Genomic DNA, 45,308 nt, shown 5'->3' with positions numbered 1-45,308 from the left:
TGCCACTCCGCCATCGGGGTCAATCCCTGAAGAGAGATTCCACTACGTTCCCGCCCTTGCGTTCGCGCGACTCCTGATGGAGGCTGCGAAAATCGAGCTTGTTGACCTGCGCCCAGTCGTGGCTCGCGGTGATGAGCGTGACGCCCAGCTCCTTGACCAGATCCATGACCGCGGCGAGGACGCGGCGCGCGGTGACGGGGTCGAGGGAGGCGGTCGGCTCGTCGGCGATGACGATCGAAGGGCGGTGCGCGAGCGCCCTGGCGAAGGCCACGCGCTGACGCTCACCGGCCGACAGGAAGGCCGGGAGCTTGGCCAGATGGCGCTCAACGCCGAGGATCCGGGCGAGGTGCTCGACGGTACCGTCGGCGGGCAGGCCCAGGAGGCGCCGCGACAGCCCGATGTTCTCGCCCACCGTGAGGTAGGGCAGGAGTCCCCCGGTCTGGAGCACATAGCCGATGTGGCGCTTGCGTAGATCGGAGAGGGTATCCTGGCCGCCGGCCTTCCAGGTCGCGGCGACATCCGTCGGGCGCAGCCCGCGCGGGAGGAAGGTAAAGCGCCCGGCCTCGTCCGGCCGCAGCACGAGCGCCAGGAGATCGAGCAAGGTACTCTTGCCCGAGCCGCTATAACCGACCAGGGCCACGGCCTCGCGATCCTTGATCTGGATGGACGGGACCACGAGCCTGAAACCGACGCCGTTCACGGCCCGGCTCTTGACCACCCCTTTGAGGTGGTAAACGACGCTCATCGGGCAACGTTTTTACGGCAGCAACTCGAGCAACACCGGAAACACCGATTCGCCCGTGATCGGGCCGCCGCTGAGCGATACCCACAGATCGGTGTGGTCGTGCAGGGCCTGGTAGTACTGGACCTTGCTCTCCAGGCGGTGCACGAAGTCCAGTTGCCGCTCCGCGGGCCACGCTTCCCAGTCATCGAGCGACAGCCCCAGGACCTCGCTGCGGTAGGGCAGGTCCTCGACGTATTCCCCCATGAGCCCGAGCTCGGCCAGGGTGCTGCCCCCCGGGGGGCCCGCGGGGGCTTCCTGGTTGCGGCTGAGACGTGCGGCCATGGCCTTGAGCTCGGCCACGAAGTTGCGGGGCGAGAGCACGCCCTCCTCGGCCAGCTCCAGGACCTGGGTGAGGGCGTTGCGCAGATCGCTCAACTGGTCGCGCGTGAGGAGCACGCGGACCTCGATGGTGGTCTCCTCGGGGTTGCGCGGGTCACGGTCCACCAGCCAGGCATCGAAGACCTGCGGGGGCTTGTCGCCGCCCTTGGCCTGGAGGTACTTCATGCGCAGGGCATAGCCGAGCTTGGCGATGCGTTTCTGCAGCGATGTCAGGGCCTCGTCTCCTTGTCCCGCCGGAGGCGACGAGTCGCCCTTTGCCGCGCTCTGGACCTGGGCGGCGATCTGAGCAGCCAGGGTATGGAGGACCCGTTCGAACTCCTCCGTCGACCCCATCCCGACTCCATAATAGAGTTCGCCGATCCCGGGATAATCGGACAGCGCCCGGTACTGCTGCTCGGCCCTCTGGTGGTCCATCACCCCCATGGGCGTCTTCAGGTGCATGACCCACAGCGCGATGCCGCGGTCGTGCGCCAGCTGCCGGATCCCGGCGAGGTCGAGGCCGGTGCTGGACAGCGGATCGCCGGCCTCGCGCGCGCTCGCATCGGTCACGAGCACGATGTAACGGGCATCAAAATCCGACCAGGAGTTGCCCTCGATGGCATCCTTGATCCCGGCATAGGCGTCCTCCACGAACTCGGCGTTGGTGACATCGGAGGCGCGCAGGGCCGCGACCTGCTTGAAGAAACGCCGCGCATCCGTACCGGTGTCGAGGGTGGCGAAGCTCCTCGCCAGGAACCGCTGGTCCGTGGGGGCGGCCAGATGGTCCCGGAAGGCGGTCAGGCCGAAGCTCACCTGGCCGCGCAGGCCGGCGCCGGCGATGGCCTCGTAGACGCGCCGCGTGACGGCGCGGGTGCGCTCGATGTAAGGCCGCATGGACTGGGTGGCGTCCATGACGAACACGATCCCGGTGCGGAAGGGGCGCGCCGCAGCGCGTCCGCCCTGCCCATCTGCGTCGAGCGGCACGGAGGCGACCTCGAGCAGGCGCGCCGGCCGGTCCTGGAGATAGAGGTCCTCGTGATGCTTGATGGGGACCAGGTAGAACTCCTTCTCGATGTCGATGCGGGTGCCGGGTTGGATGGCCACGATCGGGGAGTCGGCCGAGGGGTCTCCCCGGATCGCCTCGTCATAGTAGCGCTCGTAGCTCTCGAGGTCGTTCTGGTCGATGAGGCGCTTCAAGCTGTCGCGATCGCGAAACAGGAGCACGCGCTCGCCGGACGCCGGGTCCTTGAAGGTCACGGTCAAGGCCTGGTTCCACGGGATCAACTGGCGCGTCGGGGCGAAGCCGGCCACCTTGCCATGGCTGTCGGGGCCAATCTCCAGCCACTCCTGACCCGCCGCCTCGCGGCGGCCATAGACGTAGAAGGTCGTGAAGGGCGTGACGGGTTGGCTGGCGTCGGCAGCACTGCCCGGCTCTTTGTGGAGGCGCGTGCCCGGGCTCGCCAGGACGCGCTGATACAGGGACCGCTTGCCGGCCATCAAGAGCGGCTGCGGGGTCGGCAAGGACTGGACGTCCCCGCACGCGAGGGCGAGCAATACGAGGAGGCCCCCGGCGACCGCCGGTTGTCGCCGGGGCATCGCCGGCATTCTGCTCAGCGCCACGAAAGGCGCAGGCGCTCGGCCTCCGCGTCCCCGGCGCGGGCCCTGGCATCCACCCAGGACTCGAGAGACCTGAGGCGGGCCTGGGCCTCACCGTCGCCCTGGCTCGCGGCCACCCGGTACCACTTGAGCGCCTGCAGCGGGTCCGGTCTCCCGAGCAGGCTGCGGTCCTTGTCGAAGCGCACGGGGTCGTAGATCCCCGCCAGCACGACGGCCGCCGGGGCATGGCCACGGCGCGCCGCGAAGAAGTACAAGAGATGGGCGTCCGCGATCCGTCCCAGTTTCAAAGACTCACCCGCCTTGCGGAACACCGTATCGAGGTCCTCCTCGGCATTCGGGGCGCGCATGGTCGCGATCAACGCCCGGGCCTCTTCGCCCGGGCGATCGGTATCGACGCCGGCGGGCGCGACGGCCGCGGCAACCGGCGGGCTCGACGGCGCTTCGCCCTCCGGTTCGACCGCCGCGCCATCGACCGACCCGGATTCGGTCGACCCGGGTTCGCTTACACCTCGTTCCATCGCCCCCGGTACCTTCGCACCCGGTCCGGTCGCACCCCGTTCGCTTCCATCCCGTTCGAGCACGCCCGGTTCGAGCACATCTCGCTCGATGGCCCCGCGTTCTATCGCCCTGGGATCGATCGCACCCGGTTCGTCCGGACCCTCCCCTCGGTTGCCCGAGACCAGGACGGCGATGATACCGAGGACGACGGCGGCGGCGACGAACGGCAACGGTCCACCCAAGGCCGGCCGGCGGCGGGCGCCCCCGAACACCGGCTGCAACTGGATCGACTCGCGGGGGATCGACTCGCGGGGGACCGACCCGCTGGGGACCGACCCGGGGGGCACCGAACCGAGCGGCGCAATGCCGCCGCCTCGCGCCCGCCCCTCACCCGGCGGCTTCAAGGGATCGCTACGCGCCACGGAGCCCATCCCCTGGTGAGCGGTTGCCCGAGACCGACACGCGACTCGAAGTGTCGCAGAGCGCTCGCGGCACAGGGCCCGCCCATGCCGCCATGACTCTCTGCATTGCTATGAACCTGTTCATTTTTATCACTCTCCCCGGGCATCCCACCGGGCACCCGCAGCGGGATCGCAAGATACGCCGTTTTAGCGCCTGCGGCAAACCGCCGGGGCCGGCGCTGATTCCGAGATCAAGACCGGGCCGGTGCGGGCGCCAGATCAGGGGCGCGCCGGAGGCGGGTCGGGGGTCGGGGTCTGCATGCCCTTGAGCCGCTCCGATAGGAACCTGATCTCATGCGGATCCGTGATGCGCCCACTGTCGAGCAGCTTGCGGATCAGACGCCTCGCGGCCTCGACGTCGCCGATATCCGCGAGCACGAAGATCCGCATCTGCTGGACCCAGTGCGGGACCTCCGGCCCGGTCGCATGCCTCGCCAGGGCGTCGGCGAACCTGAGCGCGAGCCTCAGGTCGTGCAAGCGGTGTCGCGCCACGAACACCCTGTGCGCCAACCACGGCCAACGCCGGTTGGGGTCCTCCAGGAAGCGCCGGTAGACGAACTCCAGGACCATGCGCTGCTTTGCTTCATCCGGCACCTCACCGTACAGGCGGGCGGCCGCGAGCAATGGGTATTGGGCCCTGGGGTCTAGGTCCAGGATGCGGCCCAGCCAGCCCACCACCTTGTCGTAATCGAGGTCCTTGAACGGCAGGCTGATCCCGGGCTGGTTGTCATGGGCCTGCAACCACAGCATCAGGAGGCGCGCCAGGGCCTCGGGGTCTCCCAGGGCCCAGAGCGCCAGACTTCCTGCGGACGGCGGGCTCGGCAGCGCGGCGGCGCGCGCCTCGGGTGCCGGCCGGAGGTGGTGCCACAGCCCCTGAGCGCAGAGCCCGACGATCAATATGGCCAACGCCCAGGGCGGGACCGAGCACAGCGAACGCTCTGCGGCCATGCACGCGACCCGATCAGAGGTTTTTCCGATACAGGTCGAAGAGCCCGACCCCGATCAACAGGACCAGATAGACCGCCGTCTGCCCCGCGATCGGGACCAGATCGGCCCACACGACGCCCTCGTACATGAGCCAACGGCTCTGGGTGAACCGGTACAGGTCCGGGAGCACGAAGGCGATCCCCGAAACGACCGCATTCACGACCTCCTGCGACGGTTTCCCCGCCGGGACCAGGGGGCTCGTCCCCATGAGCTCGATGGCGCCGATCATCCGCGCGCCAGGATATAAAAACCGAAGACCGCGCTGAAGGCCGTGGTCAGGTGATGAAAAGAAAAGATGCAGACCAGACCCACCGTGCTCACGATGATCAATTCGCACAGGAGCGACGCGACCCAGATGGCGACCTGGAACGGTGTGGCGTATAACAGAAGCCCCGCGGCGATCGTGAGCGCCACCAGGATGGCGAGGGCGAGGAATCCGATGAGCTTGCCGAAATAATAGACGGAACGGGGAAAAGGCAGGGACAGAATGGATTCCAGGACCTTGTCGTTGAAATCGCGCACCACGCTCGTGGTCACGAAAAGCGCGACCAGGAACACGGAAAACAATGCCGAGCAGCCACGGCATTCGGTTCCTCTGCGCCTCCCGCACGGTGAAAGCGGCGATGGTCAAGACCGGCGGCATACCATGGTCCTCTGGATCGACTCGAAGGGATCTACGCGAAGCCCGACTCTTGCACTATACCGTAGACGTGGAGCATCGACACCCGTGCGATCGACGCGCGTCGGATCCCCGGCGACCTCTTTCACAGCGTCCTCGACAACCTCCTCGAAACGCCTATTACAAACGTCGGGTGGAATCCGGGCTCGATATCACCGTGACGCTCGCATCACGGGGCCGGCATCTGGCCTTGACAGTGTGTGACAACGGCTCGGTAATCGGTCCGGAAACCGCCGGCCAGCTCTTCAAACAACCGGTGCGGTCCCGGTCCGGCCACGGGATCGGCCTCTATCAGGCGGCAAAACGGGCGGAGATGATGGGGTATGCCCTGGCGTTGATCCGCAACCGGCCCGGCCAGGTGTGTTTCGAGCTGTCGATCCGCGAAGACCCGCCCGGTGATCGCGATCTCGCTACGCCGCCCTCGAGCTCTCCCCCGCCGGTAGCCCGTAACGCTCGATAAGCTCCGGCGGAAGCCGGTTGTAACAGCTCCGGATCTTCCCGACCGGGTTGCGCTCCAACTCGTCGGTGGTGCAGAAACGGATATCGAGCCTCATTTCTCGGCCCAGACGGATGCGCAACTCTTCGCGGACCCTGTCCGTGTCCTTCGGGATCCCGATAACTGGGGGCCTTGACGATGCGCACCTCGACGCCCTCCAAATCGTGCTGGATGATCTGAATGTACAAGAGCTCAGGAAAGGCCTTGAATCCGGTCACCGCGTAGGTGCTCGGGATCAGCGCGCCGCTCTACGACACGAGATAATCGTTCTGCCGGCCTTCGATGCGCTCCACGGCCGGGAACGTCTGGCCCGCCCGGCCCAGCGTACCTGACCGGCCTCCAGGCGATGCGGGTATGGCGCCCGTCGCAGGTACTAGAATCCCATGCGCCCGCGAGACGGGATCACGCTGCCGCTCAGACAGAAAACGAAGACCCGCAACCGCAGGTCGTCGTGGCATTGGGGTTCCTGATGACGAACCGCGCCCCTTCCAGGTCCTCGGTGTAGTCGATCTCGGCACCCATGAGGTATTGCACGCTCATGGGATCGATCAAGAGCCTGACCCCGTCGTTCTCGACCACCGTGTCCCCATCACCGACGGCATCATCGAAGGTAAAACCGTACTGGAAACCGGAGCATCCACCGCCCGACACGAAGACCCTGAGCATCAGATCGTCGCTGCCTTCGTCAACCATCAGCTCGCGTACTTTGACCGCCGCGGCGTCGCTGAACGCCAAGGGGCTCTCCAACTCCAACTCTGGTTCTACTGTGCTCATCAATGGCAAATCCTCCAAGACCTAAACGATGTGGCGCGGTTCCCGGTCCGGCGGCCCTATCTCGATCTCGTCCGGCTCGACCTCGTCCGGTCGTTGCGCGCCCACCACGGCACCGGCGGGGTCCGGGGTCAGGGGCGGTGTCGCGGCCTCGGTATGGACGAGCTTTCCGTTGACCTCCGCGCCCATCGCCATCTCCATGAGCCCGTAGTGAACATCGCCTTCCACCCGCGCCTTCGCGGCCAGCTCAATGTGCTCGCGGGCATGCACGTCACCGAGCACCACCCCATTCAAGACCACATACGGGACCCGCACTTCGCCCTCTATCGTACCATGCTCGCTGACCGTGAGCACGGCCGACTCCGATCCATGGGCGCACACGTCGCCTTTGACCGTGCCATCAACGTGCAGACCGCCCTCGAAGCTCATGTCACCCTGCACGCGGGTGTTCCGGCCGATCAGGGAGTCGATCGTGGTAGGCTTGCGGTTCTTGCGTTTACCGAACATCACAGGGGCACCCTCGGTAGGCAACCGCGCCTAGTGTATCCCGCCTCACGCCCGAGGCTCTATCTCAACTTCTCATTTAGGGCAGGAGGCTCGTCAGGGCAGGAGGGCGATGTGGGTCAGGCCCAGGGTCTCGTCCAGGCCCAGCATCAGGTTCATGTTCTGGATGGCCTGCCCCGCCGCTCCCTTGACCAGGTTGTCGATCACCGACAATATCACCACCCGCCGCCCGCTACCCACCCGGTGCACGGCGATCCGGCACACATTGGCCCCGCGCACCGAGCGCGTCTCCGGGTGTGCGCCGCTCGGCATGACATCCACGAAGGGCTCGCCGCGATAACGCTTTGCGTACAGCCCTTGGAGATCGCGTACCCCATCCTGAAGCTCCGCGTACAGCGTCGCATGGATGCCGCGTATCATCGGGGTCAAGTGCGGGACGAACACCAGCTCGATCCTACCCGCGGCATGCTCCTGGAGCGTCTGCACGATCTCGGGCAGGTGGCGATGGCCGGGCACACCGTAGGCCCTGAGACTGTCGGAGGCCTCGGCCATCAAACTGCCGAGCGCCGCCTTGCGGCCGGCACCGCTCACCCCCGATTTGCAGTCGGCGATCAAGCCATCCACCCGTACGCTACCCGATTCAACCAACGGGAGGAGGCCGAGCAGGACAGCCGTGGGATAACAGCCTGGATTGGCGATCAGGCGCGCCTCCCGGGTGGCCTCGCGGTTTTGCTCCGGCAGTCCATAGACGGCGTCGGTCAAGAGATCCGGGCACGCATGGGGCATCCCATACCAGCGCTCGAACGCCACCGGGTCGCGAAGGCGAAAGTCCGCCGACAGGTCCACCACACGCACGCCGGCCTCGAGGAGCGCCGGAACGAGGGTCATCGCCGTACCGTTGGGCGTCGCCAAGAACACCACCCGGCACTGGGTCAGGATCTCAGGGGTATGCGGCGAAAAGACCAGATCGACCCGGCCGCGGAGGTGGGGAAAGACCTCCGCGACCGCCGTGCCGGCCGCGGCGCGCGAGGTCACGACCCGTAACCGGACGCCGGGGTGCCCGGCGAGCAGGCGCACCAACTCGGCCGCGGTATAGCCCGTACCGCCCACGATCCCGACGTCGATCACACCCCGTCCCCCGCCCGGCGAGCACCCGCCTTCTCTGCACGCAAGCCAGAAAAGAAAAAGCGGCCGAAGCCGCTTCAAGTCTCTTTTATAGTTATTGTTCTAGCCCTGTCGCGGCCGGGGATCGATGCGCACCAGCCACGAATGTGTCATAGGATAGTGCGGTGAGAGAGCCATGTCAACCGGTCGTGGTGAAAAACTTGGCGCGATCACGATGTTGCAGTGCATTGTGGATGGTGGCTTGTGTTCGCGCCCGATGCGGGTAGGATGGCCCAACCGACGGCCTGTCCCAGGCCACGAGACACCGGGCATGGAGATCATCGACACCATTGCCTTGACCATGGGCGTGGGCTGGGCCAGCGGCCTCAACCTGTATGCCGCGATCCTCACGCTGGGTTACCTGGGGACGACCGGCCATATCGCCCTCCCTCCCGAACTTCAGATCCTGACCGATCCGCTGGTGCTCGTCGCAGCCGGCGTCATGTACGGCATCGAGTTCTTCATCGATAAGACTCCGGGCGTGGACACCGGCTGGGATGTCGTGCACACCTTCATCCGCATCCCGGCCGGCGCCGTGCTCGCGGCCGGGGCGGTGGGGGATGTCAGCCAGCCGGCCGAGATCGCCGCCCTCCTCATCGGCGGCACGCTCGCGGCCGGCAGCCATGCCGTGAAGGCCGGCAGTCGCGTCCTCATCAACACCACGCCCGAGCCCTTCACCAACTGGGCCGCCTCCCTCTCGGAAGATCTCCTGGTCATCGGAGGGCTTTGGACCGCACTCCACCACCCGTCGGTGTTTCTCGCCGGCCTGGTGCTGTTTCTGCTGATCTCCGCCTGGCTCCTGCCCCGCATCTTTTGGGGGATCAAGCGGGTCTTCTGGTCGATCGCTACCTTCTTCGGCCGCCGCGCGCCTCGGGATGCCGGCAGCCCGCCGGGCGGCTAGACCCCGGTCCCTAGAGTTTAATATATAAATGTTGTGGACCAAGGCCTTCCATATCGTCTTCATGGTGACGTGGTTCGCCGGCCTCTTCTACCTCCCGCGCCTCTTCGTCTACCACGCGCTCGCCGCGGACCGGCTCAGCACCGAGCGCTTCGAGGTCATGGAGCGCAAGCTGTACTTCGGGATCACCACCCCGGGGGCCGTCTTGACCGTGTTGTTCGGGCTCTGGACCCTGGCCTACGACGTGGAGCACTACCTCCAAGCGGGTTGGCTGCACGCGAAGCTCGCGCTGGTCGCCGTTCTGATCGGGTACCACGTCTATCTCGGCCGGTTGCTGGTCCTGTTTCGCCACGACCGGAACCCTCATGGCCACGTGTTCTATCGCTGGCTCAACGAGCTCCCGGTCTTGATCCTGGTCGGCGTGGTGGTACTCGCGGTCGTCAAGCCCTTCTAGATCTCCACCATCTCGAAGTCGTCCTTGCGCGCCCCGCAGTCCGGGCATACCCAGTTGGGCGGGACGTCCTTCCAACGGGTCCCCGGCGCGATGCCGTCGCCCGGCCAGCCTTGGGCCTCGTCGTATATGAACCCACAGATCAAACACATATAGCGCTTCATTGCCATTCTCGTCGCCTCGACCTTGGAGATTCTCGCAGTTCTCGCGCCCCTGTAAAATAAGCCCGCCAGAGTCAGCCATCCCTGAGGTTTGAGCCGCCCATGCCCTACCCCTTCCCAGGACGCGGTCTCTACGCGATCGCCGATGGCGTCTGCGACGAGCGGGTGGTGTCCGAGGCCATCGCCGGCGGCGCCGTGGTGGTCCAATATCGGGCCAAGTCGAAACCGTCCGACGAGCGCCGACGGCAGGCCCTGGTCTTAGGACGGGTCTGCCATCGCCGCGCGGTGCCGTTCATCGTCAATGACGACCCGGAGCTGGCGCGCACGGTGGGCGCGGACGGCGTGCACCTGGGCCGATCCGACGTCCCGTACACAGTCGCGCGTGAGGTCCTCGGACCCGCCGCGATCATCGGCGTGTCCTGTTATGACGACCTCAACCGGGCCTGGGAGGCCGCGGCAGCCGGCGCCGACTATGTCGCCTTCGGCAGCTTCTATCCCTCGGCCTCCAAATCGGACGCCGTTCGGGCCGAGCCCGCGCTCCTCGGTCGGGCCCGGCGCAGACTCTCTATCCCCCTCGTGGCGATCGGGGGGATCACGCCCGAGAACGGTAGCCGATTGATCGGAGCGGGGGCCGATCTATTGGCGGTGATCCGCGGCGTCTTCGGTAACCGTGATCATAGGGAGGCAGATCCCAGGGCGGCGGCCCGGCGCTATGCCGGATTGTTCGAAGCGAACCACCCTATCGGAGCCCTCCATGTCGCACTCTGAAGCGCTGTTCGACCTTGCACGGCGGGTCATCGCAGGGGGAGTGAACTCCCCCGTCCGCGCCTTCAAGGGGGTGGGTGGCACACCGGTATTCTTCCGGCGCGGCCAGGGCGCTTACCTCTTCGACGAGGACGGCCGGCGCTACATCGACTACGTCGGCTCCTTTGGACCGCTCATCGCGGGTCACGCCCATCCCGAGGTCGTCGAGGCCGTGCGCGAGGCGGCCCGGAACGGGCTCAGCTTCGGCGCGCCCACGGCGATCGAGACGCAGATGGCCGAGACCCTGTGCGGACTGGTCCCGTCGATCGAGCGCGTGCGGCTCTGCAGCTCCGGCACCGAGGCGGCCATGAGCGCCATCCGCCTGGCCCGCGGTTATACGGGCCGCGATACCCTCGTCAAATTCGAGGGCTGTTACCACGGCCACGCCGACTCGCTGCTCATCAAGGCCGGCTCCGGGGCCCTGACCCTGGGAACGCCCAGCTCACCCGGCGTGCCGTCAGCCCTGGCGCGTCATACTCTCACCCTCCCCTACAACGACTTCGACGCGGTGGAAGACGCCTTCGCCACCTTGGGCAACGGCATCGCCGCGGTCATCGTGGAACCCGTGGCCGGCAATATGAACTGCGTGCCGCCCCTGCCAGGGTTCCTGGAGGGGCTACGGCGGATCTGCAATCAATACGGCAGCCTGCTCATCTTCGACGAGGTCATGACCGGTTTCCGAGTCGGACTTTCGGGTGCCCAGGGGCTCTTCGGGATCGGCCCCGACCTCACCACGCTCGGCAAGGTGATCGGCGGCGGACTGCCGGTCGGCGCCTTCGGGGGTCGCGCCGGGATCATGGAACGTCTGTCGCCTGACGGACCCGTCTACCAGGCCGGTACCCTGTCCGGCAATCCCGTGGCCCTCGCAGCCGGCCTCGCGACCCTCAGGATCGTCGCGGAGCCGGGGTTCTTCGAGCGCCTCAGCGGCGTCACTCGAGGCCTGACGATCGGCCTTCGCACAGCGGCCGAAGACCTCGGTGTCCCGTTTACTACCAACCAGGTCGGCGGGATGTTCGGCCTCTTCTTCAGCCGGGACGAAAGGATCACGACTCTCGCAGAGGTCATGGCCTGCGATCAGGAGCGCTTCAAGCGCTTCTTCCACGGCATGCTGCGCGAAGGTATCTACCTCGCCCCCTCCGCCTTCGAGGCCGGGTTCGTCTCGAGCGCCCACGGCCCTACGGAGATCGCCCCGACTCTCGAGTCGGCCAGGAAGGTGATGGCGGGGCTGTGACCACCGCCTCGTTCGTTTCGACGCAAGTCACGGCTCCCTCCAGCCTTCGGCCATGTCAGGGCTTGTGAGAACATCTGCTGTGGGATGATTGATATGAGTATTGAAACCGCCGAACCGCCGTATTCTCGGGAATGAGCCTCATCGTCCTGTGGAGCCTGGTGATGTTGTGGATTGCGCCGAATTCCGCACATAAACCACGTTCCGAACACACCTGAAAACTTATCCCACTCATAGGGATTTAGCTGGGCGCCAAAGCGATGCCGGTACCGCCCACGACCGGCCACCGGCGGTCCGGGCTCACAGGACCCTTCATCGGGGGGGGCGCTGCTGAGCCTCTGCCTCGCTCTCGCCGCCCGTGCCGATGAGCTCGTGCAGCTCCCGCCCATCGAGGTTACCGAGCGCTACGATTCCCTCATCGGGATCGGCGACTCGGCCACCGAGGGTACGGTCGGACCCGAGCAGATCGAGTCGCGCCCGCTGCTCCGCCCCGGGGAGGTCCTGGAGACCGTGCCAGGCGTGATCGTCACCCAGCATTCGGGGGCCGGCAAGGCCAACCAGTTCTATCTACGGGGATTCAACCTCGATCACGGCACCGACTTCGCCACCTCGGTCGCCGGGATCCCCGTGAACTTCCCCACCCACGCCCACGGCTAGGGCTACACCGATCTGAATTTCGTGATCCCGGAGATCATCGGCGGCATCGACTACCGCAAGGCCCGTACTATGCCGACGAGGGCGATTTCTCGGCGGCCGGCGCGGTCCACATCGACTATGCGGACGTGCTCCCGCATAACCTGGTCCAGTTCACGGGCGGCAGCTACGACTACTACCGCGGCCTCCTGGCTGGCTCGACCGCGCTCGCGGCCGGGCGGGTCCTCGGCGCCTTCGAGGCCTTCGACAACGACGGTCCCTGGAACCATCCCGACGAGTACCGACGTTATAACGGGGTGCTGCGCTACAGCCGGCGCGACACCCTCAACGGTTTTAACCTGACCGCCATGGGCTACAGCGGGGATTGGAACGCCACCGATCAGGTACCGCGCCGCGCCGTGGACCGCAGCGACATCGGGCGCTTCGGCGCCCTGGGTGAGAGCGATGGCGGCCATACCCATCGCTACAGCGCCTCCGGGGAATGGCGGCGGAGCACCGCAGATGCAGCGACCCATGTCCATGGCTATTTCCTCGATTACAGGCTAAACCTCTTTTCGAACTTTACCTTCTTTCTCGATGATCCGCTGAACGGCGACCAATTCGAGCAGGAGGACCGGCGCCAGGTGTATGGCCTCTCCGGCCACCATTCCTGGTTTCCCACCTGGGGCGGGCTCGACATCGAGAACACCGTGGGGCTGCAGATCCGCTATGACGACCTCGGGAAGGTCGGGCTTTTCAATACCCGCGAACGCCGACGGCTCAAGACCACACGGAAGGACCGCGTGGACCAGGTGAGCGTCTCGCCCTATCCTCCAGAACCGTACCCGCTGGCACCCGAAGTTCCGGACCGTGGCGGGCCTGCGAGGGAGGCCAGCGATGGGCTCGCGAGCCCTAAGCTCTCCCTCATCTTCGGTCCCTGGTTCGATACCGAGTACTACATCAACCTGGGCTACGGCTTCCACAGCAACGACGCCCGCGGCACCACTATCACGGTGGACCGCAAGAGCGGCGAGTCGGTCGAGCCGGTGGACCCGCTGGTGCGGGCCGAGGGTTTCGATATGGGGCTGCGCACCGCGCTGGTCCGGGACCTCAACAGCACCCTGTCGTTCTGGCTCCTCGACCTCGACTCGGAGCTGTTCTTCATCGGCGATGCAGGCACCACCGAGGCCAACCGCCCGAGCCGCCGCTACGGGGTCGAGTGGACCAATTACTACCGCCCGCTACCCTGGCTCACATTTGATGCCGACTTCTCCTTCTCCAAGGCGCGCTTTTCCGACGACGGCCCCGCGGCGCATCACATCCCGGGCGCCATCGAGACGGTGATCACGGTCGGTGTCACGATCGACGACCTCAAGGGGTTTTTCGGCGGGCTGCGGGTGCGTTACTTCGGGCCCCGGCCCCTCATCGAGGACGACAGCGTGCGCTCGTCATCCACCACGCTCCTTAACGCCGACGTCGGCTACAAGCTCCGTGAGGACCTGCGCCTCGGCGTCGAGATTTTTAACCTCCTCGATTCCGAGGACAGCGACATCGAGTATTTCTACACGTCGCGCCTGGCGGGGGAGCCCGCCGCAGGCGTGGACGACATCCATTTCCATCCGGTCGAGCCGCGCTCGGCGCGCGTCACCCTGAGCCTCTCGTTCTGAGCATGGGTCGACGCCGCGTGATGCTCCTCGCGCTGAAAGCTGTTGGCGCCCGCCTCCACGGCGTTCGCACACCCGCCGGAATGGAGCGACGCCGAGGTCTCGATCGCCCGCGACGCCATCGCGGTGGTATGGAGCTTCGCCGTGCAGGACCTGGGGGCGCTGGCCCCAAGATAGGGCGCACGATGGGTTCCATCTCTGCTCGAGGCCCGACGCGCAGGTCGCGTGCGGTCTACCTACGAACTAAGATCCACGGCGCAAGTCGTAGCTTGATGAGCCCAGTCGGCGATCATGTAGGTGTGCTGCCATGATTTCCCTACGGTACCCTTTAGGTCTGACCCTGCTGTTGTCGCTCAGTGCTTGCCAGAGCACCGTGCCCATCGAGATCCGCGAGTCCCCCCGGGCAGCCCGCCCCTTAGCGAGGCCCGTGAAAAGGTGCGTGCGTTCGAGGGGGTGCGCGTGCGCTGGGGCGGGACCATCGTCTCCGTCAAGAACCGCGAGAACGACACCTTGATAGAGATCCTCGGTAAGACGCTGGAGAGCGATGGCGAGCCGGTCGCTGCCGACGACTCTCTGGGCCGGTTCATGGTCCGCGTCGAGGGCTTCCTCGATCCCGCCATCTATCGCCCCAGCCGGGACGTCACGGTCTACGGCAGCCTCGATAAACCCCATGGAGCGCCCGCTGGGCGAGCGCCCATACACCTTCCCTGTGGTCCAATCCCAGACCCTCTACCTCTGGCCGGACGAGCCGGACTACTATCGCCGCGATACGGGCCCCGACATCCACTTCGGCGTAGGGGTCGGGGTCGGGTTCGGCGATTGAGTTCCGGGGCTTCGAAGTCTGAACGCGACAGTTGGAGGATTAACAGCGAATATAAAGACCGCGCATGAGACGGTGGAATCGATACAAAACTGTTACCCAATAGACGCTGTATGAAACCGCTTCGCTGTGACGCGGCGCATGCCATTGTGAACCAAAGTATAGCACACGTAGGATGCGGTGAACCAAGGGAACCGCATCGCTCGCGTTACTCCCCTGCCGCAAGACGTCCTCGCCACCCCAATCCTCCGGGATAGATTCCTCGCCGCCTGAACGCATGGAAGGTTATTCGGTCCTCGATCACCTTCCCTCGCCCAGCTCTTTTCGCGACCGATGCGGTTCCCTTCGCTCACCGCATCTTACGCGGGCTCATGGTTGCGGAACATCTAGATCCTTGCAGATCCGCTTTGCAAGGTACTCATTGATGTCACGATGCCGCGGAATTGTGGTTGACTTCCGGGTAGCCCGATTGACATAGACCGTATGCTTGCTACCCTCTCGGAAGAACTCACACCCATGATGCTCCAAGTGCTGGATAAGATCTCGGCGCTTCATGAACCCGCGGTGGTAAGACGCTCTTTCAGAACCTTCCGGCCCCTAATAGATTCCTCCGCCAAAGCGCGATTGGCTTCCAAGACTAGCTGGATCGCCTCCATTAGATTCTCACGTGCTTCTTCAAGGGTATCGCCTTGAGTGTTCGCACCTGGCAATTCCTCGACGAAAGCAATATAGCCTTCCGACACTCTTTCAAAGACAGCAGTAAACTCCATGGGTATTACCTCGGACTGAGTCTACTATAGGACGGAAATCTCATGGCATTTCCGCGGTACGGACGCCGGCGGCCACCGGGTCGCCGGAGCGGGTCCCCCGCCCCTGGCTCGCACCGAACGTAGCGTGCGGATTTCCCGTACTACACTTTTCATCTGTTGATTCACAGCCCGCGTACGATACTGTCCCCTTCGTCCACCACATCCTACGCCAGCGGGATGACGGCAAGTCGTAGGGTGTGCACGGAGCCGTTTGCGTGTGCGCACGCGGACCGAGCGTTGGGTTCACCGTAACCGGTCGGAACCTCCACGCCATTCCGCGTGCGCACAGCGCACCCTACGCTCGCTTATTGCATATCGTAGCGCGTCAAAAAACCAAGACCCAGTGGATCCCTTATGATCAGGGTAGAGTAGGCGTCTGCTGACGTAGCTGCATGGGCGAACTCGTATCATGGAGTACCTCACGTGCGCGCATCTTCGTGTCCAGATAAATGGGCAGTCTCAACTCCGCCCCCCTTGTGGTAGAACTTCCCGCGGGTGGCACGGGAAAAGTCCTATTTGCGTTTCATGGCTTATTTCCTCGTGTACTGTTTGGTTTCATTCTGCTTCGCCACCCTGACACGATGTCACTAAAGGCTCTGTCGGCCAAATGTGCAGGTCAGGGTCCGAGTAGACATCCCCGAACCACTACCGGTTCTTCCGTGCAGCGCCGAACAGGTCGAATCAGCGCCGTCGCGTACCGCGGCTATGGCGGCGCGAACCGCTGCCGCAGCTCGCGCTCTAATACCTTGCCCGCCGCCCGGTCCGCGTTACCGGGGAGATCAGGGTCTCAGATCGCCTTGAGCCCCAATACATCCTGCATATCGTAGAGACCAGGTCCCCGGTCCATGACCCAGCGCGCCGCGAGTAGCGCCCCGCGCGCGAACACCGTACGGCTGGTGGCGAGGTGGGCGATCTCGATGCGCTCGCCCTGGCCGGCGAAGAGGACTTTGTGCTCACCGACGATGTCGCCGGCGCGCAGGGTTGCGAAACCGATGGCCCTCTGGGGGCGCTCGCCGACCATCCCGTGGCGGGCGTAGACGGCGCAGTCTTCGAGGTCCCGGCCCGAGGCGGCGGCCACGACCTCGCCCATCCGTAGCGCCGTGCCCGAGGGAGCATCGACTTTATGGCGGTGATGGGCCTCGACGATCTCGACATCGTAATCGTCACCCAGGGCGCGCGCGGCGATCTGAAGGAGCTTGAGACAGAGATTCACCCCGACGCTCATGTTCGGGGCCATCACGATGGCGCACTCCGCAGACGCCTCGACCACCGCCGCTCGATCCTCCTCGGTGAGGCCGGTAGTCCCGATCACCATGCGCCGCCCGGCTCGACGGCAAAAGGCCAGGTGTTCGAGGGTCGCTTGCGGCGCCGTGAAATCGATGAGGACATCGAAGCCCTTGTGTATCTCTTGCTCCGGGGGGTCGTGGATCTTCCCCGTCACCGGGACACCGATCGCCTCCCCGCCCGCTACGACACCGGCGTCGCGCCCAAGATGCGGGGATCCCTCCGTTTCGAGGGCCGCGGTGATGGCGAGATCGGGGCTCTCCCGGCATAGATCGATCACGCACCGCCCCATGCGACCGGCGGCCCCGGCGATGGCGATGCGGATGGGCCCGGCGCTCATCGGCCCATTATCAATCAGCCCCATTTATCAATCAGAACTTCAATCAATCAGAGCTTCATGTCCTCGAAGAAGCGCTTGACGCCGTCCAACCACGAGCTGGTCTTGGGGCTATGGCGGCCCTCGGCTCCCGCGAGCGAGCGCTCGAACTCGCGTAACAGATCCTTCTGCTCGCGGCCGAGATGGATCGGCGTCTCGACGGCTACTCGGCACAAGAGATCTCCGACGCGGTGCCCGCGCACCGATTTGACCCCCTTGCCCTTCATGCGAAACACCCGGCCGGTCTGGGTCTCGGGCGGGATCTTGAGCACGAAACGCCCATCGAGGGCCGGTACGTCCAGCTCTCCGCCCAGGGCCGCGGTGACAAAACTAATGGGGACCTCACAGTAGAGGTCACAATCTTCGCGGGTGAAGATGGGGTGCTTCTTGACATGGATGGTGACATAGAGATCGCCCGGCGCGCCGGCGCTGGGCCCGGCCTCCCCCTCCCCGGCGAGCCGGATGCGGTCCCCGGTATCGACACCCGCGGGGACTTTGACCGACAGGGTCTTGCGGTCCCGGACCCGCCCCTGCCCCGAGCAGGTGGCGCAGGGATCACGCACCATTTTGCCGGTGCCGCGGCAGCGCGGGCAGGTCTGCTGGATCGAGAAGAACCCCTGCTGCATCCGCACCTGCCCGTGCCCACCACAGGTGGAGCAGGTCACCGGCGTCGTACCGAGCCGGGCGCCCGAGCCGTGACAGGTGCGGCAGGCGACGACCGTCTGGACCTCGATCTTGGCCGAGGTGCCCGCGGCCGCCTCTTCGAGCGAGAGATCGAGGTCATAGGCGAGGTCTGCGCCGTGCTGGGCCTGAGCACCGCGGCGTGCACCGCCGAAGATGTCGCCGAACACGGTGTCGAAGATGTCGCCGAAGCCCCCTGCTCCGGCAAAACCGCCCCCCGCCGCCGACGGGTCGACCGCGGCGTGCCCGAACTGGTCGTAGGCCGCGCGCTTGCGTGCATCGGTGAGCACCTCATAGGCCTCCTTGGCCTCGGTGAAATGCCCTTCGGCGTGCTTGTCGCCCGGATTGCGATCCGGGTGGTGCTTCATCGCTAGGCGGCGATAGGCCTTCTTGAGATCGGATTCCGTGGCGTTGCGGGCGACCCCGAGCACCTCGTAATAATCGCGCTTGGCCATCTGTTCGACGCCCGCCTCGAACGAACGGCTTAGTTCTTGTCCTTCACTTCCTCGAAGTCGGCGTCTACGACGTTGTTATCGCGGGCCTTGCCGCTACCCCCGCCGGGCGGTGGTGGCGGCGTCTCTGTCTGTGCCTGGGCCCCGGCTTCTTTGTAAGCGCGTTCCGCGAGCCGGCCGGCGACCTCCGCCAGGCGCTCGCTCTTGCTCTCGATCGCCGCTTTGTCGTCGCCGTTCAAGACGCCCTTCAGGTCCTCGATCGCCGCCTCGATGTCGCGCTTCTCCTCGGCCGTGACCTTGTCGCCGAGGTCCTTCAGCGACTTCTGGGCCGCGTGTATCAAACTATCCGCGTGGTTGCGGGCGCCGACCAGCTCCTGGAAGCGCTTGTCCTCCTCGCGGTGCGCCTCGGCATCCTTGACCATGTTGCGGATCTCATCCTCCGACAGACCGCTCGAGGCCTTGATCACGATCGACTGCTTCTTGCCGGTGGCCTTGTCCCTGGCCGAGACATTCAGGATCCCGTTGGCGTCGATGTCGAAGCTGACCTCGATCTGCGGCACGCCGCGCGGCGCGGGCGGGATGTCGCCGAGGTCGAAGCGCCCCAGCGACTTGTTGGCCGAGGCCATCTCGCGTTCGCCCTGAAGGACGTGGACCGTCACCGCCGTCTGGCCGTCCTGCGCCGTGGAAAAGACCTGGGAAGCCTTGGTCGGGATGGTCGTGTTCTTCTCGATGAGCTTGGTCATGACCCCGCCCAAGGTCTCGATGCCGAGCGACAGGGGCGTGACGTCGAGCAGGAGCACGTCTTTGACCTCGCCCCCGAGCACCCCGGCCTGGATCGCGGCCCCCACGGCCACGACCTCGTCGGGGTTGACGTCCTTGCGCGGCTCGCGGCCGAACAGCGACTTCACCAGCTCCTGGACCTTGGGCATGCGGGTCTGGCCGCCGACCAGAATCACCTCACCGATATCCGAGGCGGCGAGCCCGGCGTCCTTGAGCGCGGTCTTGCAGGGCTCGACGGTGCGCATGATGATGTCCTCCACCAGCGCCTCGAGCTTGGCGCGCGTCAAGCGCACATTGAGGTGCTTGGGGCCGCTCGCGTCGGCCGTGATGTAGGGCAGATTGATGTCCGTCTGCTGGCTCGAGGACAGCTCGATCTTGGCCTTCTCGGCACCCTCTTTGAGGCGTTGCAGCGCCAGGGGGTCCTTGCGCAGATCAACGCCCTGATCCTTCCTGAACTCGTCGGCCAGGAAATCGATGATGCGGAGATCGAAGTCCTCGCCGCCCAGGAAGGTGTCCCCGTTGGTGGAGAGCACCTCGAACTGGTGCTCGCCATCCACCTCGGCGATCTCGATGATCGAGATGTCGAAGGTGCCGCCGCCCAGGTCATAGACGGCGAGCTTAACATCGCCGCGCTTCTTGTCCATGCCATAGGCGAGCGCGGCCGCGGTGGGCTCGTTGATGATGCGCTTGACTTCGAGGCCCGCGATGCGCCCGGCATCCTTGGTGGCCTGGCGCTGGGAGTCGTTGAAGTAGGCCGGCACGGTGATGACCGCCTCCTTGACCGCTTCGCCGAGATAATCCTCGGCGGTCTTCTTCATCTTCATGAGGACGCGCGCCGAGATCTCCGGCGGGGCTACCTTCTTCCCGCCCGCCTCGACCCAGGCATCGCCGTTCTCGGCCCGCACGATCTTGTACGGCACCATTTTGATGTCGCGCTGGACGATGTCCTCGTTATAGCGCCGTCCGATGAGGCGTTTCACGGCGAACAGGGTGTTGTGGGGGTTGGTGACCGCCTGGCGCTTGGCGGATTGACCGACCAGGACCTCGTTCTCCGGGGTGAAGGCCACGACGGAAGGCGTCGTCCGACCGCCTTCGCTGTTCTCGATGACCTTGGGCTTGCCGCCCTCCAGGATGGCGACACAGGAATTGGTGGTGCCGAGGTCGATGCCGATGATCTTTCCCATTTTCCTAGTCTCCGCTCAGATGATTGTCTGGATCAGGGGGGAGAAATGGAGGCGCGCCACATGATTTCAAGCCTCGAGTGAGTCGCTCCCCGCAGCATCTCCGTCCTCGGCCGGACGCTTGGCGACGATCACCATCGCGGGCCGCAAGAGACGCCCGTTCAACACATAGCCTTTCTGGACGACCGTCACCACCGTGCCCGGCGCGATCTCGGTGGATTCCTGCACGCTCATGGCCTGATGCAGCTCCGGGTTAAACGGCTCGCCGACCGGATCGAGGCCCTGGACGCCGTGTTTCTCCAGAACCGCATCGAGCAGCTTCAGGGTCAGTTCCATGCCCTCGCGCAGGGTTGCGATGTCCGAGGACCCGGTGGCCGCCGCGTACCCAAGATCGAGGCTGTCTTTGACGGGCAGGAGATCGGTCAAGAAACGTTCCAGGGCGTACTTGTGGGCGTTGGCGATCTCGCGGGCGGTGCGTTTCTGCACGTTATCGAGCTCGGCGCGAGCCCGCAGCGCATCGTTCCGATACTCATCGGCCCTGGCATTGGCCGCGTCCAGGGCCGCCTGCAGCGCCTCGGGCAACTGGGCTTCCCCGTTCGCCGCCGTGCCGGCCGTTTCCTGAGACGTTTCTTCTTGGGTCACGCGCACCCCCCTCGCAAGGCCTTTGGGTCACCGGTGCCCCCGCTCGGGGCTCGCCGCGACGAGATGGGGATCAGTGCAGGGATTTCAAGGCCAGGCCGAGCGCCCGGGCGGTGAGATCGACGATGGGGATGACCCGCTCGTAGGGCATGCGCGTCGGCCCGATGACGCCGAGCACGCCGATCACCCGACCGTCGGTCGAATACGTCGAGGTCACGATGCTGCAGTCCTCCAAAAGCTCATAGCCCGATTCCTCGCCGATGAAGATCTGGACGCCCTCGGCCGTGAGGGCCTGGTCAAGCAGGTGCAGGATCACGCGCTTCTCGTTGAAGGCCTCGAACAGCTGCCGCAGCTTGCCCATGTCGGCCCAGGCCTCGATGCCCATGAGGTTGGTCTGGCCGGCCCACACGTAATCGTCGCCAGACTTCATGGCATCGAAGGTCTTGTCGGCCATCTCCACGACCGTCTGCATCATGCGGTTCATCTCCTCGCGGGCCACGGTCATCTCGGTCAGTATCCGGGTACGCACCGCGTCCAGCGCCCGCCCGGCGAAGGCCTCATTGAGGTAATTGGCGGCCTGGGTCAGCTCGGCCGGGGAATAACGCCGCTCCGACTCGATGATACGGTTGTGGACCTCGTTGCGGTTCAACACCAGGATGGCGAGCACCCGGTTCTCCGACAGGTTCAGGAACTCGACGTGGCGGAACGAGCGGTGCTCGGTGCGCGGGGCCATGACCACCGCCGCGAAGCGGCTGATCTCCGAGAGCATGGTCGAGGTCTTCTCCAGGAGCCGTTGGACCCCCTCCGGCGTGGACAGGCCCTGGCACACGTGCTCGACCTCCCTCATCGACAGCTCCCGGCATCGCAACAGGCTGCTGACGAACAAGCGGAAGCCGCGGGTGGTGGGCACCCGGCCGGCCGAGGTGTGCGGGGCGCGGATGAGACCCATGTCCTCGAGGTCGGCCATGACGTTGCGGATCGTGGCCGGGCTCAAATCTAGCTCCCCACCGCGCGCCAAGGTGCGCGACCCGACCGGCTGGCCGTCGCTGATGTAGCGCTCGACCAGGAGCCGGAACAGCTTTTGGGCCCGCGCCGACAACACGGCGCTTTTTTTTTGCTCCGAGGCCATCGATTGCCTGATCAATCCGAGTCTGTGTGCTTCGCGCCACCGCTTCCTGCCGATGGCGCGCGCCCCTGTCGACGGGCCGATGCAATTTAGCACCGCCCAACCGGGAGCGCAAAACGCCCCGTAGGCCGGTAGCGCTCGGCACGGGTCCCCCCCTGTGAGATAGGCAGGTGACGTGATAAGTTTTCACTCTATAAGTTTCACCCTGGCGCGCGCGAGGCCCAACCTCGATGACGACCTTTCGACCCACGACCTTTCGATCCACGATGTTTAGACGAGTCGGCCTGGTCGCCAAACCGGGGGACGCCCGCGTCGCCGCGACGCTCAGGGTCTTGATCGATCTCCTGACGCGCTTCGGGATCGAGGTCCGGCTCGACGAGCACTGTGTCACCCTCCTCGAGGGCGGCGGATCGGCGTCACGGGCCACCTTGGTGGGCGACGACTGCGACCTCGTGATCGCGGTCGGCGGGGACGGGACACTCCTGCGGGCCGCGCATCTGATCTCGAGTTACGATGTGCGCCTCCTGGGCGTCAACATGGGCCACCTGGGCTTTCTCGCCGACATCGCACCCGAGGAAGTCGAGGAACGCCTTGCCGCCATCCTGCGCGGGGATTTCGTCGAAGAGAAACGCCTGATCCTGCGCGCTGTGGTCATGCGTGGCGGGCAGCACGTGGAACGCCGCGATGCCATCAACGACGTCGTCATCCACAAGTGGGGTACCGCACGCCTCATCACGCTGGATACCTATGTCGATGACGATTTCGTCCACAGCCAGCGCTCCGACGGCATCATCGTCTCCACTCCCACGGGCTCCACCGCCTACGCCCTGTCCTGCGGGGGACCTATCGTGCACCCCGCGCTCGATGCGCTGGTGATCGTGCCGCTGTGCCCACACAGCTTGAGCAACCGGCCGATCGTGGTGGGCGGGGACGACCGCATCGAGATCGAGGTCAAGACCCCCGAGCCGGATCAGGCCCGACTGACCTGTGACGGCGAGATCGGCGAGATCCTCCACCCGGGCGATCGCGTATCGGTAGAAAAGGGCAAAGGGCGGGTACGCCTGGTCCACCCCGCGGGGCATGACCACTTCGCGGCACTGCGCGCCAAGCTGCAATGGGGTTAGCGTGCGGTCGGTGACGTAGCGCCGCGAGGGCCCGGTTGCTGAGGCATCTGCATATCGAGGATTTCGCCGTCGTGGAACGGCTCGACCTCGACCTCGGGCCGGGAATGACGGTGTTCACCGGCGAGACCGGCGCCGGCAAGTCCATCGTGGTCGATGCCCTGGGACTCGTGCTCGGCGACCGCGCCGATCCGGGAGTGGTCCGCAACGGCTGCCGCAAATCCACCGTGTGCGCGATATTCGACCTGGCGCGGACTCGAGAAGCGCTCTGCCTCCTCGAAGCCCAAGGCATCGCCGCGGAAGGGGGCGAATGCATCGTCACGCGCCATGTGGAAGCGGACGGCCGGTCGCGGGCCTGGATCAACGGGGCGCCCGCCACCGCCCGCCTCCTCCAGACCTTGGGAGAAGCCCTGGTCGACATCCACGGCCAGCATGCCCACCAGTCGCTGATCCGGCCCGAGGTGCAGCGCGAGGTGCTGGACGAGCTCGGCCAGTGCGCCGAGCCCCTGGCCGCCGTGCGCGCCCATCACCGGGAGTGGCAAGAGGCGCAGAACGGCCTGTCCGCGCTCGCGGCCAGCGCTGACCTCGATGTCGAGCGCGAGCGCGATCGGCTACGTCACGAGGTCCAGGAGATCGAGGAGCTCGGTCTCGGGGACGGCGAGATGGACCGACTGGAACGCGAGCATACCCGGCTCGCCCACCTGGCGCGGATCGCCGAGGGCTGCGAGCTGGCGCTTGGCCTCCTGGGCCGGGGTAGCGGCGATCGAGACGGCCCGGATATCGCTGCCGGATCCGTGCTCCACCGTGCCATCCGGGCACTCAAAGGACCTTTGAGCTTCGATGCCGAGCTAAAAGGGATCAGCGATCTCATCGAGGGCGCCGCCATCCAGGTGAGCGAGGCGGACCAGGCGCTCAGCCAGTACCTCGACGGTATGGCGGCCGATCCGGGCGCGCTGGAACGCTTGGAGTCGCGTCTCGCGGCGATTCATGACCTCTTGCGCAAACATGGCCTCCGGGCGCAAGGGCTCCCCGCACGCCTCTCTGAGCTACGGGCCCGATTCGAGGCCCTGGAGGGCCGCGCCGCGGGGATCGCAGCGATGGAGACCCGCACGATGCAGGCGCTCGCGGCCTACCGCGAGGCCGCGCAGGTCCTGCACGGCCGCCGGGCACGGGCGGCGGTCGAGTGGGGCACCGCCATGACCCGCAATCTGCACGCGCTCGGCATGCCGGATGGCGCGTTCGAGATCACGGTGACGGCGGTCTCGGATGCCTCGCCGTCTCCCGCGGGTTTCGACCGTGTCGAATTCATGGTCACGGCCAACCCCGGCCAGGCGTCGCGCCCCTTGGGTAAGGTGGCCTCCGGCGGGGAGCTGTCCCGGCTCTCCCTCGCGATCCAGGTGCTGCGCGCGAGCGATGCCGGGATCGCGACGCTCGTCTTCGACGAGGTGGATGCCGGGATCGGCGGTGCCGTCGCCGAGATCGTCGGGCGGGAGTTGCGGAGGCTGGCTCGGGAGCGCCAGGTGCTCTGCGTGACCCACCTGCCCCAGGTCGCATCGCTGGCGCACCAGCACGTGCAGGTCGCCAAGAGCACCCGCTGCGGGATGGCCGCGACCACGGCGCGGATCCTCGACGCACGCGGGCGGATCGAAGAGCTGGCGCGCATGCTGGGCGGCGTCACCATCTCGCCGCAGACCCTGAGGCACGCCGAGGAGATGCTGTCCCGGGCCGCGCGCTGAGCCTATCGCGCTGAGCCTATCCAGGCGCAATCCCGCCAGGCATCGATCAAGGCGGCTAATCCCGGGCCCGGTCGTGGGCCTGGCAGCGGCCACATAGACCATAGAGATACAAGGCATGGTCGGTGATCGAGAACCCATGCCGCTGTGCGATGTCGCGCTGCCGTCCCTCGATGATCTCGTCGATGAACTCCACGATGGCCCCACAGCGGATGCACACCAGATGGTCGTGGTGCCCACCCTGATTCAGTTCGAAGACCGAGTGTCCGCCCTCGAAGTGATGGCGGATCACGAGCCCCGCGCCCTCGAACTGCGTGAGGACGCGGTATACGGTCGCCAATCCCACGTCCTCCCCGGCGTCGAGCAGGGCCTTGTAGACCTCTTCCGCGCTCAGGTGGCGCCGTTCGCAGCTCTCCAGGATGTGGAGGATGCGGATGCGCGGCAGGGTGGCCTTGAGGCCCGCCTTCTTGAGGTCTTGCGTCTCCACGTGCTATCCCGGTCTGGCCCCGCTGCCGAGTGTTCAGGGGCCGCCCGGCGGGAGGCCCATCGGAATTCCCCGCCTCGGTGCGTCGTCACGCAGTATAGCTCAGTTCTCCCATGCGTTACCGGTTACCGGTTACCCCTGGCACGGCGCGCCGGCGTTGCCCTTCGATTGAACCTTTCCTCGCCCCGGCGGGAAATAACCAATAGGCGGGCGCTCCCGCCGCTGGGCGCGCGGCACAGGCGGTCGTCCCCAGGCGGTCATGGACATGCCTTATAGCCTGTTAGGCTGATAGTCTGCTAGGCTGTAAGAACGAGTTCCTGGACCCGATACTGTTTCGGGAAAACAGTCTGTCAACGATACTTCAACACTCGGGGAGAGTAACCATGTATCACGTCTCAGCCACAACCGGCCGGCGACGTACCCGCGCCGCCATCGTTGCACTCGGTAGCCTGACGCTCCTCGGCATCTGGCCGGCCAGCCAAGCGGCACCCACACGCTCGACCAATATCGCACTGACAGGGAACGGCACGCGCCTGGTCAATGTCAACCACGAGGCCGATAGCGTGACGCTCTTCGACGTCCGGGGCGGAGGTCGGAGCCTCAGGAAGGTCGCCGAGATCCCGGTGGGCCAGGAGCCCTATTGTGTCGCCGTGGACCCGCGCGGCGGTGATATCTTCGTCACCAACGGCGCCGACGGCACCGTGTCGGTGATCTCGCCGGCCACCCGCCGGGTCATCAGGACGATCCCGGTCGGCACCGAGCCCAGGGGCTGCGCCATGACCCCGAACGGCGAGCGGTTGTTCGTCGCCAACCACACCGCCGGGACCGTTTCGGTCATCAATACGAGTTCGCGTCGGGTCATCAATACCGTCGACCTCAGGGTCGGTGGAAGCCTTTTCAACCCCTTCGCCATCGCGATAACCGACGGCCCCGGAAACAACGAGCGCGTATTGGTCACCGACTTCTACGGCCGCTTGATCCCAAATGGCCCGGGCGAAGGTTTCGACGACGGCAAGCAGGGCATCGTGCGGTCCTTCCGGGTGAACAGCCCGAACAACATCACCACGACCACCCTGGCACCACTCCAAGACAGCGGTTTCACCGCCAACCGCACCATGTTCTGCCAACAATTGAACGCGAACGCGGTGAACAACACTTTCTGCCCCGACCCCACCGCGGCCGCAGGAAGTGTTGTGATCGTCAACAACCCCCAGGCGGTATTCCCGAACCAGTTCTTTTCGGCGTTGATCCGCGGCAATCGGCTGTTCCTGCCGAACATCGGGGCCCAGCCGGAACCGCCAGTCAACTTCAGAACCAACGTTCAAGCGCTCGTGCATGTGGTCAACACCACCGGCACGCCCGCCGAGAACCAGGCCGAACACGTAAACCTCAACGTAGGGATCAATGGCGATACGACGACCGGCCGTCTCGGCAAGCTGTTCGGCAACGACATCGTGGCCATCGACGCGACGCCGAACGGAAGGACCTTCTTCATCGTGAGTCGTGGCGGCAACTACGTGCTAAGAGCCACGTTGCCTGCCGCCGGCGGCCAGCTCAATGTCGGTGCGCCCAATGTCGTGCGCTTCGAGACCGGCAACATCCCGACCGGGATCGTGCTCGGCAGACGCTTCGCCTATGTGAACAACGAGGTCGGCCACTCCGTCTCGGTGCTCGACATCCGCGCCGGCACGACGATCAGACGGGATGTCGCCTCGTCCGAGCCGCCAAAACCCGGTAGCCACGAGCACGCCGTAGAGCTCGGCAAGCTCGTCTTCTTCACGGCCCTCGGGGTCCCCGACAACGGATTGGTTGGGCAGAACATCGTCACCCTCGACCCGCTCGCCTTCCGCGGCAAGCAATCGAGCGATGCAATCAGTTCTTGCGGCTCCTGCCACCCGGCGGGGCTCGCCGACGGCGTCACCTGGATCTTCGCCGACGGCCCGCGCAACACCCTGCCGCTCGACGCCCTGTACTCCAAGATCAACGGGGCGCACGACACCCGCATCAACAACTTTAGCGCCGCGCGCGACAGCGTCACGGACTTCAACAACAACTCGCGCAACGTTCAGTGCGGTACCGGCTTTGCGGGAGGCGCGACCAACACGGCGATCGGGTGCCCGCCGCTCGGTAGTGGTGCACCCAACCCGGCGGTCTACGACCACGGCATCTCCCAGGGCGCGAGCGAGGCGCTCGACTTCGAGACGCTGTGGGCCCAGACCGTACGGCCGTTGAACGTGCCACAGGGCAATGCCGCGGCGGTCAATGCCGGCCGTACCGTGTTCGTGGCCCAGTGCGCCTCCTGCCACGGCGGGGCCAAGTGGACCAAGAGCCAGGTCCTCTATTCCGACAATCCGTCCTTTACCCCGCCGCCCGCTCTGGCACCACGTGATCCGGGGATCGTTGCCACCGGGGTTCAGATCGAGACTTATGCGGATCCAGCCGTCGATGGCGGGATCCTGAGGTTCCTGGAACCTATCGGGACGTTCGATCCAAGCGGTGCGATCGAGGTCCGAGGCACCGGTGCGGCGATCGGCCAGCAGGCCCTCGGGACGCTCGGGTTCAACGTCCCCTCGCTGCTCAGCACGAGCTTCCACGCCCCCTACTTCCACAACGGGGCAGCGCAGACATTGGAGCAGGTTTTTGCCCTACACCAACTTCCGGGCGGGGGCACGATCCAGGGCCTGGGAGGGGTGAGCGATCTCTTGGCGTTCTTGAGATCTATCGACGGTCGCACGGGCATTGAGGAATCGGACGGCGATATCTTCAAGGACCCGACCCAGGGCCTCTAGCAACCCCACCGTCGAGGGCCGGCCTTCGGGCCGGCCCTCATTTTCTTCTCACACGCTATTCGCCTTCATTCGGGAACGAGTTGCCGACGCGGATATCGACGCGTGCGGCGCGGGACATTCCATCGCTACTCCTGGAAGCCTGAAATACGGCAACGCCTCCGGAGCCCGCGCGTTCCCTCATCTTCCAAACAGTTTCCACTACCCGTACGCCTATGACAGCCCCTCGACTCCGCAAGACCAAGATCATCGCGACCGTAGGCCCCGCGTCCGACGCCATCGAGACCCTGGAGGGCATGATCGCGGCGGGCATGGACGTGGCCCGATTGAACCTGTCTTTCGGCACCTTCGCGGACCATCTGGACCGCATCTCCCGCATCCGTGCGGCCGCGGAGCGGAAAGGCGCGAACATCGCCGTGATGGCGGACACTCGCGGGATCGAGATCCGCACCGGCAAGGTGATGGGTGGCGCCGTGACCCTCACCCCCGGCACGCGCTTCACGCTCTATACGGACGGTCGCGTGGGAGATATCGAGGGTGTGTCCGTTTCCTGCCGAAGGCTACCCGAGGAGGTCACCTGCGGGACGCCGATCCTGCTCGACGACGGCGCCATCGAGTTGGAGGTGGAATCGACAGGTGCTGACTCTGTGCGCTGCAAAGTCATCGCCGGGGCGACGCTACGCGACCACAAAGGGGTAAACCTGCCGGCCACACCGCTCCCACGCTCTGTCTTGGACGGACACGATCGCGAGCTGCTGGCGGCCGAGATCCGCTTCGCAGCGGAGGCGGACGTGGACTATATCGCCGCGTCCTTCGTACAGAGCGCCGGTGATGTCGAGGGGATCCGAGAGGTGCTCCGCGAGCACGGCACCGCCATCCCGATCATCGCCAAGATCGAGAACCGGGCCGGGCTCGCCAACCTCGACGCGATCGTGCAGGCCGCCGACGGGATCATGGTGGCGCGCGGCGACCTCGGCGTCGAGCTGCCCTTGGCCGAGGTCCCGGCGACGCAGAAGCACATGATCCATACTACGGTCATGAACGGCAAACCGGTCATCACCGCGACGCAGATGCTGGCATCCATGGAGATCCATCCCCGCCCTACGCGCGCCGAGGCGAGTGATGTCGCCAATGCCATCCTCGACGGCACCTCGGCGATCATGCTCTCCGGAGAGACCGCGGCCGGGAAGTTCCCCGTGGAATCCGTTCGCACCATGGCCGAGCTGGCACTCCGGGCCGAGGCCCACCTGCGCGAGTACGGTTACCTCCAAAAGATCCTACCGCACCCCTCCAACGTGGTGACGGAGGCCGTCAGCCAGGCGTCGGTCGCCATGGCGCGGCAGTTGGCGGCGGCTGCCATTTTCAGCCTCACCGAGACGGGCTTCACCTCAAGGCTCGTCTCCAAGCACCGCCCCGATTGCCCGATCCTCGCGATCACCGCTTCACCGCGCGTCGCCAGGAAGCTCGCCATGAATTGGGGCGTTTTGCCGCTCTTGTGCGCAGGAGAAGGTACCGACGAGGCGAGGATCGCGTTCGCCATCGGGCAGGCCGCGTCATTGGGTTATGTGCGGGCCGGGGACATCGTGGTAGCGACCGCGGGCCATGCCCAGCGGGCCGGCGGCACCGATCTGATCCGCGTGATGACCGTCTGATGTGATCGGCGTCTGAATGGACGGATGCGCGGCCTACCCTAACCCGACCTAATGGTGCCGGCTACTTCTCCTTTTCATATTCCGCAGGCTCGCCCTCATCGAACCAGTCGTATTTTGATATTACCCCAACCCGGCTACCGGCGGCGTTACGCCGCCCATTGGGTCGCGCCGTGAGCACTCAAATGAAGAATAGGTAGGCGATCCGGGTATGCCTTACTTCAGGAAGGCCAATTCTTAGTGCGCCATCGAAGGCGACTGGATTAATGACAGTTCGGGTCACAGAGGGAATTCCATCCAACTCAACGGCTTTGGCAACAAGCGCACCCTCGGAGCGCCCGTGATAGATATCTGGCGCAGATGGTGATTCAACGATGTATACGAAGAACCGAAGCGCTTGCGTAGTTTCAGCTTCGGCCATGTAAAGCCCAACAGAAAGTTACGAAGACCCCGTGTAGATCGCGATGCGGCCGGTCAGCCAGCTCACGTCCACGATGAAGCGCCGCGCGCCGGAACCGAGCGCGATCTGCCCGCCGGTGCCGGTCCCGTCGGGATAGAAGCGGATCGAGCCGACGCCGCGGGAGCGGCGTTCGGAGCGCGCGGTCGTCAGCTTGACCTGCAGGTCTTCGGGCAGCGCCCGCCATCTAGAACCGCTCACCCGATAACGCCGGCGCTCCGTATCGAGCGTCAAGAGCACCTCGGCATGGCGGGTGACCGCGCGACTCCGCGCGTAACGCAACGCGGAAGCCAGCTCGCGCGCGGCGCTCCTGATCTCGGCTGCCGCCAGGGCCGCGGACAGCCGCGGCGGCACCAGCGCCAAGAGCAGCCCGGCGAGGGTGAGCACGATGATGATCTCGATGAGTGTAAACCCCGCCGCGCATCGCGCCCGCCCGCCCCGAGCCAAAGTCAGGTCACTCCCAGCTCGCCACATCCTTGTTCTCGCCATCTCCCCCCTCGGCGTTGTCGGCCCCCAGGGAATAGAGGTCGAACTCCCCATGCTGGCCGGGAAAACGATAGGCGTATTCGTTCCCCCATGGGTCCTTCGGGACCTCCTTTTTCTTGAGATACGGACCGGTCCAACCCTCGGCGTTACTGGGCTGCTCGACCAGGGCCTTGAGTCCCTCGTCGGTCGTCGGATAACGCCCGATCTCGAGCTTGTAGAGGTCCAGCGTGGCAGCAAAATCCTGGATCTGCAGACGCGCCGAGTCGGACTTGGCGCTACTCAGGTATTTCATGACCCTGGGCCCCACGATGCTGCCCAAAAGCCCCAGGATCACCAGCACCACCAATAACTCGATCAGCGTAAAGCCCCGCTCGCGCCGCTTCGTTTCAATCTTGCCCTTCATTCATCAATCTCCAAGATCCCAGATATAACACTTACGGCTACGAATCGCCCTTTTTTGTTCCCCTCACCCTAACCCTCTCCCGGAGGGAGAGGGGATCAAATGCAGAGATTCGTGACCGTGGCCAGTATAGGAGCGCACGGTCGTGCGCCTCTACCGTCACCGTCGGCGGACCTCACGAGGTCCGGATGACCCTTGCTGCATAGACCCTCGGCACACGCGACGAGTTGCAGCCCCCTAGCTTTTTTGTTTTTCGGCCCATCAGAATGCCAGCTCGTTGACGCTCAAGATGGCCACAAGGATGGACATGATGATGGCCGCGATCACGAGGCCAAGCCCCAGGATCAAGGCCGGCTCGAGGAGGGCCATGACGCGTTTGATGGCGCTCCGGACCTCCCGATCGTAGACCTCGGAGACCTGTAGCAGCATCTCCTCGAGTTGCCCGGTCTCCTCACCGACCCGCACCATGTGGACCGCGAGCCTCGGGAAGGACGGGACCTCGAGCAAGGGCTCGGCCAGCCCGTGCCCCTGCTTCAGGCGCTCCACGACACCATCCATGGCCTCCGCCAGCACCCGGTTGTCGAGCGTCTCTTTGACGATCGAGAGCCCGGTCAAGAGCGGTACGCCGTTGCTGAGGAGCGTCCCCAGCATGCGGCTGAAACGCGCCACCTCGATCTTGGTGATCAAGTCCCCGGCGAGCGGCAGGCGCAGGAGGCGCGCGTCCCAGCGGTAGCGCGTCGCGGGAACCGCGAGCTGCCGGCGGAGGTAAAAGACCAGGCCCACCACCCCGAGCGCAAACAGCCACCCGTAGCTCCGGAGACCATCGCCGACGAAGATCACGACCTGGGTCGCGAACGGCAAGGCCTGGCCGGCGTCGTCGAAGAGCTGCTGAAACTGCGGCACCACATAGACCAAGAGGACGAGCACCGACAGCAGCGCGACGCCTAGCAGGATGGCCGGGTAGACGAGCGCCGAGGTCACGGTCTCGCGCAGCTCGCGCGCCCGTTCCAGATATTCCGAGAGCCGCATGAGCACGGTCTCGACCGCCCCGCCGGCCTCGCCGGCCTTGAGCATGCTGAGATAGAGCCGCGAGAACACCCCGGTCTGGGCCTCCATCGCCGCGGACAAGGTGGCGCCGCCGTGCACCCCCTCCCGGACCCGGATGAGCAGTTGCTGGATGCGCTCATCGGCCGCGATCTCGATCAGCACCTCCAACGCCCGATCCAGCGACAGGCGCGCCCGCATGAGCGTCGCCAGCTCCTGGGTCAGGATCGCGAGCTGCGCCTGGGAGATGCGCCGCCCCCGCAGCTTAAAAGAGAAACGCGGGCGGTCGCCCTTGGCCTCGCCACGCTCCTCGGCCCGGATGGGCACGTAACCCAGGGCCTGCAAGCGCTCGATGACCGCATCGCGGCTCTGGGCGTCCATCTCGCCTTCCGTGACCTCACCCTCGGGGCTCGCGGCCTTGTAGCGATAGACCGCCATCGTCAGGCGTTGGTCACCCGCAGCACGTCTTCGAGCGTGGTGACGCCGGCCAGGGCCTTCTCCACCCCGTCCTGGAACATGGTGCGCATGCCCTCGGAGATGGCGATGTCCTGCAACTGACCCGCGTCCGCGTGCTTCAGGATGAGACGGCGGATCGGATCGCTGATGGTCAGGAATTCCAGGATCGCGGTGCGCCCGCGGTATCCGGTCCCGGAGCATTCGGCACACCCGACGGCCTGGTACAGGACCACGGGTCCGCTCGGGACATAGCTGCGCAGATCCTTATCCTCGATGAGCTCGGGCAGGGCCTCGTTAGGACGCCGGCAATGCCGGCACAAGGTGCGCACCAGGCGCTGGGCCAGGACCCCGTTGACGGTCGAGGTCAAGAGGTAATCCTCGACCCCCATATCCAGGAGACGCGTCACGCTGCTGCCGGCGTCGTTGGTGTGCAGGGTGGACAGCACCAGGTGGCCGGTGAGCGCCGATTGCACAGCGATCTCCGCGGTCTCGAGGTCGCGGATCTCGCCGATCATGATGACGTCGGGGTCCTGCCGGACGATGGAGCGCAGGGCGTTCGCGAAGTTGAGGCCGATCTGGGGCTTGACCTGGATCTGGTTGATGCCCTCGAGCTGGTACTCCACGGGGTCCTCGACGGTCAGGAGCTTGCGATCCGCGGTGTTGAGCCTTTTCAGCGCCGCGTACAGGGTGCTGGTCTTGCCGCTGCCGGTCGGGCCGGTGACGAGCAGGACCCCGTGCGGCAGGGACAGGACCTGGAGGAAGGCGTTGAGCACTGGGCCGCCGAAGCCGAGCGGCCCGAACTCGAAGCTGATGGCCTGCTTGTCGAGCACCCGCATGACCACGCTCTCGCCGTGCAGGGTCGGAACGCTCGACACTCGGAGGTCGATCTCCTTGCCCTGCACGCGTAGCTGGATGCGGCCGTCCTGGGGCAGGCGGCGCTCGGCGATATTCAGCCGGGCCATGATCTTGATGCGCGAGATCACCGCGGCGGTCGAGCGCGCCGGCGGGGCCTCGACCTCGTGCAACACGCCGTCGATGCGATAACGCACCTTCAAGCGGTTCTCGAAGGGCTCGATGTGGACGTCGGAGGCGCGCGACTCGATGGCGCGTTGAATCAGGTGATTGACGAGCCGCACGATCGGCGCCTCGCTGGCGAGGTCCTTGAGGCGCTCGATGTCCTCGGGTTCGTTGGCATCGGGTCGCGCCTCGATGTCATCGACGATCTGCCCGAGCACGGTCTTGCCGCTGCCATACAGCCGTTCAATGGCCCCCAGGATCTCCGATCCGAGCCCGAGCGCCGGTTTAACGGGCTTGCCGTAGGCCAGCTCCAGGGCATGCACGATGTAGCGGTCCTGCGGCGCCGTCATGGCCACCAGGAGCCCGTCGGGGTCCTCCCGCACCGGCACCACGCGAGCGGACTTCAGGAACTTGACCGCGACATGCTCTTCACACAACGCCGCCTCGGGATAATCCGCCGCGCGGATGAGCGGCAGATCCAGCAGTACCGAAAGCGCCTCGGCCAGATCGCGATCCGAGATGAGCCCGAGCTTGACCAGCATGGCGCCCAGGTATTCGCGGCTGCTGTGGGCGAGCCGGACGGCGTTTTCCAGGCCCTCGCGGGAGACCTTGTGGTTGGCGAGGAGGTATTCACCGAGGCGCGCGGGGGATGATGGCGGCGCGGCCTCCGGCGTCGCGCTCGGTGGCTCATGTCGTAAGACGGCTAGTGTGCTCATGGCTGGCGCATCCTCATCATTCGCGGGATCGACGACCGTCCCGTTCGTCTTCTCGCGCGCAGGTCTTGGAGAATTCCTCCCCAAGTGGCGGCGGATGCAATGCCCGCGCCCTTTCCAAGACGGCACCGCTGTCCCAAGGGTTGCCGGACGCGAACGGCACCCGTTCCCGCCGTGCCCAAGCCCGTGCTGGGCACGGCCGCGCGACCCGACGCACAGGCTGGATCCCCGAGTCGGACAATAAGCCGTCGAGACCCAGCGACGGCTATTGTGCGGGAGCCCCTGTCGGAGGTCCAGACAAGGGCAAGTCTATTCCGCTCCTTAGACCCCAATCTGTGAAATATTCACGGAATCACCGATCGGCCTTGCCGCCGCCGATCGGCGACCGCATAATCGCGGTGGGCTCGCACGCGCCGCCATAGGCAGACAAACGGCCAAACGGCAGAGACAAGAGAGCCCGAGGTGCTCAGTACCAATGAGAAACAATCCGGAACAACCAATCAGGAGCTATCACCGATGTCAAACGTTTCAAAAACAACACGAATCGCATCCGCCGCGCTTGGGGCGGGCCTCATGCTCACCCTGGTGTCCGAGACGGTCTCGGCGACGAGCAACGGGTGCAACGGGCTGCCCAGCCAGGACGATTTGAAGACGGCACTCTTAGGTGCCGTAGGTAGCTCGAACGGCGGGCTCAACAACAACATGTGGGCCACCATCGTCAACGCCGACGGGGTCGTCTGTGCGGTGGCGTTCTCGGGGGCGAACCGCAAGCAGCAGTGGTTGCTGAGCCGCGTGATCGCGGCCCAGAAAGCCTATACCGCGAATGGCTTGAGTCTCCCCGCCGGGACCCCCAAGGGAAACGATACTGAGATCGCGCTGTCCACCGCCAACCTGAACACCGCGGTAAACCCCGGTGGCAGCCTGTATGGCCTGCAGCACAGCAACCCGGTGGATCCCGAGGAGGCCTATGCGGGCGGCCCCGGTAGCTTTGGCACGGCCAATGACCCGATGGTCGGCGAGACGATCGGCGGGGTCAACGTCTTCGGCGGCGGGCTAGGGCTCTATAACGCGGCTAGGCAGCGCGTGGGCGGCGTGGGCGTCAGCGGCGATACCTCCTGTGCCGACCATGTCATCGCCTGGCGGGTCCGCGATGCGCTCGGCCTAGACAACGTCCCGGGCGGCGTGGCCGCAGGCACGGACAACATCATCTTTGACCTGACCTCGATCGAAGCCAGCCCGGCCGGCGCCGGGACCAATACCGGCGGGTTTAACAGCCCGAGCGGCTTCGGCCACCCGACCTGCCTCGGTGACGCCGATGGTCCGGGCGACGGTGACTCGGAATCGCTGGGCCAAAACCTACCAGTCAGCAATCCGATCGGTCCCTAGGGACTCGCAGGCACGATTCGCGAAATCCGGCAGCGACGAGCCCAAGACGAGCCGCCGGATCCGTCCGGCGGCTCGTTTTTTCGCTCGTTTTGTTTCCGGCGTTACTTAGCGGGCTGAAACGTGGCCGCCAGGCGCTTCGGCACCGCCTCGTTCTTCAGGTGCACATAGCGGGGTAGGCCGTTTTCGTAGGGCGGATAGTCCTCGCCCTGGATGAGCGGCGCTAGATAGCGCCGGCAGGCGGCCGTGATCCCGTAGCCGTCCTCGCCGATGTACTCGCGCGGCATCTTCTTCTCGACATTGGCCACCTCGGAAAGGCGCGCCTCGCCGATCTCCCAGACATAGGGGCTGTCGCTCTTGCGGACGATGGTCGGCATGACGGCGTTCTTGCCTGCGACCGCGAGCTCCACCGCGGCGCGCCCGAGCGCATAGGCCTGCTCGACATCGGTCTTGGAAGCGATGTGGCGTGCGGCGCGCTGCAGATAATCGGCCACCGCCCAGTGGTATTTGTAGCCCAGGGCCTCTTTGACGATGCGCGCCAGGACCGGGGCCACACCGCCCAGTTGCTCATGACCGAAGGCGTCGCGGGTGCCGGCCTCGGACAGGAACCCTCCGGCGGCGTTCTTGATGCCCTCGGAGGCCACGATCACGCAGTAACCCTCGCGGTCGACCGCCTCCTTGACGCGCTCGAGGAAACGCGGCTCATCAAAGGGGACCTCCGGGAACAGGATGAGGTGCGGGGCGTCGCCGGGATGCTCCTGCGCCAGCCCGCCGGCGGCCGCAATCCAGCCCGCGTGCCGGCCCATCACCTCCATGATGAAGACCTTGGTCGAGGTCTTGGCCATGGAGGCGACATCGAAGGCCGCCTCGCGTACCGATACCGCCACGTACTTGGCGACCGAGCCGAACCCCGGACAGGTGTCGGTGATAGGGAGATCGTTGTCCACGGTCTTCGGGATCCCGATGCAGGTGAGGGGATAAGAAACGGACTGTGCCATCTGGGTGATCTTATAAGAGGTATCCTGGGAGTCCCCCCCGCCGTTGTAGAAGAAATATCCGATGTCGTGCGCCCTGAAGACGTCGATGAGGCGCTCGTATTCGGCGCGGTTCTGCTCCAGGCCCTTGAGCTTGTAGCGACAGGAACCGAAGGCGCCGGCGGGGGTATGGCGCAAGGCGGCGATCGCCTCGGGCGACTCGCGGCTGGTATCGATGAGGTCCTCGGTCAGCGCACCGATGATCCCGTGCCGCCCGGCGTACACCGCGCCGATTTTGTCCGGGTGACTGCGGGCCGTCTCGATGAGCCCGCAGGCGGTGGCGTTGATCACCGCCGTCACACCGCCCGATTGTGCATAGAACGCGTTTCTCGCCGTCATCGCGGGATCCTCATGGCCCGGTCCTGACGCGCCCGACCGCCATAAAATAAAAGAAGATTGGCCCGCCGGGGTGCGATACTACCTGCTGCACCGGCCGAGGCCAAGCGCCCCCTGAGCACAAGAAATCACCGGAACTTGACATCCGGACTCAAGTCTACAAGCCTTTGTCCGGCACGCGCGAGGCCATCGCCCATCAGAACTAGGTGCCCATCAAAACGAGACCCTTGACTCTTCACCCCCTTCACCGCCGCCCCTCGCTCCTGCGCGCGGGCTGCCTGGTCATGGCCCTCCTCGCCCAGCCCGCCACGGCACAGGACCTACCGGATTTCGGCGATTCCGCGGGCGGGGTCATCTCACCCGAGGCGGAACGGCGTCTCGGGGAAGACCTGCTGCGCCACCTGCGCAGTCACGCCCACCTCATCGAGGACCCCGAGATCGAGGCCTATGTGGGATCACTGGGCACGCGCCTCGTGACCCAGACCGACTACCGCGCAGAGCACCCGTTCACCTTCTTCCTGGTCGATGACCCGGCCATCAATGCCTTCGCGGCCCCCGGTGGGTTCATCGGGATCCACAGCGGTCTATTCCTGCACACCCAGGCCGAGGCGGAGCTGGCCGGGGTCCTGGCGCACGAGATCGCGCACGTCACCCAGCGCCACATGGCGCGCAGCTTCGAGCGCGCCTCCCAACTCAGCATCCCGGTGGCGGCGGCCATGCTGGGCGCGCTCTTGCTCGGTACGCAGAACCCCGAGGCCGGACAGGCGGCGCTCGCGGCGATCTCCGCCGGGAGTGTCCAGAATCGGATCGACTTCACGCGCGCCAACGAGGAAGAGGCCGACCGGGTGGGGATGCAGACGCTCGTCCGCAGCGGCTTCGACCCCATGGGCATCCCGGCCTTCTTCGAGCGCCTGCAACGCGCCAACCGCCTGAGCGAAAACGCCGAGTTACCGGAATTCCTGCGTACCCATCCGGTGACGGTGTCCCGCATCGCCGACGCCCGCAGCCGTGCCGACCAGCTCCCGCGCGGGAACTACCAGGACGGCATGGGTTTTTATCTCATGCGCGCCAAGCTTCAGGTATCGGCCGTGCAACGGCCGACCGCCGCCGTCGAGTATTTCGCGACCCGGAGCAGGGGCCCGAGCGGCGGCGCGGGACAGGCGGCCCGTTACGGCTATGCCCTGGCGCTCACCAAGGCCGCCCAGTACGACAAGGCCCGCTCGGAGATCCAGGCGCTCTTGCGGGCCGATGGCGAGCAGCCGGCCTATCTCCTGGCCGCGGCGCGCCTCGACCTCGCCGCCGGCCGCACCGCGGCGGGCCTGGAGATCTATCGCAACCTGTTGGGCCTTTATCCCGGTTACCGGCCGGGCGTCCTCGGCTATGTCGAGGCCCTGGTGGCAGCCGGCAAACCCCGCGATGCGCTCAAGGTGCTGGGCGATTACGCCCGGGATCACGAACGCGATCTCACCTATTACCGCCTGCTGGCGGAAGCCGAAGGCAAGGCCGGTGCGGCGGTCGAGGCTCAGATCGCAATGGCCGAGCTGCGTTTTCTCTCAGGGGAGACGGAGCTGGCCTGTGAACAACTGCGCTTCGCCCAGCGTTCCCGAACCACCGATCATTACCAGCGCGAGCGCATCGCGGCGCGGCTCAAGGACCTGGCGCGACAGCTCGCCCGCGAGCGCGAGGAAAGAGACGAGAGCGACTGGATCGTGCGCCGGGGGCCGTGCACGATCGAACCCGGTTGACCTGAGCCCTCGGCGAGGAGATCCCACCGCGGAGTTCCCGGCGCCACCCAGGCACCAGACGCCGCGCCCCGATGTTCCGATAGCCCACCCGCTACCCATGGCGCCCGCGCGAAGCCGGCGCGTGCGCACGCACGGGGCGCAGCTTGAAGTGCCCGCCTTCGCAATGCCGCGCGGAGCACGTAACATACCGGGCTTTGAGCACGGTGGGGGAGTGCATGAGCCCGGTCCTGAGGGCCCTGAGGGGTATGTTCGTGTCCGCGGTGATATGGCTCGTCGAGACCTCGGCGCGCGCCACGCCGCTCCTCCTCCCCGCCATCCTGCTGCTCACCGGCGGCCTCCTCTACTACACCAAGACCCATCTCGCGCTCAACTCGAACACCGCCGAGATGCTCGACCCCAACCTCCCGTTCCGCCAGATGGAGCGCGAGCTGGAGCGGGCCTTCCCTCAGCTCGCCGACAACATCGTGGTGGTGGTCGAGGCCGAAACCCCGGCCGAGGCCGGCGATGTGGCGGATGCCCTGGCCGAGCGCATCCGGCTGAACCGGGAGGTGGTCGAGTCCGTCTACCAGCCGGGCGGCGGTCCGTTCTTCGCGCAGCATGGGCTCCTGTACCTGGATCGCGACGCGCTCTGGGACCTGGACGAGCGTTTCGCCGAGGCCGAACCCTTCCTCGGTACGATGGCCGAGGACCCGAGCCTGCGCGGCCTCTTCACCATGCTGGGCCGGGCTTTCGGCGAGGACCTGGGCCGCGACAGCCAGGCGATCCTCCAGAAGGTCCTGGACCGGATCAGCCAAGTCATCCAGTCGCCGCTGGAGGCCGCGCGGCCGGTGTCCTGGCGCGAGGCCTGGCTGTCCGAATCACGGCCTGCTGGCGTCCCCAGACAGAGCTTCCTCCTGGTGCGGCCACGACTCGATTTTACCCGCCTCGAGCCCGCCGACAGGGCACTCGACTACCTGCGCACGCTCGCGGCCGATCCCGAGCTCATGCGTCCCGGGACGCGCGTCCGGCTCACCGGCTCGGTGGCCATGCAGAGCGAGGAGCTGGCCAATGTCGCCGCGGACGCCTGGCTCACCACCGGGCTCTCATTCGGGCTCGTGTGCCTGACCTTGTTCCTCGGCCTGCGTTCACCGCGCATGGTCGTGTGCATCCTGGTGACCCTGGTGGTGGGCCTCGTCTGGACCGCCGCCGCGGCGTGCTTCGTGATCGGGGCGCTCAACCTCATCTCCGTCAACTTCGCCGTGCTCTTCATCGGGATGGGGGTAGATTTCAGCATCCAGTTCGCAATGCGTTATCGCGAGGAGTTCGACCGCGAGGACGAGACCGCGGTCCAGGCCCTGACGGATGCCAGCGCCGGCGTCGGTGGGGCCCTGACGGTCGCCGCCGTCGCGGCCGCGGTGAGCTTCGTCGCCTTCGCGCCGACGAGCTACCGCGGCCTCGCCGAGCTCGGGATCATCGCCGCCATGGGCATGGGGATCGCGCTGTTCTCGTCGCTCACCCTGCTGCCGGCGCTCATCGCCGTGTTCCCCCTGCGCGCGGTGTACAAACGGCACGGCCTGAACCCGCTGGCCTGGCTCGGCAGGCCGCTGGTGGTGCATCGACGCGCGGTGCTCTTAGGGGTCCTGGCGCTCACGCTCGGGGCCTTGAGCCTCGCCCCCAAGGTGGAGTTCGACTTCGATCCCCTGAACCTGCGCGACCCGACCACCGAGGCGGTCGCGACCTTCAAGGACCTCTTGCGCGACCCCGACACCAGCCCCTACACCATCCAGGTGCTGGAGCGGGATCTGGAGGCGTCCCAGGCGCTCGCCACGCGCCTCGAGGCGCTGCCCGTGGTCGACAAGGCCGTGACCTTGGCGAGCTATGTCCCCGAGGACCAAGAGCAGAAGCTCGAGATCATCGCGGACATGAACCTGGTCCTGGCGCCTCTCGTCGTGGATAGTGATCCGCACGAGGCGCCCCCGCCGGAAAAGACAATAGCGGTGCTCGAGTCGTTTCAGTCCCAGATCGCGGAGCTCCAGACCAAGACCGAGGATGCGGCCTTTGCCGCGAGCCTGGGCCGGTTGGGCGAAGCACTCTCGGGACTGCGTGCCAGCGCGGACTGGGACCGCGACCGGCTCCGGGCGATCGAGCCCCTGATCATCGGGGACTTCCCCACGGTGTTGAGCCGGCTCCGCCAGCTCCTGTCGGCGGGTCCTGTCACATTGGAGGACCTGCCCGCCGAGCTCCGCGAACGCTACCTGGCACCGGATGGGCGGGCGCGCATCGAGGTGTTTCCCAAGGCCGATCTCAGCGATCGCCAGGCGCTGCGGGACTTCGTCGCGGCCGTGCGCTCCGTGGCCCCCCACGCCACCGGCTCACCGGTCGCGCTGCTCGAAGGCGGGGATGCGGTGATCGAGGCCTGTCTCATCGCCACGGGCCTCGGCCTCATCGCCACCGGGGTCCTGATGCTCCTGGTGCTGCGGAGTCTATCGTTCGCCTTCCTGTCCTTCGTGCCCCTGGTCCTCGCCCTCATCCTGACCGTGGGCAGCTCGGTGGCCTTCGCACTGCCCTTCAATCTCGCCAACATCATCGCCCTCCCCCTCCTCATCGGGCTCGCCAACGCCTACGGGATCTATCTGGTGATGCGCAAACGCGCCGGCGGCGACGTCGTGCAACTATTCCGCGGCAGCACCCCGGTGGCGGTCCTGTTCAGTGCGCTCGCGGCCATCGTGTCCTTCGGCACGCTCGGGATCGCGCGCCACCCGGGCATGGCCTACATGGGGATCCTGATCACCCTGTCCCTGAGCTACGCGGTCGTGTCCTCCATCGTGTTCCTGCCGGCCCTGATGGCGGTATTGGATCAAAGGCGCGGTGGGGCCCGGTGAGGAACCCGTACCAGAAAATCCCTACCCCGCCAGCGTTGCGCATGCAAGCGTCCAGCACCATCATCACAGCATTCCCTACCGTCGGTCCTTTCTGAGCTCATTGAATATCTCCGCTCGCCACGGGCGCATAGCGAGGATCACCCTGTAGCCGGTTCGCTGATGCAACGGTAAGTGCCGGTCCTCCTAGTTCAGCTCATCGAGCTGGCCGAGCGCTCGTGACAAAACGGATGAAGCGCTCGGGGATGCGTTGGCGCCATACCGGGGGCCAAGCCATCTTGACGCTGCGCGCCCTCCACCAAAGCGCGCGCTTCGAGCGTGGCTGGAAGTTGTTGTCCGGGACCTACAAGCGCCGTCGTGATCCCCGAAAACGTCGTCCTGTGGAGTGGGAAGAGGCGCAGCCAAAGGGTGCAGGCTTGTGTCTCGCAGAAGTTAGCTGAATAGTCACGCATCACGCATCTTGCCCGAAAAATCGGACTAGGGCCTCCCGTACTACCGCAGACACTTGCGGGTTGGGCTCTTTCGCGAGCTTTCGCTTCGTGGTCTCTTGGATGATGAGCTCATACAGTTCCGGCGGTAGCGTCACTGTCACCTTCACGTAGGCAAATTTTTCTCCGTGAGGCCGGCTGGGTATGAGTCGGCCTTTTTCACCTCGTATGCGGCGCTGGACCCGCCGCCGTTCCCCATGTTGACGCCGACGAGGTGTTGGGGGGACTTCATTACCAGATCCCTTTGCAGGTGCGGAGTTACGAGCCAAAGTTTCGTCTCCAGGTGAAGGTTGACATGCAACTGTAGCGGGAATATTGCTGCCTTCTTAAAGCACAGAGAAGGTTTGATGAAAAGAAGATTTCGGAAATATGTGAAAACAATGGGATATTTCTTTACCTTGTCCCCCTCGACGTGATACCGGAGGGTGCTACCGGTCTCACGGCCTCGCCCGGTACGTCCGACGGGTGTCTAAGCATTTGATTTACATAAATTAGCTAGCTGGTGATTAAAAGGTGACCGAAGTAATCGGCGCGCGTAATCCTGCTGCCTCGCAGCAATTTTCTGACAAGTTTTTAACAGGGTTATCCACAGAATTTGTGCATAACCGGCCCCCATACCGTCTGACCATCAGACCATCAGAGTGTGCGATTGGCTTCGCCATAGATGCTACGTAGCGACCACGCCCCCCGCTGTACCGCTAGCGCACCCATGCCACTTCCATTCAGCCTATTCTTGCCTCGGAGCACCGGCCCCCACCCTGCCCGGCAAGGTGGATGCCCTGCCCCTCGGCGCGGCCACGGTCGCCGTGCTCAAGGACAAGCGCGTGGCGCGGCAGGGGACATTCACCGGGGCGCAGGAGGTGGAGCCGTGATCGAGGGCGGGCGCCGAGGCCGACGCAAGGGCACAAGCGGTGACCGGCGAAGCTGTCGAGACCGGAGGCCCGGCCTGCATGAGGGGCTCCGGCGATGGTCGAGGGATGGGGAGGGGCAGAGGACGCCGAGCCCGACCGCCGGTGGAGGCCGCGTCGCCATCCGTGAATCCGGCGGCCAGACCGTCGCGGTAGATACCTGCTGAGGCTATAACCTGCCCGAGGGCAAGCCTATGCCGAGCGCTACGACGGCCCTGGGTGCGTTGTGACGGCGGTCCCGCCGCTTCCCCAGCCACCCAGAGTCCCTTAAGGATCCAACCATTCGATGTCCGTCCGATTGGCTGGGTGGGAAGCCATGTGCAGGGCAATCGAATGCTTCCCAGGACGCATATATCCCGAGCGACGAGCGGCCGCGCCCTTTGCCCTGGGTTGCATCGAGGTCGGTGCGCCAACATACTACGACCTGCCCAGTGTGGAAGACGACGCCGTCCAGCACGCGGCCTAACCCGCTCACCCCGCTTTCGTCTCCTCGACGGTACATGCTGAATCTGCGCATCGTCGCTGGCCGTCCCCCGGCTGGGTGAAACCACTCCAACTCATTTCGTTAAAGCTGCTGGCACAACAGAGCAGCCAATCGAATGCCAGACCCAGCATCAGCTCCACCGGTGATCCAGTTCGTCGAACACTTTCTCGGCGCGTTCGCGGCCATCTTCCCGATAGTCAATCCGTTCAGCACCATGCCGCTGTTCCTGAGCCTCACCTCTGGCATTTCCGCTCCCAAGCAGCGGTATCAGGCGCTCAAGGCATCGATAATCGCCGCCGTGATCATGCTGGTCGTGCTGTACATCGGTGCGGTGGTCCTGCATTTCTTCGGGATTTCGATTGGGGCGTTGCGTGTCGCCGGGGGATTGATCGTGACCTACATCGGGTTCGGCATACTGTTCCCCAGCGCGACCCCGACTCCGGGCACAGCACCCGACAGCAAGAAGGACGATTCGGATCTGGATTTCGCATTCATGCCGCTGGCATTCCCCAGCCTCGTAGGGGCCGGGACGATGGCGGTGGTCATGAGCATGACAACCCACGCCGGCGCGCTGCCGGATATTACGCACCGACTCTTGTCGTACGCGGCGGTCAGCCTCTCGATTCTGTTGGTCGCGCTGGTGACCTGGCTGGTGCTGCGGACCTCCACCAAGCTCCTGCACCTGCTGGGACCGCGCGGGCTCGACGCCATGACTCGAATCATGGGATTGCTGCTGGTGTGCATCGGGGTGCAGTTCGTCGCGACGGGGATCAGGAATTTCGTTTCGGAATAAGTCGTCCGGCACACGAAGGTCTCCAACGCGCGGAGACGCCGGCGAGCAGCCGGCTAAGTTCTTTGTCATGTCAGCGAATCTGGTCGAGTCGATCGCTCATGTTGCCAAAGACGCCTAACCCTTCCATCGAGCGGACATGCCCCCCCGGCAAGCCGGTCGGGGCCGAAATCCTCCGGGTAGAAATCGAGTAGCTCGCTCACATACACGGTCCTCTGCGCCTGATCGACACGCAGGTTGCGCGTATCGGAAAAGAACCTTCGGGTCTCCCGATCCAGCTCTTCCTCCAGGTCGCGCGCCGTGAACGGCGCCCGCGGGAGGATGGGACAGCCGCGCGCGCTGCAATTGAGAGCGAAATGGACGCGCGGCTCACCGAGCTTGCGGATCACATCGTTTTCGAAGGCATAGAGCGACATGAGCCGCCCGCCGACGACGAGCTTCTTGAGATAAAAGAACCGCACCTTGCGCCAACCGGCATGGGTCTCGGGTATGCCGGAATCGAGCACGTTGTACATCGACAGGGCGTTATAGGCGTTGATGTAGTGGGCCAGGCGCTCATGGCCCGCGGGGAAATCGCCGAAGGGCGTGTCCGCCACATGGATCACATAGGCTTCGAGGTCGGCACGATCGCGCGCCAGCGCGGAAAAATCCACCTCGCCGCGATCGTTCA

43 protein-coding genes are annotated in these 45,308 nt (G+C 65.6%); 18 read left to right on the top strand and 25 right to left on the bottom strand.

Annotated features, from left to right (window positions below; all coding sequences use genetic code 11):
* Window positions 1–19: 19 nt before the first annotated feature.
* The 6 genes from M3461_09485 to M3461_09460 all read right to left on the bottom strand — a co-directional run bounded on the left by M3461_09485 (window position 20) and on the right by M3461_09460 (window position 5,223).
* Entirely contained in the window at window positions 20–745 is a 726-nt protein-coding gene (locus tag M3461_09485; GenBank protein ID MDQ3774572.1) for an ABC transporter ATP-binding protein, read from the bottom strand.
* A 12-nt stretch (window positions 746–757) separates the two neighbouring features.
* Window positions 758–2,707, bottom strand: coding sequence for a VWA domain-containing protein (locus tag M3461_09480; protein ID MDQ3774571.1), 1,950 nt, complete (start codon window positions 2,705–2,707; stop codon window positions 758–760).
* A 5-nt stretch (window positions 2,708–2,712) separates the two neighbouring features.
* The gene (locus tag M3461_09475; protein MDQ3774570.1) at window positions 2,713–3,639 is read right to left on the bottom strand and encodes a hypothetical protein; all 927 of its coding nucleotides are present in this window, start codon (window positions 3,637–3,639) and stop codon (window positions 2,713–2,715) included.
* A 258-nt stretch (window positions 3,640–3,897) separates the two neighbouring features.
* Window positions 3,898–4,626, bottom strand: coding sequence for a hypothetical protein (locus tag M3461_09470; protein MDQ3774569.1), 729 nt, complete (start codon window positions 4,624–4,626; stop codon window positions 3,898–3,900).
* Between the two features lie 13 nt (window positions 4,627–4,639).
* Window positions 4,640–4,894: a hypothetical protein gene (locus tag M3461_09465; protein MDQ3774568.1), complete on the bottom strand. Its 255-nt coding sequence runs from the start codon at window positions 4,892–4,894 to the stop codon at window positions 4,640–4,642.
* Window positions 4,891–5,223 (bottom strand): hypothetical protein, encoded by a 333-nt coding sequence (locus tag M3461_09460; protein MDQ3774567.1) that lies wholly within the window; start codon window positions 5,221–5,223, stop codon window positions 4,891–4,893. The genes M3461_09465 and M3461_09460 overlap by 4 nt, the downstream gene beginning before the upstream one ends.
* 254 nt (window positions 5,224–5,477) lie before the next feature.
* On the opposite strand from M3461_09460, the gene M3461_09455 reads away from it, so the two are divergent.
* Both M3461_09455 and M3461_09450 read left to right on the top strand, forming a co-directional pair.
* Entirely contained in the window at window positions 5,478–5,804 is a 327-nt protein-coding gene (locus tag M3461_09455) for an ATP-binding protein (protein ID MDQ3774566.1), read from the top strand.
* Window positions 5,805–5,914: 110 nt separating this feature from the next.
* Window positions 5,915–6,172, top strand: coding sequence for a hypothetical protein (locus M3461_09450; protein ID MDQ3774565.1), 258 nt, complete (start codon window positions 5,915–5,917; stop codon window positions 6,170–6,172).
* A gap of 82 nt (window positions 6,173–6,254) precedes the next feature.
* Here the strand turns inward: M3461_09450 and erpA are convergent, their stop codons facing one another.
* The 3 genes from erpA to argC form a co-directional block, all read right to left on the bottom strand.
* Window positions 6,255–6,614 carry an iron-sulfur cluster insertion protein ErpA gene (gene erpA, locus M3461_09445; GenBank protein MDQ3774564.1) on the bottom strand — a complete coding sequence of 120 codons (360 nt, stop codon included), beginning with the start codon at window positions 6,612–6,614 and terminating at the stop codon, window positions 6,255–6,257.
* A 21-nt stretch (window positions 6,615–6,635) separates the two neighbouring features.
* The gene (locus M3461_09440; GenBank protein ID MDQ3774563.1) at window positions 6,636–7,118 is read right to left on the bottom strand and encodes a polymer-forming cytoskeletal protein; all 483 of its coding nucleotides are present in this window, start codon (window positions 7,116–7,118) and stop codon (window positions 6,636–6,638) included.
* Window positions 7,119–7,211: 93 nt separating this feature from the next.
* Entirely contained in the window at window positions 7,212–8,243 is a 1,032-nt protein-coding gene (argC, locus tag M3461_09435) for an N-acetyl-gamma-glutamyl-phosphate reductase (GenBank protein ID MDQ3774562.1), read from the bottom strand.
* A 307-nt stretch (window positions 8,244–8,550) separates the two neighbouring features.
* On the opposite strand from argC, the gene M3461_09430 reads away from it, so the two are divergent.
* Together M3461_09430 and M3461_09425 are read left to right on the top strand one after the other, a co-directional pair.
* The gene (locus M3461_09430) at window positions 8,551–9,180 is read left to right on the top strand and encodes a DUF4126 domain-containing protein (GenBank protein ID MDQ3774561.1); all 630 of its coding nucleotides are present in this window, start codon (window positions 8,551–8,553) and stop codon (window positions 9,178–9,180) included.
* Window positions 9,181–9,208: 28 nt separating this feature from the next.
* Window positions 9,209–9,631, top strand: coding sequence for a CopD family protein (locus M3461_09425; GenBank protein ID MDQ3774560.1), 423 nt, complete (start codon window positions 9,209–9,211; stop codon window positions 9,629–9,631).
* Here the strand turns inward: M3461_09425 and M3461_09420 are convergent.
* Window positions 9,628–9,798, bottom strand: coding sequence for a rubredoxin (locus M3461_09420; GenBank protein ID MDQ3774559.1), 171 nt, complete (start codon window positions 9,796–9,798; stop codon window positions 9,628–9,630). The genes M3461_09425 and M3461_09420 overlap by 4 nt on opposite strands.
* 93 nt (window positions 9,799–9,891) lie before the next feature.
* Here M3461_09420 and thiE point away from each other — a divergent pair, with 93 nt between their 5' ends.
* From thiE to M3461_09395, 5 genes are all read left to right on the top strand, one after another.
* A complete protein-coding gene (gene thiE, locus M3461_09415) occupies window positions 9,892–10,557 on the top strand; it encodes a thiamine phosphate synthase (GenBank protein ID MDQ3774558.1) in 666 nt (221 codons plus the stop codon).
* Window positions 10,544–11,824, top strand: a complete 1,281-nt coding sequence (gene hemL / locus M3461_09410; GenBank protein MDQ3774557.1) for a glutamate-1-semialdehyde 2,1-aminomutase — start codon at window positions 10,544–10,546, stop codon at window positions 11,822–11,824. The genes thiE and hemL overlap by 14 nt, the downstream gene beginning before the upstream one ends.
* Window positions 11,825–12,193: 369 nt before the next feature.
* Window positions 12,194–12,478 (top strand): TonB-dependent receptor plug domain-containing protein, encoded by a 285-nt coding sequence (locus tag M3461_09405; GenBank protein MDQ3774556.1) that lies wholly within the window; start codon window positions 12,194–12,196, stop codon window positions 12,476–12,478.
* Window positions 12,479–12,603: 125 nt separating this feature from the next.
* Window positions 12,604–14,121, top strand: coding sequence for a TonB-dependent receptor (locus M3461_09400; protein ID MDQ3774555.1), 1,518 nt, complete (start codon window positions 12,604–12,606; stop codon window positions 14,119–14,121).
* Between the two features lie 667 nt (window positions 14,122–14,788).
* Window positions 14,789–14,941 carry a Slp family lipoprotein gene (locus M3461_09395; GenBank protein ID MDQ3774554.1) on the top strand — a complete coding sequence of 51 codons (153 nt, stop codon included), beginning with the start codon at window positions 14,789–14,791 and terminating at the stop codon, window positions 14,939–14,941.
* 366 nt (window positions 14,942–15,307) lie between these two features.
* On the opposite strand, the gene M3461_09390 is transcribed toward M3461_09395, so the two are convergent.
* From M3461_09390 to hrcA, 7 genes are all read right to left on the bottom strand, one after another.
* A complete protein-coding gene (locus M3461_09390) occupies window positions 15,308–15,493 on the bottom strand; it encodes a type II toxin-antitoxin system HicA family toxin (protein ID MDQ3774553.1) in 186 nt (61 codons plus the stop codon).
* Entirely contained in the window at window positions 15,490–15,714 is a 225-nt protein-coding gene (locus tag M3461_09385; protein ID MDQ3774552.1) for a type II toxin-antitoxin system HicB family antitoxin, read from the bottom strand. Before M3461_09385 ends, M3461_09390 begins: the two co-directional genes overlap by 4 nt.
* An 820-nt stretch (window positions 15,715–16,534) precedes the next feature.
* Complete coding sequence (gene dapB / locus M3461_09380; protein MDQ3774551.1) at window positions 16,535–17,371, bottom strand: 4-hydroxy-tetrahydrodipicolinate reductase; 837 nt, start codon at window positions 17,369–17,371, stop codon at window positions 16,535–16,537.
* 47 nt (window positions 17,372–17,418) lie between these two features.
* A complete protein-coding gene (gene dnaJ, locus M3461_09375; GenBank protein ID MDQ3774550.1) occupies window positions 17,419–18,543 on the bottom strand; it encodes a molecular chaperone DnaJ in 1,125 nt (374 codons plus the stop codon).
* A 29-nt stretch (window positions 18,544–18,572) separates the two neighbouring features.
* Entirely contained in the window at window positions 18,573–20,504 is a 1,932-nt protein-coding gene (gene dnaK, locus M3461_09370) for a molecular chaperone DnaK (GenBank protein ID MDQ3774549.1), read from the bottom strand.
* 66 nt (window positions 20,505–20,570) lie between these two features.
* Window positions 20,571–21,143, bottom strand: coding sequence for a nucleotide exchange factor GrpE (grpE, locus tag M3461_09365; GenBank protein ID MDQ3774548.1), 573 nt, complete (start codon window positions 21,141–21,143; stop codon window positions 20,571–20,573).
* 70 nt (window positions 21,144–21,213) lie between these two features.
* Window positions 21,214–22,269, bottom strand: coding sequence for a heat-inducible transcriptional repressor HrcA (hrcA, locus tag M3461_09360; GenBank protein MDQ3774547.1), 1,056 nt, complete (start codon window positions 22,267–22,269; stop codon window positions 21,214–21,216).
* Between the two features lie 263 nt (window positions 22,270–22,532).
* On the opposite strand from hrcA, the gene M3461_09355 reads away from it, so the two are divergent.
* Window positions 22,533–23,390 carry an NAD(+) kinase gene (locus M3461_09355; protein ID MDQ3774546.1) on the top strand — a complete coding sequence of 286 codons (858 nt, stop codon included), beginning with the start codon at window positions 22,533–22,535 and terminating at the stop codon, window positions 23,388–23,390.
* Window positions 23,391–23,425: 35 nt separating this feature from the next.
* Window positions 23,426–25,123 carry a DNA repair protein RecN gene (gene recN / locus M3461_09350; GenBank protein MDQ3774545.1) on the top strand — a complete coding sequence of 566 codons (1,698 nt, stop codon included), beginning with the start codon at window positions 23,426–23,428 and terminating at the stop codon, window positions 25,121–25,123.
* Window positions 25,124–25,178: 55 nt separating this feature from the next.
* Here recN and fur read toward each other — a convergent pair whose 3' ends face one another.
* The gene (gene fur / locus M3461_09345) at window positions 25,179–25,607 is read right to left on the bottom strand and encodes a ferric iron uptake transcriptional regulator (GenBank protein MDQ3774544.1); all 429 of its coding nucleotides are present in this window, start codon (window positions 25,605–25,607) and stop codon (window positions 25,179–25,181) included.
* A gap of 380 nt (window positions 25,608–25,987) precedes the next feature.
* Between fur and M3461_09340 the strand changes: the two genes are divergently transcribed.
* Both M3461_09340 and pyk read left to right on the top strand, forming a co-directional pair.
* Window positions 25,988–28,393, top strand: a complete 2,406-nt coding sequence (locus M3461_09340; GenBank protein MDQ3774543.1) for a hypothetical protein — start codon at window positions 25,988–25,990, stop codon at window positions 28,391–28,393.
* Between the two features lie 212 nt (window positions 28,394–28,605).
* Window positions 28,606–30,042, top strand: coding sequence for a pyruvate kinase (gene pyk / locus M3461_09335; GenBank protein ID MDQ3774542.1), 1,437 nt, complete (start codon window positions 28,606–28,608; stop codon window positions 30,040–30,042).
* Window positions 30,043–30,220: 178 nt separating this feature from the next.
* On the opposite strand, the gene M3461_09330 is transcribed toward pyk, so the two are convergent.
* The 5 genes from M3461_09330 to gspE all read right to left on the bottom strand — a co-directional run bounded on the left by M3461_09330 (window position 30,221) and on the right by gspE (window position 34,615).
* Window positions 30,221–30,460 (bottom strand): hypothetical protein, encoded by a 240-nt coding sequence (locus M3461_09330; protein MDQ3774541.1) that lies wholly within the window; start codon window positions 30,458–30,460, stop codon window positions 30,221–30,223.
* Window positions 30,461–30,478: 18 nt separating this feature from the next.
* Window positions 30,479–30,985 (bottom strand): GspH/FimT family pseudopilin, encoded by a 507-nt coding sequence (locus M3461_09325; GenBank protein MDQ3774540.1) that lies wholly within the window; start codon window positions 30,983–30,985, stop codon window positions 30,479–30,481.
* Window positions 30,951–31,385 carry a type II secretion system major pseudopilin GspG gene (gene gspG / locus M3461_09320; protein MDQ3774539.1) on the bottom strand — a complete coding sequence of 145 codons (435 nt, stop codon included), beginning with the start codon at window positions 31,383–31,385 and terminating at the stop codon, window positions 30,951–30,953. The genes M3461_09325 and gspG overlap by 35 nt, the downstream gene beginning before the upstream one ends.
* Window positions 31,386–31,643: 258 nt before the next feature.
* On the bottom strand, window positions 31,644–32,864 hold the full coding sequence (locus M3461_09315) for a type II secretion system F family protein (protein ID MDQ3774538.1): 1,221 nt from the start codon (window positions 32,862–32,864) through the stop codon (window positions 31,644–31,646).
* A 2-nt stretch (window positions 32,865–32,866) separates the two neighbouring features.
* Entirely contained in the window at window positions 32,867–34,615 is a 1,749-nt protein-coding gene (gspE, locus tag M3461_09310; protein ID MDQ3774537.1) for a type II secretion system ATPase GspE, read from the bottom strand.
* 570 nt (window positions 34,616–35,185) lie between these two features.
* On the opposite strand from gspE, the gene M3461_09305 reads away from it, so the two are divergent.
* A complete protein-coding gene (locus tag M3461_09305) occupies window positions 35,186–35,998 on the top strand; it encodes a heme-binding protein (protein ID MDQ3774536.1) in 813 nt (270 codons plus the stop codon).
* Window positions 35,999–36,099: 101 nt separating this feature from the next.
* Here the strand turns inward: M3461_09305 and M3461_09300 are convergent, their stop codons facing one another.
* The gene (locus tag M3461_09300; protein ID MDQ3774535.1) at window positions 36,100–37,368 is read right to left on the bottom strand and encodes a 6-phosphofructokinase; all 1,269 of its coding nucleotides are present in this window, start codon (window positions 37,366–37,368) and stop codon (window positions 36,100–36,102) included.
* Window positions 37,369–37,592: 224 nt separating this feature from the next.
* On the opposite strand from M3461_09300, the gene M3461_09295 reads away from it, so the two are divergent.
* The 4 genes from M3461_09295 (at window position 37,593) to M3461_09280 (ending at window position 44,641) form a co-directional block, all read left to right on the top strand.
* Window positions 37,593–39,110, top strand: a complete 1,518-nt coding sequence (locus tag M3461_09295; protein ID MDQ3774534.1) for a M48 family metalloprotease — start codon at window positions 37,593–37,595, stop codon at window positions 39,108–39,110.
* A 251-nt stretch (window positions 39,111–39,361) separates the two neighbouring features.
* Window positions 39,362–41,971: an MMPL family transporter gene (locus M3461_09290; GenBank protein ID MDQ3774533.1), complete on the top strand. Its 2,610-nt coding sequence runs from the start codon at window positions 39,362–39,364 to the stop codon at window positions 41,969–41,971.
* A gap of 1,126 nt (window positions 41,972–43,097) precedes the next feature.
* Window positions 43,098–43,328: a hypothetical protein gene (locus M3461_09285; protein ID MDQ3774532.1), complete on the top strand. Its 231-nt coding sequence runs from the start codon at window positions 43,098–43,100 to the stop codon at window positions 43,326–43,328.
* Window positions 43,329–43,990: 662 nt separating this feature from the next.
* Complete coding sequence (locus M3461_09280; GenBank protein MDQ3774531.1) at window positions 43,991–44,641, top strand: MarC family NAAT transporter; 651 nt, start codon at window positions 43,991–43,993, stop codon at window positions 44,639–44,641.
* A 65-nt stretch (window positions 44,642–44,706) separates the two neighbouring features.
* Here M3461_09280 and M3461_09275 read toward each other — a convergent pair.
* Window positions 44,707–45,308 (bottom strand): DUF547 domain-containing protein (locus M3461_09275; protein ID MDQ3774530.1); only part of this gene is annotated, 602 nt, incomplete at its 5' end.

The organism is Pseudomonadota bacterium (assembly GCA_030860485.1).
Classification (GTDB): domain Bacteria; phylum Pseudomonadota; class Gammaproteobacteria; order JACCXJ01; family JACCXJ01; genus JACCXJ01.
This window is presented reverse-complemented; position numbering and strand designations above follow the sequence as displayed.

What these genes read in the sequence shown, in the direction of transcription:
- M3461_09450 (MDQ3774565.1), top strand. Translation starts at nt 5,915, where the DNA reads ATGCGCAACTCTTCGCGGACCCTGTCCGTGTCCTTCGGGATCCCGATA.
- M3461_09340 (MDQ3774543.1), top strand. Translation starts at nt 25,988, where the DNA reads ATGTATCACGTCTCAGCCACAACCGGCCGGCGACGTACCCGCGCCGCC.
- M3461_09465 (MDQ3774568.1), bottom strand. Translation starts at nt 4,894, where the DNA reads ATGATCGGCGCCATCGAGCTCATGGGGACGAGCCCCCTGGTCCCGGCG.
- dnaJ (MDQ3774550.1), bottom strand. Translation starts at nt 18,543, where the DNA reads ATGGCCAAGCGCGATTATTACGAGGTGCTCGGGGTCGCCCGCAACGCC.
- M3461_09315 (MDQ3774538.1), bottom strand. Translation starts at nt 32,864, where the DNA reads ATGGCGGTCTATCGCTACAAGGCCGCGAGCCCCGAGGGTGAGGTCACG.
- erpA (MDQ3774564.1), bottom strand. Translation starts at nt 6,614, where the DNA reads ATGAGCACAGTAGAACCAGAGTTGGAGTTGGAGAGCCCCTTGGCGTTC.
- M3461_09395 (MDQ3774554.1), top strand. Translation starts at nt 14,789, where the DNA reads ATGGAGCGCCCGCTGGGCGAGCGCCCATACACCTTCCCTGTGGTCCAA.
- pyk (MDQ3774542.1), top strand. Translation starts at nt 28,606, where the DNA reads ATGACAGCCCCTCGACTCCGCAAGACCAAGATCATCGCGACCGTAGGC.
- M3461_09470 (MDQ3774569.1), bottom strand. Translation starts at nt 4,626, where the DNA reads ATGGCCGCAGAGCGTTCGCTGTGCTCGGTCCCGCCCTGGGCGTTGGCC.
- M3461_09300 (MDQ3774535.1), bottom strand. Translation starts at nt 37,368, where the DNA reads ATGACGGCGAGAAACGCGTTCTATGCACAATCGGGCGGTGTGACGGCG.
- M3461_09325 (MDQ3774540.1), bottom strand. Translation starts at nt 30,985, where the DNA reads ATGGCGAGAACAAGGATGTGGCGAGCTGGGAGTGACCTGACTTTGGCT.
- gspE (MDQ3774537.1), bottom strand. Translation starts at nt 34,615, where the DNA reads ATGAGCACACTAGCCGTCTTACGACATGAGCCACCGAGCGCGACGCCG.
- hemL (MDQ3774557.1), top strand. Translation starts at nt 10,544, where the DNA reads ATGTCGCACTCTGAAGCGCTGTTCGACCTTGCACGGCGGGTCATCGCA.
- M3461_09430 (MDQ3774561.1), top strand. Translation starts at nt 8,551, where the DNA reads ATGGAGATCATCGACACCATTGCCTTGACCATGGGCGTGGGCTGGGCC.
- thiE (MDQ3774558.1), top strand. Translation starts at nt 9,892, where the DNA reads ATGCCCTACCCCTTCCCAGGACGCGGTCTCTACGCGATCGCCGATGGC.
- M3461_09355 (MDQ3774546.1), top strand. Translation starts at nt 22,533, where the DNA reads ATGTTTAGACGAGTCGGCCTGGTCGCCAAACCGGGGGACGCCCGCGTC.
- M3461_09305 (MDQ3774536.1), top strand. Translation starts at nt 35,186, where the DNA reads ATGCTCACCCTGGTGTCCGAGACGGTCTCGGCGACGAGCAACGGGTGC.
- M3461_09480 (MDQ3774571.1), bottom strand. Translation starts at nt 2,707, where the DNA reads ATGCCGGCGATGCCCCGGCGACAACCGGCGGTCGCCGGGGGCCTCCTC.
- hrcA (MDQ3774547.1), bottom strand. Translation starts at nt 22,269, where the DNA reads ATGGCCTCGGAGCAAAAAAAAAGCGCCGTGTTGTCGGCGCGGGCCCAA.
- M3461_09330 (MDQ3774541.1), bottom strand. Translation starts at nt 30,460, where the DNA reads ATGGCCGAAGCTGAAACTACGCAAGCGCTTCGGTTCTTCGTATACATC.
- M3461_09420 (MDQ3774559.1), bottom strand. Translation starts at nt 9,798, where the DNA reads ATGGCAATGAAGCGCTATATGTGTTTGATCTGTGGGTTCATATACGAC.
- M3461_09440 (MDQ3774563.1), bottom strand. Translation starts at nt 7,118, where the DNA reads ATGTTCGGTAAACGCAAGAACCGCAAGCCTACCACGATCGACTCCCTG.
- M3461_09425 (MDQ3774560.1), top strand. Translation starts at nt 9,209, where the DNA reads ATGTTGTGGACCAAGGCCTTCCATATCGTCTTCATGGTGACGTGGTTC.
- M3461_09390 (MDQ3774553.1), bottom strand. Translation starts at nt 15,493, where the DNA reads ATGAAGCGCCGAGATCTTATCCAGCACTTGGAGCATCATGGGTGTGAG.
- gspG (MDQ3774539.1), bottom strand. Translation starts at nt 31,385, where the DNA reads ATGAAGGGCAAGATTGAAACGAAGCGGCGCGAGCGGGGCTTTACGCTG.
- dapB (MDQ3774551.1), bottom strand. Translation starts at nt 17,371, where the DNA reads ATGAGCGCCGGGCCCATCCGCATCGCCATCGCCGGGGCCGCCGGTCGC.
- M3461_09485 (MDQ3774572.1), bottom strand. Translation starts at nt 745, where the DNA reads ATGAGCGTCGTTTACCACCTCAAAGGGGTGGTCAAGAGCCGGGCCGTG.
- dnaK (MDQ3774549.1), bottom strand. Translation starts at nt 20,504, where the DNA reads ATGGGAAAGATCATCGGCATCGACCTCGGCACCACCAATTCCTGTGTC.